Here is a 57,671-nt window from a genome sequence, read left to right on the forward strand (position 1 = left end):
AGGTCACACCTGTTCCCATGCCGAACACAGTAGTTAAGCTCTCCAGCGCCTATGGTAGTTGGGGCCTTGCCCCTGCGAGAGTTGGACGTTGCCAGGCAATTATAAAGGACTTATCTTAGTTAGTATACTAGGATAGGTCTTTTTTTTACTAATAAATTTAATAAGCAATAATGAGTAGATGCAATAGAATTAATACAAATAAATATAAAAATTAAACGAAACAAGATAAAAATGATTGCGCTTTCAAATGTAATATATTATATTAGGGTTAAGGAAAACGATTGCACTATATACATAATATTAAAAATCATAAATTATAAATATCAATGTGCAAACGATTTCTCTTAAAATTGTAACGCATTTGTTACACAAATTAAAAGGAGGAGAAATAGTTGAACAATCAAAAAGTTCAAAAATGTTTGTCTGTAGTAATGATTTTATTATTAGTGTTTAGTCTGTTTACAACAATTGTCCCACATAATAATGTTCGAGCAAGTAATAGTCAGGAAATAGAAGAAGAAAACTTAAGAATTCATTATGATAATAATACTGTTGATGTAAATGAAATAGGTGTCTGGTTATGGGGGGATGTTGCGAATCCTTCTGATCAACAAGGAGAATGGCCAAATGGCACATGGTTTAATGAAGAATATATAGACAGTTATGGAGCATATGTTGATATAGAATTATCAAAAGAGGCAAAAGCAATTAGTCTATTAATCGTGAATCGAGATGGGGAGAAAGTTACTAAAGACATTACTATTGATATATTGGATCCCATGATGAAAGAAGTATGGATTTCTCATACAGGTGAAGTATATTATTATCAACCAGAGAATATTGGAAGTAACAAATTACGAATCCACTATAAGAAAGAAGATACTAATTATGAACCTTGGGGAATTTGGTCATGGGGAAATGTATTAGAAGAACCCAAAGAATGGCCTACAGATGCGATTCCCTTTTCTAATAATCAAATAGGAAAGTATGGAGCATATGTAGATCTTTTATTAAAGGATGAATTAGGTTCTTTAGGCTTTTTACTCGTTAATCGTTCTGATGGTACACAAACTAGTGATATGACATTTTCAGATTTTAAAAGTCATCAACAAATTTTTGTTAAAGAGGGGTCTAATGAAGTATATACAAATCCATATTATGTGTCCGTGAAAGATTCCGAAGAAAATACAGAGGAACATGAAGGTCAATATGATATTAGCTTAGAAGGTAATGTGAATCGAGAGCTGTCGTATAATGACCATGCTTTATTGGAAGTAGCTATTACAAACAATTCTGACAAAGAAATTAAGGAAATATATGCGGATACTACAGCGCTTGGCGGGAGTGAACGATTATCTATTTCACCGCAATTGAATAAAGTGACAGTATCTGTGAATGAAACGATTCAACCTGGAGAAAAAATCATTCCTGTTACAGCTGTTGATGAAGAAGGTGGAATATATACATCAGAGGTATCTGTAACTGTTGCAGAGAACCTCACAGAAAATAAGATTGATTGGGATGAATCTGTTATATACTTTATGTTAACAGATAGATTTAATGATGGTGATATACGAAATAATGATCCATATGAATTAAATTATCAATCATATGACAACGAAAGAGGTACGTATCAAGGTGGAGATTTCAAAGGTGTAATTGATAAATTAGATTACTTAGAAGAATTAGGCATCAATACAATTTGGATTACACCAATTGTTGAAAATATAGGCCATGATGTGAATTATAATGCTGAAGAAGGTTCTTATTTTGGATATCATGGCTATTGGGCGAAAGATTTTGAAAAATTAAATCCGCATTTAGGCACATTAGATGAATTTCATCAGCTGATAGATTTGGCAGCAGAAAAAGGTATTAAAATAATGGTAGATGTGGTTTTGAATCACGCAGGTTATGGACTAAAAGGTGAGCAGGTAGATATTCCAGGCTATCCAACAGAAGAAGATATCCTTCGCTTTAATGGTATGTTGAGACAGCAATCGGGTTCTGGTGATGAGAAAATGGAGTTATCTGGATTACCTGACTTTGAAACAGAAAATAAAACTGTTCGGGATCAGTTAGTTACATGGCAAACAAACTGGATAGAAAAGACAAAGACAGCGAAAGGTAATTCAATTGCTTATTATAGAGTAGATACGGTCAAACATGTCGATAAGGTTACATGGCAACATTTTCGGAATCAATTAACATTAAAGAAACCAGATTTCCAATTGATTGGAGAAGCATGGGGAGCAGGGCCATCAAATCACCAAGGATATCTACAATCAGGTACAATGGATTCTTTATTAGATTTTGAGTTTAAGAATATTGCAAAACTATTGGTAGATGGCAAGATAGAACAAGTTACCCAATCACTCCAAGAGCGAAATGAGTTTATTCAATCAAACCGAATGTTAGGACAGTTTTTGAGTAGTCATGATGAAGATGGATTTTTATATAAGTTAAATGGTAATCAAGATAAATTTAAAATTGCAGCATCATTGCAAATGACTTCTAAAGGTCAACCGGTGATTTATTATGGAGAGGAATTAGCTCAATCAGGTGCTAATAATTGGCCTCAATATGATAATAGATACAATATGCCATGGGACGATGTAGAGAATAATGACATGCTCGTACATTATAAAAAGTTATTGGCATTTCGTGAGCAACACTCTGATATTTTGGCTAAAGGTAATTATCAAAAAATTGCAGGTTCTGATAATGAACAGTTTTTATTGTACGAAAGAGAATGGAACAATGACCAAGTTTATGTTGGGTTAAATATAGCAAATGAAGCCAGACAATTACAACTAACTGTAAGTCAGGCAAATACGGAAATAATAAATCAATATAATGATGAGACATATGCGGCAACAGCAAATGAAAATGGAGAATTTGTTATCAAAGTAGAGTTACCTTCTATTGATAATGGTGGTACAGCATTATTGCATGTTAGTAATGGAGAGATAACGTCTGTACAGGCAAATGAAGAAGAACCAACGATTGAAGAAATTCCAAAAGGACATTTACGTGTTCATTTCGAACAAAGTAGTCAATCATATGAAGAATTGGGATTATGGACTTGGAAAGATGTGAAAGAACCTTCGGAAACAACTGGTAGCTGGCCAGATGCAGCATCAAAATTTCATGCACAAAATGTCACTTCATTCGGTAGGTATGTAGATGTGCCATTAATTGAGAATGCAAGGGAAATTGGATTATTGATTAATAATCGTAATGGGGAAAACGTGTCAGGTGATCTGAATATAACATTGCTATCAAATAAGATGAATCAAATTTGGATTACAAAAGATTATAAAGTATATCTATATGAGCCTTTATCAGAATCAAATAAATTGCGGATTAACTTTTATCAAGATGAAGGTTCCTACAATGAATTTGGTGTATGGACATGGGGTGATGTGAAACAACCAACAGAAAATTGGCCTGTAGGTGCTCATTATTTTTCAGATGAAATGATGGGATACAATGGTTCATATACAGATATCGCATTAGCTGATAGTGCCAAACAGGTTCACTTTCTTATATTAAACAAAGATACTGCTTGGCAAACGGAGGATTTTAGTTTTAGTGATATAAATAATCATACACAAATATTTATTAGAAAAGGTGATGATAGCATCTATACGAATCCATATTTTATACGAGAAGAAGGGTTGATGAGTGCAGATATCCTATCATCTGAAAAAATAGAACTTACTTACTCTTCCATTGAAGGTTTAACAGAAGAAGCCATTAAGGAAAATGTAGAAATAATCGATAGTGAAGGGCGAGGAGTACCATTTAATAAAGTGACAATTGAAAGAGAAAATAACGTTGTTCTACTACACGGTACCTTTTCATTAAATAATTCGCCATTCACCATTAAACATGATGAGCGGGAAGTAACTGCAACGATTGGTTGGAGATTAAAGGATGAATTATATAGTTATGAAGGGGAGTTAGGTTTAACATTACACGACAAAGCATCTGCTACATTGAAATTATGGGCTCCTAGTGCGGATCATGTATCTGTTATACTTTATGACAAAAAAGATCAAACAAAAATGGTGAAGAATGATATTATGATGAAACAGCAAGATAGAGGGGTTTGGCAAGTAGAGTTGAACGAGTCAAATACAGGGTTACAAGATATAAGAGGGTACTACTATCATTTTGCAGTCGAGAGAGATGGAGAAACAGTACTTGCATTGGATCCATATGCAAAATCGATGGCTGCTTGGAACAGTAATGACCCTAACCAAGAAGTGGGTAAAGCAGCAATAGTAAATCCAAGTGAGATTGGTCCATCATTAACATATGCATCTATTGACGGATTTGATAAACGTGAAGATGCTATTATCTATGAAGTTCATGTTCGTGACTTTACATCAGATCCATCGATAGAAGAAGAACTATCTCATCGATTTGGCACATTTACATCATTTATAGAAAAACTTGATTATATTAAGGATTTGGGTGTCACACATATACAATTATTACCTGTTATGAGTTATTATTTTGCTGATGAGCTATCAAGTGATGAACGACTATTAGAGTATTCATCAACAGAAAACAACTATAACTGGGGATATGACCCACATAGCTATTTTTCCTTAACAGGTATGTATTCAGAAAATCCGAATGATCCAGCAAAAAGAATAGAAGAGTTCAAATTACTGATTGAGGAAATTCACAAACGAGGAATGGGTGTCATACTAGATGTAGTGTATAATCATACTGCTAAAGTAGACATTTTAGAAAATATTGAACCGAACTATTATCATTTTATGGATGCTGATGGTACACCTCGTGAAAGTTTTGGTGGTGGTAGATTAGGTACAACACATAAAATGTCTAGAAAGTTACTTGTTGATTCTATTCTGTATTGGGTAGATGAATTTAAAGTGGATGGCTTCCGTTTCGATATGATGGGAGATCATGATTCGGAAACAATTCAAATGGCATATGACAAAGCAAAGGAATTGAATCCCCATGTTCTAATGATTGGAGAGGGTTGGAGAACTTTTACTGGAGATGAGAAGTATCCATCTGTCCAATCTGCAGATCAAGATTGGATGCAATATACGAATAGTGTAGCTTCATTCTCAGATGAATTTCGAAATGAACTTAAATCAGGCTTTGGTAGTGAGGGAGAACCGCGATTTTTAACTGGCGGAGCTAGGAATATCCAGACAATATTCAATAATTTAACAGCGAAACCAGGTAATTTTATTACAGATGATCCAGGTGATGTCGTACCATATATTGCTGCACACGATAACTTAACATTACATGATGTAATTGCACAATCTATCAAGAAGGATCCAAAAATACATGCCGAAGAAATTCATCAACGAATCCGATTAGGTAATCTAATGGTTCTAACCGCACAAGGAACACCATTTATTCATGCAGGGCAGGAGTTTGGAAGAACAAAACAATTTAGGGATGAAGAGTATAGACAAGAAGTAGAGGAAGCTCCATATAAATCAACATTGCTAACAGATGAGAATAATCAACCATTTGAGTATCCTTACTTTATTCATGATTCCTATGATTCTTCTGATGCAATTAATATGTTTGATTGGGAGAAAGCTACAAATTCCAGTAAGTATCCTATTCATACAACGACAAGAGCTTATACAAAAGGATTAATCGAATTGCGTCGATCCACAGATGTTTTTCGTTTAGGAACAATGGAAGAAGTTGATAAATATGTCTCACTTATTAATGCGGAGGAAATGAAAGAATCAGATTTGATTATAGGTTATTCACTTGTCTCACCGACAACAGGAGATACGTATTATGTATTTGTAAATGCAGATCAAAAGGAGAGGACATTTACAATAGAAAATGATTTAACAAAAGGATCAGTACTTGTTGACAATATTACTGCTGGGATTACACCAATAAAAAATCCAGCAGGTGTATCCATAACGAGTAACACAGTAAATGTAGCTCCACTTTCTGCAGCTGTGATTCATGTTGCAAATAGTAAGCAAAGTAGTGAATCCCCAATAAATGAGAATGAAGAAAATACAGGGAATGACTTGGTAAATGAAGAGATATCGGAGAATATTGGGGAAAATAAACCAAATCAAGAAGAGAATCAATTACCCAATACAACGACAACGATGTTTCGCTTTATACTGATAGGAGCGGTTTTGTTAATAAGTGCATTAGGTATTTTTATAATAAATAGACGACGAATGTATTAAAGAAAAAGAGTATTGGCGATTTATGCTAATACTCTTTTTTTAAATGCAAGAGGAATGATGTGTAGAATATAAGTGGCACCCATATCATACTGCAAAGTAGAGCGGGTACATGAGGATGACATATCCACAAGGCTATCCACACGAATTATAGTTCGTGTGGATAACTAACAGGGACTATTTTCTCAATTTAAAAAGAGTATAGAATGTATCGGTGCGACGCATATAATTGTTAATAGGACAAGGTCTATATTTGATAGCAGTGTAATGTTATTAGTAGTTCTATTATTGAGCGGAGAGTCCTTATATAAGTATAATTTTAGAATATTGAAAAAGTTATTAACATGAACTATAGTTCGTGTGGATAACTTTTTAGATGTATATTCAGTAGCTATTTATCAAGGGAGGGAAGGGGGAAAATGTACTGTACTCAATAAAAATAAATAACTTTATCTAATATGCAATATAATGTATGTAGAATGGGTATACATTAGATATAGAAAGAGGAGGAATAGTAGTGTTACAGTCATTTTTTGATACGGATTTTATCGATTCGATGATAAAACTTGTTATTGCATTAACATTATCTGGATTAATCGGATTGGAAAGAGAGTTAAATCGGCACTTTGCAGGGTTACGCACACATATACTAGTTGGTGTAAGTGCATGTTTAATGATGCTCTTATCTGTAAATGGTTTTACATATTTTATGGAGAATTATGATAATGTTCGATTTGATCCTGCAAGAATTCCTTCATATGTTATATCTGGCGTTGGTTTTTTAGGTGCTGGAACTATTTTAATAAGTGGAAGAACCATACGTGGGCTGACGACAGCAGCATCGATCTGGTCTGTTGCAGGGTTAGGACTAGTCATAGGTATTGGCATGTATAAAGAGGCGATATTTACGACAATAATCATATTAATAAGCCTAGTTCTATTGAACAAAGTAGAGAAAATAATTAATAGTAAACAACACAATATCTCGTTTGAAATCAATTTAGCAAAAGAGAACAATCCAGGAGACTTTCTCGCGCAACTACAATCATTCCCAATGGAAATTAGAGAGTATGATGTGATTAGCAATGAGGATGGGCGAAAGAAAATCAAAATGTATGTGGAAGTAAAGCAACGAAAAAAACAACTTAACTTACATGAATGGTTACTGAATCAACAAGGTGTAGAAAAAATAAAAATGAAATTTAAATAATGTTTGTAAATAAATGAAAAAGGTAATAATAGTCAAGAACAATATTGTTGCAACAATTGAGTAATCATATATAATAATAATATAGTCAAAGTCAGAAGGGGGAGGGGAAATTGCGGAATATTTCAGATATTATTGAACAATATTTGAAAGAAGTGATGCAGCGTAACCAAGCCAGAATTATTGAAATAAAGCGAAGTGAAATTGCAGATCGTTTTGAGTGTGTACCTTCTCAAATCAATTATGTAATTAATACTAGGTTTACATTAGAAAAGGGATATCTTGTAGAAAGTAAACGTGGCGGTGGCGGTTATATTCGAATTAGTCGAGTGACGAATCAAGACAAGGCCAAATTAATCGATGAGATTATTAGCATGATCCAGCCAAAAGTATCTCAACAAAAAGCTTGGAACATATTAGAACGATTGCTAGAGGAGAAATTGATTACAACAAGAGAAGCGAAATTAATGGTCGCTGCATTAGATAGAGATACATTATCATTTCCGTTACCATTAAGGGATGAAGTACGGACAAGAATCATGTCAGCAATGTTACATGCCTTAAAATACCATTTGTAGGGGGTGTAGTACAATGGAATGTCAAGAATGCAAAGAGAATCCAGCAACACTTCATTTTGCGCAAGTGATTAATGGAGAAAAAAATGAGATTCATGTCTGTCATAAGTGCGCAAAAGAAAAAGGTTATTTAATGCATGATGATGAATCCTATTCGTTACATCATTTACTGTCAGGGTTATTTCAATTTGACCATAATAAACTCAATCAAACTACAAAACAACCATCCTCGGACCTGAAACAATGTGATAAATGTGGGATGACATATGAGGAATTTGCAAGAATCGGTAAGTTTGGATGTACTAATTGTTATCATACATTTAAAGAACATTTGAACCCTATTTTTAGAAGAGTGCATAGTGGCAACACTGTGCATGATGGCAAAATTCCAAAACGAATAGGAAAGGACATTTCTAATCGTAAGCAAGTGAAGCAATTAAAGTGGAAGTTACAACAATTGATACAAGACGAGGCTTTTGAAGAGGCGGCTAAGATTCGTGATCAAATTAAAGAAAAGGAAAGAAACCTTCACCAAAATGGAGAGGGGGAAGTGTAATGGGTTTAGAACAATTCATTAATGAAGCAATAAGTCCATGGCTTAAAGAAGATGGTCCTGATAGTGATATTGTGATGAGTAGCCGAATACGATTGGCTCGTAATTTTGAACATTCTCCTTTTCCATTAATCGCAAATGAGGAGCATTTGGAAGGTATTCTATATTTCTTAGAAAAAGAGTATAATCAAAAAACTTTTTCTCAATATGAGCAATTGGAATTTGTCAAAATGGCAGATTTGAAGCAAATTGAAAAGCAAGTATTGGTAGAAAAGCATTTGATTAGCCCACACTTAGCTGACAAGTCCACATTTGGTGCAGCACTTATATCAAAAAATGAGCAAGTGTCCATCATGATTAATGAAGAAGACCATATTCGAATGCAATTATATTTTCCAGGATTTCAGTTAGATAGAGCACTAGAAGAAGCGTTTAAAATAGATGATTGGTTAGAAGAAAAGATTGATTATGCCTATGATGAAGAGCGAGGGTATTTAACAAGTTGTCCTACAAATGTAGGAACAGGATTACGTGCTTCTGTAATGATGCACTTGCCAGCATTAGCAATCACGAGGAAATTGAACCGTATGATTCCAGCAATTAATCAACTTGGCTTAGTCGTTCGAGGGATATATGGAGAAGGTAGCGAAGCATTAGGGAATCTTTTTCAGATTTCTAATCAAGTGACATTAGGTAGATCAGAAGTGGATATTATTGAAGACTTAACTAGTGTAGTAGAGAAATTAATTGAACAAGAACGGTATGCGAGAACATTACTGAAACAACAATCAGAATTAGAATTAGAAGATCGTATATTTAGGTCATATGGTGTGTTAAAGCATAGTCGTATTATCGAGTCAAAAGAAACAGCGAAATGTTTATCTGATGTAAGATTAGGTATCGACTTAGGGTATATTTGTACCATTCCAAAATCTATTTTAAATGAATTAATGGTTTTAACCCAACCAGCATTTTTACAACAATACGCAAAAAGAACATTAACACCACATGAGCGAGATGTTTTTCGTGCGTCATTGATTAGAGAACGATTCACTTTGGAGCAAAGGGAGGAATAGTAAAATGATGTTTGGACGATTTACAGAACGCGCGCAAAAGGTATTGGCATTATCGCAAGAAGAAGCGGTGCGATTAGGACATAACAATATCGGAACAGAACATATATTATTAGGTTTAGTAAGTGAAGGAGAAGGAATTGCAGCAAAGGCATTGCATGCAATTGGTTTAGGTGCTGAGAAGATTAGAGAAGAAGTAGAACAATTAATTGGCAAAGGAAACCAAGTATCACAGACGATTCACTATACACCACGAGCAAAAAAAGTCATTGAATTGTCTATGGATGAAGCTCGTAAATTAGGTCATTCTTATGTAGGGACAGAACATATTCTATTAGGCCTTATTCGAGAAGGAGAAGGTGTTGCAGCGCGTGTATTAAATAACTTGGGTGTTAGCTTGAACAAAGCACGTCAACAAGTATTACAATTGTTAGGTAGTACAGAAAATAATAGTTCAAATGGTAGTAGAACAAATCAAAATAATAATGCAGCTACACCTACATTAGATTCTCTTGCACGTGATTTAACAGCCATTGCAAAAGAAGGAAATATTGACCCAGTAATTGGTCGTAGCAAAGAGATTGAACGTGTAATTCAAGTACTTAGTCGAAGAACGAAAAACAATCCTGTATTAATTGGAGAGCCTGGTGTTGGTAAGACAGCAGTTGCAGAAGGATTAGCACAACAAATCGTACAAAATGAAGTGCCTGAAACATTACGTGATAAGCGTGTAATGACATTAGATATGGGTACAGTTGTTGCAGGTACGAAATACCGCGGGGAATTCGAAGACCGCTTGAAAAAAGTAATGGAAGAGATTCGCCAAGCAAATAATGTCATTCTATTTATTGATGAATTACACACATTAATTGGAGCAGGCGGAGCAGAAGGTGCTATTGACGCGTCTAATATACTGAAACCATCTCTAGCTAGAGGAGAGTTGCAATGTATTGGTGCGACTACATTAGATGAGTATCGCAAATATATTGAGAAAGATGCAGCATTAGAGCGTCGTTTTCAACCAATTCAAGTCGATGAACCATCAGTAGAGGAATCGATTCAAATTTTAAAAGGATTGCGTGATCGTTATGAAGCACACCACCGTGTAACAATCACAGATGATGCAATTGAAGCTGCAGCTAAGTTATCAGATCGCTATATCACAGACAGATTTTTGCCAGATAAGGCGATTGATTTAATCGATGAAGCGGCTTCAAAAGTAAGACTTCGCTCATATACGACACCACCTAATTTAAAAGAATTAGAGCAGAATTTAGAAGAAGTCAAAAAAGAAAAGGATGCAGCGGTACAAGGACAAGAATTTGAAAAAGCAGCTGCATTACGAGATCAAGAACAACAATTGCGTAAAGAATTAGAAGAAACAGAGTCTAAATGGAAAGAGAAACAAGGCCAAGAGAACTCTGAAGTTGTTGTAGAGGACATTGCAAGTGTTGTATCCATCTGGACAGGAGTGCCTGTATCCGCCCTTACAAAAGACGAGAGTGAGCGATTACTCCATATGGAAGATATTCTTCATAATCGTTTAATCGGTCAAGAGGAAGCTGTAAAAGCTGTTTCTAAGGCAATTCGTCGTGCGCGTGCAGGCTTAAAAGATCCAAAAAGACCAATTGGTTCCTTTATTTTCTTAGGTCCAACAGGTGTTGGGAAAACAGAATTAGCACGTGCATTAGCGGAATCCATGTTTGGTGATGAAGATGCAATGATTCGTATCGATATGTCAGAGTACATGGAGAAACATTCCACATCTAGATTAGTTGGTTCACCTCCAGGTTATGTTGGATATGAAGAAGGCGGCCAATTAACAGAGAAAGTAAGAAGAAAGCCTTATTCTGTTGTATTATTGGATGAAATTGAAAAGGCACACCCAGAAGTGTTTAACATCTTACTGCAAGTATTAGAGGATGGTCGCTTAACAGATTCAAAAGGCCGAACAGTAGATTTTAGAAATACTGTGCTAATTATGACTTCTAATGTTGGTGCAAGTGAATTGAAACGGAATAAGTACGTAGGCTTTAGTTTTGGAGAAGAAGAACAAAATTATAAAGATATGCGTGCAAAAGTTACAGCAGAATTAAAGAAAGCATTCCGTCCTGAATTTTTAAATAGAATTGATGAGACAATTGTATTCCATTCATTAGAGAAGAAACATATGAAATATATTGTCGAATTAATGGTGAAGGAATTACAAAAACGATTAATCGAACAAGAAATAGACTTCACTTTATCTGATAAGGCAATTGAGAAAATTGCGAATGAAGGATTTGATCCAGAATATGGCGCGAGACCATTGCGTCGTTCTATTCAAAAGAATGTCGAAGATCTATTGTCAGAAGAACTACTAAAAGAAACAATTAAAAAAGGTCAAAAGGTAAGTATTGACTTAGATGAAAAAGGAAATTTTGTTGTTGCATCATAAATAATGTGGAAGGAAAATCGGAAGGGTCTAAGCCTTCCGATTTTTGTCCTACATAATAATAGTTACACACTTTTTACATAGTAATTTAACTAAATTGATAGAACTCTGTAACTTTCATGCATTATCTATCGTATATAATAATAGGGGAGGGTATATTTTGGCTAAAAGAAAATCAAAGTTTGTTTGTCAATCATGCGGTTATGAGACACCAAAATGGATGGGTAGATGTCCAGGGTGTAATGAATGGAATACATTAGTGGAAGAGGTTGTCTCTACTGGTTCTAAACGGGGTAATTGGGCATCGTCTACTTCTGTTAAACATAAACCAGAGAGAATTAGCGAGATTCAATCAGTGGAAGAACCGAGAATTAGAACAAAAATGGGCGAATTAAATCGCGTATTAGGTGGCGGAATTGTTGCAGGTTCATTGGTTTTAATCGGTGGAGATCCGGGTATTGGTAAATCTACATTATTGTTACAAGTATCTAGTCAACTTGCACAAGATGGGTTAAATGTTTTATATATATCTGGTGAAGAATCGACAAGACAGACGAAATTAAGAGCGGACAGACTAAATGTACAAGCAGATCAATTATATGTATTGTCAGAAACCAATTTAGTAGAAATTGCAAACCAGATTGATGCAATTAAGCCGCAATTTGTTGTCATTGATTCTATCCAAACGATTTACAAAGAAGAAGTAACAAGTGCACCGGGAAGTGTATCACAAGTAAGAGAATGTACAAGTGAACTAATGAGGATTGCCAAAAGTAACAACATACCTATTTTTATCGTTGGACATGTGACAAAAGAAGGATCCATTGCAGGCCCAAGATTACTAGAACACATGGTAGATGCAGTACTATACTTTGAAGGAGAGAGACACCATACATTCCGAATCTTAAGAGGTGTGAAAAATCGTTTCGGTAGTACGAATGAAATGGGAATTTTTGAGATGAAGGAAGAAGGCCTTACAGAGGTACTGAATCCATCAGAAATCTTCTTAGAGGAGCGGTCACAAGGTGTAGCAGGATCAACCATTGTTGCATCTATGGAAGGAACGCGACCAGTGTTAGTGGAGATTCAAGCATTAATCTCACCGACTAGCTTTGGAAATCCGAGAAGAATGGCAACAGGTATTGATCATAATCGCGTACCATTGCTCATGGCAGTATTAGAAAAGCGTGTTGGCCTATTATTGCAAAATCAAGATGCGTATGTAAAGGTCGCTGGTGGTGTAAAATTAGACGAGCCTGCTATCGATTTAGCTATTGCCATAAGTATTGCATCAAGCTTTAGAGATCAAACACCACAAGCGGACGATGTTTTAATAGGTGAAGTTGGTTTGACCGGTGAGATTAGAAGAGTATCGCGAATTGACCAACGTGTGCAAGAAGCAGCAAAGTTAGGTTTTAAACGAGCGATTATACCAGCAAAGAATATGGATGGATGGACACCACCTAAGTCGATTGAATTGATAGGTGTGCATTCTGTACAAGAAGCGATTAAAGCAACATTAGGGCAATAATTATTTGTTTAATATGATGAAGACTTGGAAAGAATAGTTTATAGGAGGTGAATGTGGTGCTAAAACGATTTGTGCAACTATTTTTTATTATTGCAGGTGGTACCGCTGGATATTTATACATTCCAGATTTACTGGAGTTGTTAGGGTTTTTAGAAGGGACATGGCTAATGTCACATTATGTAGTCCCATATGTAGGTTTAGTATTAGGAGCAATTATCTTTTTTATTCTTTCATTGTGGTGTACAGACTATATTTTGAATTTCTTCAATTGGGTAGAAGAAAAGTTATTAAAAGCACCTGTAGCAGACTTACTATTTGGTAGTTTAGGTATTATTATTGGGTTAATTATTGCGTATTTCCTTAATGCGCCAATTCAAGCGATTGGAATTAAAGTATTATCACAAGTTGTCCCAATTTTCTTAAGTGTATTACTTGCTTATTTTGGCTTTACAGTTGGATTTAAACGAAGAGATGACTTCTTGAATTTATTCACATTGCCAAAAAAGGATAAGCGAAAAGCAACGACAGAAGAACAAATGGATATTCCGAAACCAAAAATTTTAGATACGAGTGTGATTATTGATGGAAGAATTGCGGATATTTGTCAAACAAGCTTTTTAGAAGGAACGATTATTATCCCGCAATTTGTGCTAGAAGAATTACAACATATCGCAGACTCTTCGGATGCATTGAAGCGAAATAGAGGTAGACGAGGATTGGATATCCTTAATCGAATTCAAAAGGACTTGCCAATCCGCGTAGAGATTTATGAAGGTGATTTTGAAGAAATCCATGAGGTAGACAGCAAATTAGTGAAGTTAGCAAAAGTAATGAATGGAATTGTTGTAACGAATGATTTCAACTTAAATAAAGTATGCGAATTTCAAAAAGTACCTGTGCTGAATATCAATGATTTAGCCAATGCAGTGAAACCAATTGTATTACCAGGCGAAGAGTTACTTGTTCAAGTTATTAAAGACGGTAAAGAACAGAACCAAGGTGTCGCTTATCTTGATGATGGAACAATGATTGTTGTTGAAGAAGGTAAGAATTATATTGGTAAGACAATTGATGTCGTGATCACAAGTGTATTGCAGACGTCTGCTGGTAGAATGATATTTGCAAAACCAAAATTGCTTGAAAAAGCCTTGTAAAAAGGGTATAACTTATAAAGGATAGAAGAAAAGTGATAACATATGAGTTATCACTTTTCTTTGCAATAAAAAAAGAATCGTTGGCGAGAGTTATTTGGGGTGTCTTCATGGTAAAATATAAAGTAATCGTCTTGGCTGCAGGGCAAGGTAAAAGAATGAATGTGGGAAAGAACAAGCAATTTATTCAATTAATTGATGAGCCATTGATTGTACATACTGTTCGGAATTTTGTAGAAGATGATTGGTGTGAATCCATTATCATTGTATTACATGAGCAAGATAAAGATGAAATGCTTAAATTATTTAATCAATATCCGTGGTGTAACCAACTAGAATTCGTAACTGGCGGAAAAGAAAGACAAGACAGTAGTTATTCAGGATTAATAAATATCCAAGCAAATCCAGAAGATGTTGTGATGATTCATGATGGAGCAAGGCCTTTTCTAAGATTGGATCATTTACATGAACTTGCAACTATAGCTAAACAAAAGCAAGCTGCATTATTAGCAGTGCAAGTAACAGATACGATAAAGCAAAAGACAGAAAAAGGATTACAAACATTAGATAGAGCTATGTTATGGGCTGCACAAACACCGCAAGCTTTTCAATATCAAACGATTAAAAAAGCACATCAACTAGCGAGAGAAGAAGAGTACTTTGGTACAGATGATGCCTCATTAGTAGAGAGATATGGAAAAGGTATACAAGTTCAAATAGTTGAAGGTAGTTATGAAAATGTGAAATTAACGACACCTGACGACATTTTACGAGCTGAAATGATTGTGAAAAAGAGAGGAGTGAAATAAAATGTTTCGAATAGGACAAGGATTTGATGTACATCAATTTGCAACAGATAGACCATGTATTATAGGCGGTATTACAATTCCATATGAAAAAGGTCTACTTGGGCACTCAGATGCAGATGTTTTGTTACATACGATTGCAGATGCATGTCTAGGTGCGATTAGTGAAGGGGATATCGGTAAGCATTTTCCTGATACAGATCCTCAATTTAAAGATGCGGATTCACAAATTCTTTTACAACATGTATGGAAAATGGTTGAAGAGAAAGGCTACAAATTAGGGAATCTAGATTGCACGATTATTGCACAAGCACCAAAAATGGCACCACACATTTCTAAGATTGTAGAGAATATTGCGCGGTTATTACAAGTAGATACAGACCAGATTAATGTCAAAGCAACCACAACTGAACAATTAGGATTTACCGGAAGAAAAGAAGGTATCGCAGCACAAGCGGTTGTTCTATTGATGAAGAAATAATAACAATTCTACTTTTTTAATGATAAAATAATAGTATATGTTCGTTTCTATGAGCGACAATTACGAAAGGGGTTTTTACAAGTGGCAAGTACTGTTCGTGTGCGCTATGCACCAAGTCCAACAGGTCATCTACATATTGGTAATGCAAGAACAGCATTATTCAATTACTTATATGCAAAACATTTAGGAGGTTCTTTTATCATTCGTACAGAAGATACGGACGACAAGAGAAATGTAGAAGGCGGAGAAGAAAGTCAATTAATGTTTTTAAAATGGTTAGGTTTGAAATGGGATGAAGGCGCAGATATCGGTGGAGAATATGGACCTTATCGTCAAACGGAGCGTCTAGATATTTATCAAAAGTATACAGATGAACTTTTAGAGCGTGGCTTAGCTTATAAATGTTACATGACAGAAGAAGAATTAGAACACGAGCGAGAAGAACAAAAAGCAAATGGACAAGTACCTAAATATTCAGGTGCGCACCGTGACCTAACGGAAGAACAGATTGCTGAGTTTGAAGCAGAAGGAAGAAAGCCTAGTATTCGTTTTAGAGTGCCTGAAAACAAAACATATACATTCCAAGATATTGTGAGAGATGAAATTACATTTGAATCAAGTGATTTTGGCGATTGGGTAATGGTGAAGAAAAATGGCATTCCGACATATAACTTTGCTGTAGCAATTGATGATCATCTAATGCAAATTAGTCATGTTCTTCGTGGAGAGGAGCACATCTCGAATACTCCTAAACAAATGATGGTATTTGAAGCATTTGGATGGGAACCGCCACAATATGGCCATATGACATTAATTTTAAATGAAAATCGTAAAAAGTTAAGTAAGCGTGATGAGCATATTCTACAGTTTATTGAACAATACAAAAACTTAGGATATTTACCTGAAGCGATGTTTAATTTCATCGCATTGTTAGGATGGTCACCAGTAGGCGAAGAAGAGATTTTCACACAATCTCAATTTATTGAAATGTTTGATCCTGCTCGCTTATCAACATCTCCAGCAATCTTTGACCAAGCAAAGTTGAAATGGATGAACAATCAATATATTAAGCAAGCATCATTGGATGAAGTCGTAGAATTAAGCTTACCTCATTTAATCAATGCAAATAAATTACCAGAACAATTAGATGCATCAAATAGAGAATGGGTTGTGAACTTAATTGGTCTTTATCATGATCAATTGTCATATGGTGCAGAGATTGTAGAATTAACAGATTTATTCTTTAAAGAAGAAATTGAATACAATGACGAAGCAATGGAAGTCTTAAAAGAAGAACAAGTTCCTGAGGTAATGAGCGTATTTCTACAACAATTTGAGCAAATTGAGGAACTCTCTCCAGAGGCAATTAAAGCAAGTATTAAAGCAACGCAAAAAGAGACAAAACAAAAAGGTAAGAAATTGTTTATGCCTATTCGTGTAGCAACAACAGGGCAAGTGCACGGACCAGAATTACCGAATGCGATTCATTTATTAGGGAAAGATGTCGTAAAGGCACGACTTAATCGTGTATTAAGCATAATCAATTAGTGACATTCTGCTCATAAGTCTATATAATAAATATAAATTCAATAATGAACGTGAAAAGAGGAGAAGTAAGTAATCGAGCGCTTTTACAGAGAATACCACCAATTGGCTGCGAGTGGTTAAAGCAATGGTTACTGAAATGCACCTTTTGAGTTATGCTCTGAAAGTCATGAAGTAAGAGTGTACGGCTAACGACCGTTATTCGTTCGAGTTGGAAGGATGTAAGTTAAATCCTTAAACAGAGTGGGACCGCGCTAAAAGCGTCTCTGTGTTTATGTAAACACGGAGACGTTTTTTTGTGTCTAGGAAATTACAGGTATTTGCAAAAAGGGGGATGTTTCGATGGGGTTTTTAAAAATATTTAAAGAAGATATTGACGTAGTTTTTGACCAAGACCCTGCAGCTAGAACATACATCGAGGTTTGTTTAACATATTCAGGATTGCATGCAATATGGGCACATCGAGTAGCACATGCTTTTTATCGAAAGAAATTCTTCTTTTTAGCAAGAGTGATCTCACAAATAAGTCGTTTCTTCACAGGAATTGAAATACATCCAGGCGCTAAAATAGGACGAAGATTTTTTATTGACCATGGAATGGGAGTTGTCATTGGAGAAACGTGTGAAATTGGTGATAATGTAACCATCTACCAAGGCGTAACATTAGGTGGAACTGGTAAAGAAAAAGGGAAGCGACATCCTACCATTAAGGATAATGCGCTTATCGCAACAGGTGCAAAAGTGTTAGGATCCATCACTATTGGAGAGAACTCTAAAATAGGTGCTGGTTCTGTTGTATTAAACGATGTACCAGATCAATCTACAGTTGTCGGTATTCCAGGGCGAGTAGTTATCCAGAATGGGGAAAAAGTAAGAAAAAATCTTGATCATCATAAATTACCTGATCCTATGTATGAATTACTTAAAAATATGCAGACAGAGATGGAGCAATTAAAGCAAGAATTATCAAAAGTTAGAGGAGTGAGAGACAATGACAATTAAAATATATAACACGATGAAGCGTCAAAAAGAACCGTTCGAATCAATTGAACCAAATAAAGTAAAAATGTATGTATGTGGACCAACTGTCTATAACTACATTCATATCGGAAATGCACGACCAGCGATTGTATTTGATACAGTAAGACGGTATTTTGAATATAAAGGGTATCAGGTGGACTATGTACTCAATTTTACAGATGTAGATGACAAATTGATTAAAGCGGCTAGAGAATTAGGTGAGGAAGTACCGTCTATTGCGAATCGATTTATTCAAGCGTACAAAGAAGATGTGAAAGCATTAGGTGTGAAAGAAGCAATCCACCACCCAAGAGTCACAGAAACGATGGATGATATTATTGCATTTATTCAAACACTTGTAGACAAGGGGCATGCATACGAGTCTGAAGGAGATGTGTATTTTAAGACAAGATCATTTAGAGAATATGGAAAGTTATCTCACCAATCAATTGATGAATTACGTTCAGGTGCTAGAATTCAAGTTGGTGAAAAGAAGGATGATCCATTAGATTTTGTACTATGGAAGCAGGCTAAAAGCGGAGAGATTTCTTGGGATTCGCCATGGGGAGAAGGACGTCCTGGTTGGCATATTGAATGTTCAGCAATGGCGAAGAGATATCTAGGTGATACAATCGATATCCATGCAGGTGGTCAAGATTTAACATTCCCGCACCATGAGAATGAAATTGCACAATCTGAAGCAGCAAATGGAACCTCTTTTGCAAACTATTGGATGCATAATGGTTATATTAATATAGACAATGAAAAAATGTCAAAATCACTTGGTAACTTTGTCTTAGCGCACGATTTAATTCAACAGCATGATCCGAAAGTACTCCGTTTCTTTATGTTAAGTGTGCATTATCGTAATCCAATTAACTTTAGCGATTCTTTATTAGAAAGTGCAAAAAATAGTTTTGATCGAATTGAAAATGTATTAACAAATTTAAAGCATCGCAAAGAAACAAGCATGAATTTAACAACAGATACTGCAAGTTGGCATGAAAAAATTGCGAATGCAAAAATCGCGTTTGAGAAAGAAATGGATGATGATTTTAACACTGCGAATGCAATTGCAGTTATTTTTGATTTAGTAAAAGAAGCGAACACGTATTTGAATGAGAAACAAACACATACGGATGTCATTAATGAATTTGAGCAAACGCTCATTGCATTTTTGCAAATTTTAGGCATTACTCTTGAAGATGAAGCGTTACTTGACGAAGAAATCGAACAGTTGATTGAAGAAAGACTTACAGCAAGAAAGAACCGTGATTTTGCACGTGCGGACGAAATTAGAGATGAATTAAAACAACGTAACATTATTTTAGAAGACACACCACAAGGAACGAGATGGAAACGAGGATAGGTATGGATAAGCCAAGCGAGTTAAAAAGTCTAGCACTAGCGTATATCGGGGATGCGGTATACGAAATGCATATTCGGGAATATCTAATTAAATTAGGAAATGTGAAAGTACAACAATTGCATCAACAAGCAGTGACGTATGTCAAAGCAACAGCTCAAGCACAAGTTATTCAACAGTGGCTTAGTGAAAAGCATTTAACAAGTGAAGAAGAAGCAGTTGTTAGAAGGGGGAGGAATGCGAAGTCTGGTTCCATCCCTAAAAATACAAGTGTACAAGCATACAAGTATAGTACTGCATTTGAGGCATTACTCGGGTTTTTATATTTAGATCATCAAACAGAACGCTTAACAGAACTAATGGATACGGCGATAACGATAACAGAGAAGGGAGATGGTGGAAATGGCACAAGAGTGGATAGTAGGTAAAAATACAGTATTAGAAGTATTACAATCGGGAAGGTCTGTAGAAAAAGTTTATTTATTAGACAATTTAAATCCGCAATTAGCGAACAAAATACAAGCAATGGCAAAGGAAGCGAACTCAATTGTTCAACGTGTTCCGAAGAAGCGGTTAGATCAATTGGTAGAAGGTAACAATCATCAAGGAATTGCAGCATTAGTAGCCGCATATGAGTACAGTACATTAGATAATCTATTCTCTATCGCAGAACAAAGAGGAGAGCCACCATTCTTCTTGATTTTGGATGAAATTGAGGATCCACATAATTTAGGATCTATCCTAAGAACAGCAGATGCTACGGGAGCACATGGTGTCATTATTCCAAAAAGAAGAGCGGTAGGCTTAACAGCAACTGTCGCGAAGACTTCTGTCGGTGCAATTGAACACATTCCTGTTGTTAGAGTGACGAATATTGCCCAAACGTTGGATGAACTAAAAGAAAAACAAGTATGGATTGTTGGTACAGAGTTACATGCTACAGAAGATTATCGTGAATTAGATGGTACATTGCCATTAGCATTGGTTATTGGAAATGAAGGAAAAGGAATCAGTCGATTAGTAAAGAAAAAGTGTGATTGGACGATTACACTACCAATGAAAGGGCATGTTTCCTCACTAAATGCATCTGTTGCTGCTAGCATTCTAATGTATGAGGTATATCGCAAAAGGTATCCGATTGGTGAGAAATAATGGATGTATTATTAGTAGATGGTTACAACATGATTGGCGCATGGGAAGAGTTACAAATACTAAAGGATAAAGATTTAGACAAAGCAAGACAAATACTAGTCGAAAAGATGGCTGAATATCAAGCCTATCGAAAAAGGCGAGTGATTGTTGTATTTGATGCATACGAAGTAAGAGGAGTAGAGAATAGATATAAATCTTACCGAGTAGAAGTAATTTTTACTAAAGAAAATGAGACAGCAGATCAATGTATTGAAAGGCTAGTCAAAGAATTAAAAAATGTAAGAACAAAAGTATTTGTAGCAACATCAGATTATACGGAACAACGCACGATTTTCGCCCAAGGTGCGTTCCGTATGTCTGCAAGAGAATTAGATATTGAGTTAAAAAATATCGAAAAAGAAATTAATCAAGATATTATACAACATAAAGAACAAAAAATTCGTAGTAAAATCCCATTAAATGATGACGTGTTAGAAAAATTTGAAAGATGGCGTCGTGGAAATAAATAGAAATAGTGGTTGACTATGCTAAAGCGCTTCCGTTATAATATTGCTATTATTAGTCTTGTTCCACTATTATTTGGCATTCTGCTAGAGGGAGTCCTGATTAAGACAATGCACACAGTAAATAATGATTTGGATTTTCAGTTGTTGGGAGATCAAGAGATAATTTTACTTATTCAAGATGGGGACACGAATGCATTGGACTATTTAATACAGAAATATAGAACTTTTGTCCGTGCAAAGGCAAAATCATATTTTCTTGTGGGGGCAGACGACGAAGATATTTTTCAAGAAGGGATGATTGGCTTATATAAAGCAATCCGGGATTTCCGTAAAGACAAACAATCTTCGTTTAAAGCATTTGCAGAGTTATGTATCACACGACAAATTATAACCGCCGTCAAAACAGCAACAAGGCAAAAACACATGCCTCTAAATTCCTATGTATCATTGGACAAGCCTTTATATGAAGAAGGTTCAGAAAGAAGTACATTGTTAGACGTATTAGAGGCGACTATAGCCATGGATCCGCAAGAATTGGTCATTAATAGAGAGAAATATGGCGATATGGAATATAAGTTATCAGAAGTGTTGAGTAGATTAGAACGAGAAGTATTGTTGTTGTACTTAGAAGGAAAGACATATCAAGAGATTTCTATGGAATTGAATCGACATGCCAAATCGATTGATAATGCCTTACAAAGAGTAAAGAAGAAATTAGAGAAATATTTAGAAGATAGTGATATCCTTATTTCATAAGTCGAAATAACTAATTGAATCGTTGACACGTATGGGGAAACCATGCTACATTAATAAGGGTGAATAAATAATGGGGAAAAAGATTATTCTCGCGTGCGAGGTTTGTTATAATCGGAATTACAGTACAGAAAAAAATAGTTTACAAGACACGAGAATGGAAGTAAAGAAATTTTGCAAACAATGTAATAGACATACCATTCATCGAGAAACAAAGTAGTTTATACCTGTGTAGAACAGTTTGGAGGTACCAATCGTGAATCCAGTAACTTTTTTGAAAAATGTCAATCGTGAAATGAAGAAAGTTTCGTGGCCTAAAGGACGTGAATTAACTCGTTACACTATTACTGTAATCGTTACAGTTGCGTTTGTTGCATTGTTTTTTGCGCTTATCGATCTAGGGATTACACAATTATTAAATCTAGTAGTTGAATAAATCGTTTTTATATATGTTATACTATAATTAATTACTACTTTTTGAACCCGCTTGTCGGGTTTTTTAAATGGAAAAAAGTTCAAGCGCTATAATGGAATTATTTATTAAGATTAAGGGAGGGACGGGCGAATAGAACGCCCTTGGCTATGGAAAAAAGATGGTATGTCGTCCACACCTATTCTGGATATGAGAATAAAGTGAAAACGAATTTAGAAAAAAGATTAGAATCAATGGGGATGGAAGATAAAATCTTTCGAGTATTAGTACCTGAAGATGAAGAAACAGAGATTAAAAACGGTAAAAAGAAAGTCGCAAAGAAAAAGGTATTCCCTGGATATGTACTAGCAGAAATGATTATGACAGATGACTCATGGTATGTTGTGCGTAATACACCTGGTGTAACAGGCTTTGTAGGGTCAGCAGGTTCTGGTTCCAAACCGACCCCTTTACTAGACGAAGAAGTGGAAATGATTCTAAAACGAATGGGCTTTAATGAGACTGTGACAGAAGTAGACTTCGATGTGAATGAAACAGTAGAAGTAACAGATGGACCATTCAATGGTTACTCTGGTTCCATTGAAAAAATTGATTTAGACAAACAAAAAGTGAAAGTACTTGTGAATATGTTTGGTCGTGAAACACCAATGGAACTTGACTTTTCACAAATCAAGAAGTTATCATAGACATTAGGCTGAAAATAAAATCATATTAGGCCTTGCATTTCATGTCTAAAAATGCTAAAATTTTTATGTTCTTTATGCCTCGAGTATAAGGTTATTATTTATCATAAGATATTTTGAGTGGGAGGGTAAAAAACCCTATTACCACATCACGGACTTAAGGAGGTGTGTCTCGTGGCTAAAAAAGTAGAAAAAGTAGTTAAACTTCAAATTCCAGCAGGAAAAGCGAATCCAGCACCACCAGTTGGGCCAGCACTAGGTCAAGCAGGTGTAAACATCATGGGATTTTGTAAAGAGTTTAATGCTCGTACACAAGATCAAGCTGGTTTAATCATTCCAGTAGAAATTTCGGTTTTTGAAGACCGTTCATTTACATTTATTACAAAAACTCCACCGGCAGCAGTATTGCTTAAAAAAGCAGCTGGTATTGAAACTGCTTCTGGAGAGCCTAATCGCAATAAAGTTGCTACACTTAAACGCGACAAGGTGAAAGAAATCGCTGAGTTAAAGATGCCAGATTTAAATGCTGCTGATGTAGAAGCTGCTATGCGTATGGTAGAAGGTACTGCACGTAGTATGGGTATCGTTATCGAAGACTAATATTTCACAGTGTTGTACAGAAACGTAGGGTTGCGGTAGTGGAGACAAGCTTCATGTCGCAACCTTTGTTTTGGAGAAAATATATCGTTCATATAGAATGCCGCTTTAGATAAGTGGGAGGTATAACCGTTAAAACCACAAAGGAGGAAATAAAAATGGCTAAAAAAACAAAAAAACAACAAGAAGCACTAAAACTTGTTGATCGCACAAAAGCATATGATGTGAAAGAAGCGTTAGAATTAGTTCAAAAAGCTTCTGCAGCAAAATTTGACGAAACAGTAGAAGTTGCATTTCGTTTAGGGGTAGATCCTAAGAAAGCAGACCAACAAATCCGTGGAGCAATGGTATTGCCACATGGTACTGGTAAAACACAAACTGTTTTAGTATTTGCTAAAGGTGAGAAAGCAAAAGAAGCAGAAGCAGCTGGAGCTGACTTTGTAGGAGATCAAGAATTAATCAACAAAATCAACCAAGGTTGGTTTGAATTTGATGTAGTTGTTGCAACTCCTGACATGATGGCTGAAGTTGGTAAATTAGGTCGTGTATTAGGGCCAAAAGGTTTAATGCCAAACCCTAAAACAGGAACAGTTACTTTCGATGTAGAAAAAGCTATTCAAGAAATCAAAGCAGGTAAAGTAGAATACCGCGTTGATAAACAATCGAATATTCATGTACCAATTGGTAAAGTATCATTTGATTTAGATAAATTAGTAGAAAACTTCAATGCATTAGCAGAAACAGTTGTTAAAGCAAAACCTCAAGCAGCTAAAGGTACGTACTTACGTAATATCGCTGTATCATCAACAATGGGTCCTGGAGTAAAAGTAGATCCATCTGTATTTGCGAAATAATAAGTACTTGACTTATAAGAATGCATCACGTATAATTCTCAAGGGTTAAGTAATTTAAAATAATACATTATACCGTAGACAGTAGGTGCATCATGCTTAATATCCTACCGAGGTTTGCCTGAATAGATAATTAAGAAGATGAATTCTTTGTTAGCAATCAGTCAAAAAACCTCCATGTCTACATGGAGGTTTTTTTCGATTCGGTATAATGATCGCATAACAGGAGGTGGAAACATGTCAAAAATTATCGAGACAAAGAAACAAGTTGTTTCTGAGATCGCTGAAAAACTACGCGAAAGCAAATCAACTATTCTTGTAGATTACCGTGGACTTGATGTTGCGGAAGTTACAGAATTACGTTCACAATTACGTGAAGCTGGCGTTGAGTTCAAAGTGTACAAAAACACAATGACTCGTCGTGCAGTAGTTGAAGCTGAATTAACTGGTTTAGATGATGCTTTAGTAGGTCCTACAGCAATCGCTTTTAGTAAAGATGATGTAGTGGCGCCAGCAAAAGTATTAAACAACTTTGCTAAAGATCACGAAGCACTTGAAATTAAAGGTGGTATCGTAGAAGGTTCTGTTGCTTCTCTTGAGCAAATTAAAGAACTTGCAGAACTTCCAAACTACGAAGGTATGCTTTCTATGCTACTCAGCGTACTTCAAGCGCCAATCAGAAACTTTGCTTATGCAACAAAAGCAGTGGCAGAGCAAAAAGAAGAACAAGGTGCGTAATATTTTTCGTATCAAACAAATTACATGTTCGTAATGAATATAATAATAATTAGGAGGAAATAAACATGTCTAAAGAGCAAATTATCGAAGCAATTAAAGAAATGTCTGTTCTTGAATTAAATGATTTAGTAAAAGCAATCGAAGAAGAATTTGGTGTAACTGCAGCTGCTCCTGTAGCAGTAGCTGGTGCAGGTGCTGGTGAAGCAGCAGCTGAACAAACAGAATTTGATGTAGTACTTACAAGTGCTGGAGCATCAAAAATCAAAGTTGTTAAAGCAGTGCGTGAAATCACTGGTTTAGGACTTAAAGATGCGAAAGACTTAGTTGATAACGCTCCTGGAGCAATCAAAGAAGGCGTATCTAAAGAAGAAGCTGAAGAAATGAAAGCTAAATTAGAAGAAGCTGGTGCTTCTGTAGAATTGAAATAAGAATAGTGTGATTAAGAAAAGCTCGCTTACTATAGGCGAGCTTTTCTATTATCTATGTTTAAACAAAAGGAAGGTGCCAAAATAAATGACCGATCAGTATTTTTCTAATAATCCGAATGTATCTAGCGAAAAAAGAACATGGACATACGAATTGTTAGAAAACAAATTGATATTTACAACAGATAACGGTGTATTTTCCAAAGGGGAAGTCGATTTTGGTTCAAAGGTATTGCTAGAGACGTATGCATTACCACAAATCGCAGGTGCCATTTTAGATTTTGGTTGTGGATATGGTCCTGTTGGGATTGCGTTGGCAAAATGCTATCCGGATAGAGAATTTATTGGCGTAGATATAAATAAAAGAGCGGTAGATTTAGCGAATGAGAATGCGAAGCAAAATCAAGTAGAAAATGTCCGATTTCTAGAAAGTGATAAATTGGAAAATGTTCAAGGTGAGAAATTTGCTAGTGTACTAACAAATCCTCCAATTAGGGCGGGGAAGCAAACAGTGCATGCTATGTTTGAAGATGCGTACGAAGCATTATTGTCTGGTGGAGAACTTTGGGTTGTTATTCAGAAGAAACAAGGGGCGCCTTCAGCTGAGAAGAAGTTAAAAGAACTTTTTGCTAATGTAGAAACGGTTACTAAAAGAAAAGGTTATTTTATCTTTAAAGCAGAAAAAGTTTGACTAAGATAGTTTCTTGTGGTAGTATTGAAAAATGCCAATAGAGAGAAAGTTTGTCAAGTATTATTTTTAAAAAATGTATAAAAAGATAAAATTGTGACAAAACTATACAATATGTTTAATTTTTTCCGTTTGGCATTTTATTAGCTAATAGAATTCTCTACAAAACCTTTTAGAATTCCTTATTAAATTTCCACAGTATTATTTTGAAGCAATTGAATAACATCTGTTTTAACAGATGTCTATATAAAAACTTGTGAAAAAACACAAGTTTGTTCAGTTTGCAAAAGCTGAATTGAATTACAACACTTACTAAATTATACGTTCTATAGAGAAAATGTCAATTACCTATAGTAAGTAATGTATAAATGGTAGGTGTGGTTTCATTTGTTGCCATGCATGTGGCGAATATCCTTTATTATTGATCGAGAGGTGAATCAGTTGACAGGTCAACTAGTTCAATACGGACGGCACCGCCAGCGTAGAAGTTATGCGCGTATTAGTGAAGTATTAGAATTACCTAATTTAATTGAGATTCAAACAGATTCCTATCAGTGGTTCCTAGATGAGGGACTAAAAGAGATGTTTCAAGACATTTCTCCAATCGAAGACTTTGCGGGAAATCTTTCGCTAGAGTTTGTTGATTATAGTCTAGGAGAACCAAAGTATCCTGTTGATGAGTCAAAAGAAAGAGATGTAACATATAATGCTCCGCTTCGTGTGAAGGTTCGTTTAATTAATAATGAAACTGGCGAAGTGAAAGAACAAGAAGTATTCATGGGTGACTTCCCATTGATGACAGAAACAGGTACGTTTGTGATTAATGGTGCAGAACGTGTTATCGTATCACAGCTTGTTCGTTCACCTAGTGTCTATTTCAATGCGAAAATTGATAAAAATGGAAAACGTGGCTTTGGGGCAACAGTTATTCCAAACAGAGGTGCATGGTTAGAATTTGAAACAGACGCAAAAGACGTTGTGCATGTAAGAATTGACCGCACTAGAAAATTACCAATCACTGTGCTATTAAGAGCATTAGGCTTCAGCAATGATCAAGAGATTATTGAGCTATTAGGTGATAATGAATACTTACGTAATACATTAGAAAAAGACAATACCGAAACAAGCGAAAAAGCATTGTTAGAAATATATGAAAGATTACGTCCAGGCGAACCGCCAACAGTAGAAAATGCTAAAAGCTTACTAGTATCTCGCTTCTTTGATCCAAAGCGATATGATTTAGCACATGTAGGGCGTTACAAGATTAATAAAAAGCTTCATATTAAAAACAGACTATTTAACCAAGTATTAGCAGAGCCTGTAGTAGACACAGAAACAGGTGAAGTAATTGCGAATGCAGGGGATAAATTAGATCGTCGTTTATTAGATAAAATCATTCCATTACTTGATGCAAAGGAACAACCATTTGGTGAAACCATTCTACATCCACACGATGGCGTTGTAGAAGAACCAATCCGTGTTCAAGCTGTTAAGATTATTGACCCAACAGATCCTGAAGGTGAAAAAGTATTAACAGTAATCGGTAATTGTAATGTAGATAATTCAGTAAAAAACATCTCACCAGCGGATATTTTGTCATCTATTAGTTATTTCTTTAACATTTTACACCAAGTTGGAGAAACGGATGATATTGATCACTTAGGTAACAGAAGATTACGTTCTGTTGGAGAATTGCTACAAAACCAATTCCGTATTGGTTTATCAAGAATGGAACGTGTGGTTAGAGAAAGAATGTCTATCCAAGATACTTCTTCTATCACGCCACAACAATTGATTAATATTCGTCCTGTGATTGCATCAATTAAAGAGTTCTTTGGTAGCTCTCAGTTATCACAGTTTATGGATCAAACAAATCCATTGGCAGAGTTAACACATAAGAGACGTTTATCTGCGCTTGGACCGGGTGGTTTGACTCGTGAGCGTGCAGGTTTTGAAGTTCGTGACGTTCACTATTCACACTATGGGCGTATGTGTCCAATCGAAACACCAGAGGGACCAAACATTGGTCTAATTAACTCGTTATCCTCTTATGCAAAAGTTAACAAATTTGGATTTATTGAAACACCATATCGAAGAGTAGATCCAGAGACAGGGCGAGTAACGTCCCAAATGGATTACTTAACTGCAGATGAAGAGGACAACTATGTAGTTGCACAGGCAAATGCGAAATTGAATGAAGATGGAACATTTGCTGAGGAAGAAGTAATTGCACGTTTCCGTGGGGAGAACACAATTATTAGTCGTGAGAAGATCGATTACATGGATGTATCTCCTAAACAAGTAGTTTCTGCTGCGACTGCATGTATTCCGTTCTTAGAAAATGATGACTCTAACCGTGCCTTAATGGGTGCGAACATGCAACGTCAAGCAGTACCATTAATGCAACCTCGATCTCCAATTGTAGGTACAGGTATGGAGTATGTTTCTGGTAAAGATTCTGGGGCTGCTGTTATTTGTAAATACGAAGGAATTGTAGAGAGAGTCGAAGCAAAAGAAATTTTAGTAAGACGTATTTCAGAAGTAGATGGTAAAGAGGTACAAGGAGATTTAGATCGGTACAAATTACAAAAATTTATCCGTTCTAACTCAGGTACTTGTTATAACCAAAGACCAATTGTAGAAAAAGGCAACCGTGTAACGAAAGGTGAAATCCTCGCAGACGGTCCATCAATGGAAGACGGAGAGCTTGCATTAGGACAAAATGTGCTTGTAGGTTTCATGACATGGGAAGGTTATAACTATGAAGATGCCATCATTATGAGTGAACGTCTAGTAAAAGATGATGTGTATACATCTATTCACATTGAAGAATATGAATCAGAATCTAGAGATACAAAATTAGGACCTGAAGAAATCACAAGAGATATTCCTAACGTAGGGGAAGATGCTTTACGTGATCTTGACGAAAGAGGTATTATCCGAGTTGGTGCGGAAGTAGAAGATGGCGACTTATTAGTAGGTAAAGTAACTCCTAAAGGGGTAACAGAATTATCTGCTGAAGAGCGCTTATTACACGCAATTTTCGGTGAAAAAGCACGTGAAGTGCGTGATACTTCTCTAAGAGTGCCACACGGTGCTGGAGGAATTGTCCTTGATGTGAAAATCTTTAATCGCGCAGATGGTGATGAATTACCACCGGGAGTGAATCAACTTGTGCGTGTATATATCGTTCAAAAGCGTAAAATCCATGAAGGGGATAAAATGGCTGGACGTCACGGTAACAAAGGGGTTATCTCCAAAATTTTACCAGAAGAAGATATGCCATTCTTACCAGATGGAACACCGATTGACATCATGTTGAACCCATTAGGGGTACCATCACGTATGAATATCGGGCAAGTACTTGAGTTACACTTAGGTATGGCTGCTAGACAATTAGGTATTCATGTTGCTTCACCTGTATTTGATGGTGCAACAGAAGAAGATGTATGGGAAACATTAGAAGAAGCTGGTCTTGCGAGAGATGCGAAGACAATTCTTTATGATGGAAGAAGTGGAGAACCATTTGACAACCGTGTATCAGTAGGTGTGATGTATATGATTAAACTTGCGCACATGGTTGACGACAAGCTTCACGCTCGTTCTACTGGTCCATACTCACTAGTAACACAACAACCTTTAGGTGGTAAAGCACAATTTGGTGGGCAACGTTTTGGTGAGATGGAGGTATGGGCACTAGAAGCATATGGTGCTGCATATACACTTCAAGAAATATTAACTGTTAAATCAGATGATACGGTTGGACGTGTAAAAACATACGAAGCTATTGTAAAAGGTGAGAATGTTCCAGAACCAGGTATTCCAGAATCCTTTAAAGTATTAATTAAAGAACTACAGAGTTTAGGAATGGACGTTAAAATGTTATCAGGTGATGAACAAGAAATTGAATTACGTGATGACGATGATGACGATGTACACTCTGCAGATAGCTTTAATCTTGAAATAGAAGAAACAACGAATTAATGAATTGTTGCACAGTCTTCCTAACTATTCCACTGTAATAGTTAGGAATCTGTGCCTTATAAACAAGCTATCACTAATAAAGTGAACTAATAAGTTGATGGTAAAATCCGAATGATTAAAAAGGGAGGTTGACCCCTTGTTAGATGTTAATAATTTTGAATATATGAAAATAGGTCTAGCTTCACCAAATAAGATTCGTTCATGGTCATATGGGGAAGTAAAAAAACCTGAGACAATTAATTATCGTACACTAAAGCCAGAGAAAGATGGCTTATTTTGTGAGCGTATCTTTGGTCCACAAAAAGACTGGGAATGTCATTGTGGTAAATACAAGCGTGTCAGATATAAAGGTGTTGTATGTGACCGATGTGGTGTAGAAGTGACAAAAGCTAAAGTTCGTCGTGAACGCATGGGACACATTGAATTAGCTGCTCCAGTATCACATATTTGGTATTTCAAAGGAATTCCAAGCCGTATGGGTCTTGTTTTAGACATGTCACCAAGAGCGTTAGAAGAAGTTATTTATTTTGCTGCATACATCGTAACAGACGCTGGTGAGACTGCTTTAGAGAAGAAACAACTACTCTCAGAAAAAGAATATCGTGCATATCGAGATAAATACGGAAATGGTTTCAAAGCACAAATGGGTGCAGAAGCAATCAAAAAGATTCTCCAAGACATTGATCTAGAGAAAGAAGTAGAATTACTTCGCGAAGAATTGAAATCTGCCCAAGGTCAAAGAAGAACAAGAGCAATCAAAAGACTTGAAGTGTTAGAAGCATTCCGTAATTCAGGTAACGAACCGAGTTGGATGATATTGGATGTACTTCCGATTATTCCTCCAGAATTACGCCCGATGGTTCAACTAGATGGTGGCCGTTTTGCAACGTCTGATTTGAACGATCTGTATCGTCGTGTAATTAATCGTAACAATCGTCTAAAAAGATTACTTGACTTAGGTGCGCCTAGTATCATTGTTCAAAATGAAAAACGTATGTTACAAGAAGCAGTAGACGCACTAATTGATAATGGTCGTCGCGGTCGTCCTGTAACAGGTCCTGGTAACAGACCACTTAAATCATTGTCACATATGTTAAAAGGGAAACAAGGTCGTTTCCGTCAAAACTTACTAGGTAAACGTGTGGATTATTCAGGTCGTTCTGTTATTGTCGTTGGTCCGAACTTGAAAATGTACCAATGTGGTTTGCCGAAAGAGATGGCTGTAGAACTATTCAAGCCATTCATTATGAAAGAATTGGTTGAAAGAGGGCTTGCTCATAACATTAAATCAGCCAAACGAAAAATTGAACGATTACATGCAGAAGTTTGGGATGTATTAGAAGATGTAATTAAGGAGCATCCTGTGTTACTTAACCGTGCACCTACACTTCACAGATTAGGGATCCAAGCGTTTGAACCGACATTAGTGGAAGGAAGAGCAATCCGTCTACACCCACTAGTTTGTACAGCTTATAATGCGGATTTTGATGGGGATCAAATGGCTGTTCACGTTCCGTTATCTGCTGAAGCGCAAGCAGAAGCGCGTATTTTAATGTTAGCAGCACAAAATATCCTTAACCCTAAAGATGGAAAACCAGTTGTTACACCATCACAGGATATGGTATTAGGTAACTATTATCTAACAATGGAAAGACAAGGCGCAATTGGCGAAGGAATGGTAGTGAAAGACTTAAATGAAGCATTAATTGCATACCATAATGGTTATGTACACTTGCATACTCGTATTGCTGTTCAACCGACTTCTTTAGGTAAACAAGGGTTCACAGAAGAACAAAAAAGTAAATTATTACTTACAACTGTTGGTAAATTAATTTTTAATAACATGTTACCAGACACTTTCCCTTATTTAAATGAACCGACTCATAGTAACTTAGAACAAGCAATACCTGATAAGTACTTTGTTGACAAAGGTACAAATATTAAAGAGGAAATTGCTAGTCGTGATATCATTCTACCATTCAAAAAAGGAATTTTAGGAGATATTATCGCAGAAGTATTTAAGAAATTTAAAATTAGTGAAACATCTAAAATGCTTGACCGTATGAAAGATTTAGGGTTTGCCTACTCAACAAAAGCAGGTATTACAGTGGGGGTAGCTGATATTGTCGTATTAGCTGAAAAAGAAGAAATCCTTCATGCAGCTCAAACGAAAGTAGACAAAGTATTACAACAATTCCGTCGTGGTTTAATCACAGATGAAGAACGTTATGATCGTGTTATCTCTATTTGGTCACAAGCGAAAGATGATATTCAAGAACGATTGATGAAATCATTGAATCCACGAAACCCAATTTTCATGATGAGTGATTCTGGTGCCCGTGGTAATGCATCTAACTTTACTCAACTTGCAGGTATGCGTGGTCTAATGGCCAACCCGGCTGGTAGAATTATTGAGTTACCGATTAAATCAAGTTTCCGTGAAGGTTTAACAGTACTTGAATACTTTATTTCTACACACGGTGCACGTAAAGGTCTTGCCGATACCGCATTAAAAACAGCTGACTCTGGTTACTTAACTAGACGTTTAGTAGATGTTGCACAAGATGTAATTATTCGTGAAGATGATTGTGGTACAGATCGTGGTTTAACTGTTGCAGCTATCACTGAAGGTACAGAAATGATTGAACCATTAATCGACCGTCTAATTGGTCGTACAGTGTTCCAGAATGTATACCACCCAGAGACAAACGAATTAATTATTAGTAAGAATGAAGTAATGACAGAAGATATTGCTAAAGAGATTGTGGAATCTGGCATTGACGAAGTTGTGATTAGAACTGTCTTCACATGTAACACTAAGCATGGTGCATGTAAGAAATGTTATGGCCGCAACTTAGCTACAGGTGAAGAAGTGGAAGTTGGTGAAGCAGTTGGTATTATTGCCGCACAATCTATTGGTGAGCCTGGTACACAGTTAACAATGCGTACATTCCACACTGGTGGGGTAGCTGGTAGTGATATCACACAAGGTTTACCGCGTATCCAGGAGATTTTCGAGGCGCGTAACCCGAAAGGTCAAGCAGTTATTTCAGAAATCTTTGGTATTGTCAAAGATGTAACAGAAGTAAAAGATAAACAAGAAATCGTTATTCAAGGTGCGATTGAGACAAAATCTTATACTGCTCCTTATGGTTCACGACTAAAAGTATCGATTGGTGATGAAGTTGAAGCAGGCCAAGCGTTAACAGAAGGTTCTATTGATCCAAAAGAATTACTAAAAATCAAAGGTATCGACGGCGTACAATCTTACTTATTAAAAGAAGTACAGAAAGTATACCGTATGCAAGGGGTAGAAATTGGTGACAAGCACGTAGAAGTAATGGTTCGACAAATGTTACGTAAAGTAAGAGTTGCTGATGCAGGAGATACAGAAGTATTACCAGGATCACTACTTGAGATTCACCAGTTTAAAGACGCAAACAAAAAAGCATTACACACTGGTGGTCAACCAGCAGTAGGACGTCCAGTATTACTAGGTATCACGAAAGCATCATTAGAAACAGATTCATTCTTATCTGCGGCATCCTTCCAAGAAACAACTAGAGTGTTAACAGATGCAGCAATTAAAGGCAAGCGCGATGAGCTATTAGGATTAAAAGAAAATGTCATTATCGGTAAACTTGTTCCTGCAGGTACGGGTATGCAACGCTATCGCCGTATTAAAGAAAAAATTGCAGAGCAAATGGCAGAAGAAACTGTAACAGATGAAGTAACGCCTTAATGATATAAAAGAGGATAGAGAGACAGCTGTACTTGTCTCTCTATCCATTAAATTTACTTGAAACAATGCAAGAGATAATGGGAAGTATCGTAAAAAAATATGTCAATTTCATAAATAAAAGTTGACATTTAATTTAGGTGCATGATAGTATATTTAAGGTGCTTCCGTTATCCTTGTAACTTTGGAGGATATGATAGAATGTCTTATGAAAAAGTGACACAGGTAAATACCGAAAAGATAATCGGAACAAAACAAGTGTTAAAAGCCATCAAAAATGGCGAAGCAAAAGAAGTGATTATTGCTAGTGATGCGGACCATCATATTACTAGTAAAGTATCGCAAGTTGCAAAGGACCACAATATCCCTTTGTCATATGTTGATTCTATGAGAAAATTAGGAAAAACATGTGGTATTGACGTAGGGGCTGCAACAGTAGCAATCAAACAGTAAAGTTTTGGCAAACAATGTGTTTGTGAAGACTTTGTTTTTTGCTTGAATATGAACCACCTGGATGTGTGGTATTACACCAACTAATGAGAGGAGGAAAATGGAATGCCAACTATTAATCAGTTAGTACGTAAAGGTCGTGTTTCTAAAACAAAGAAATCTGATTCTCCAGCACTTAACAGAGGTTACAATAGCCGTAAAAAAGTCGCTACTAATCAATCATCACCTCAAAAGCGTGGTGTTTGTACTCGTGTAGGTACGTTAACTCCTAAGAAACCGAACTCTGCATTACGTAAATATGCACGTGTTCGTTTATCAAATCAGATTGAAGTAACTGCGTATATTCCTGGAATTGGTCACAACTTACAAGAACACAGCGTTGTTTTAATTCGTGGTGGACGTGTAAAAGACTTACCAGGGGTTCGTTATCACATTGTTCGTGGAGCGCTTGATACTTCTGGAGTAGAAGGACGTATGCAAGGTCGTTCTAAATACGGTGCGAAAAAACCAAAACAAAAATAATGAAAAATGATGTAATAAAATAAGGAAGGAGGGAAAGATATGCCACGTAAAGGACCAGTTACTAAACGTGATGTCTTACCAGATCCGTTATACAACTCTAAACTTGTAACACGTTTAATTAATCAAATTATGGTTGATGGAAAAAGAGGAAAAGCACAAAAAATTCTTTACCGCGCATTTGAATTAGTTCAAGAGCGTAGTGGACAAAATGCTATGGAAGTATTTGAACAAGCGATGAAAAACGTAATGCCTGTATTGGAAGTACGTGCTCGTCGTGTTGGTGGATCTAACTACCAAGTACCTGTTGAAGTACGTCCAGAACGCCGTCAAGCTTTAGGTCTTCGTTATGTTGTGAATTATTCACGTTTACGCGGAGAAAAAACAATGGAAGAGCGTTTAGCTAATGAAATTTTAGATGCATCTAACAACACTGGAGCATCAGTTAAAAAACGCGAAGATATGCACAAAATGGCAGAAGCGAACAAAGCGTTTGCTCACTACCGTTGGTAATCATATTAACTATTCTATATTCAGGAAGGAGAAAGAATCATGCCTAGAGAGTTCTCCTTGGAGAAAACACGTAATATCGGGATCATGGCTCACATCGATGCTGGTAAAACAACAACAACAGAACGTATTTTATTTTACACTGGTCGTATCCACAAAATTGGAGAAACACACGAAGGTGCTTCTCAAATGGACTGGATGGAGCAGGAACAAGAACGTGGTATCACGATTACATCTGCTGCTACAACAGCACAATGGAAAGAACACCGCGTTAACATTATCGATACTCCTGGACACGTAGACTTCACAGTTGAAGTTGAGCGTTCATTACGTGTATTAGATGGTGCGGTTACTGTACTTGATGCACAATCAGGTGTAGAACCACAAACAGAAACAGTATGGCGTCAAGCTACTACTTACGGTGTACCTCGTATTGTATTCATCAACAAAATGGATAAAACAGGAGCAGATTTCTTGTATTCTATCGGTACTTTAGTTGACCGTCTAGGTGCAAATGCTCACGCTGTTCAACTTCCAATTGGTGCTGAAGATGAATTCGAAGGTATCATCGACCTTATCGAGATGAAAGCATATTATTATGAAGATGATTTAGGAACTCGTTCTGAAGCGAAAGAGATTCCTGCAGAACTTAAAGATAAAGCTGAAGAATTACGCGCAAGCTTAACTGAAGCTGTATCTGAATTAGATGAAGAATTAATGGAACGTTACTTAGAAGGTGAAGAAATTTCTAACGAAGAACTTAAAGCAGCAATTCGTACTGCTACTTTAAATGTAGAATTCTATCCTGTGTTCTGTGGTTCTGCCTTCAAAAACAAAGGGGTACAATTAATGCTTGATGGTGTAGTTGATTACTTACCATCACCACTTGATATTCCTCCAATTGAAGGTACTTTAGCTGGTTCTGAAGATAAAATTGTTCGTAAAGCTGATGATAACGAACCGTTCTCTGCATTAGCATTTAAAGTTATGACAGATCCATTCGTTGGTAAACTTACATTCTTCCGTGTGTATTCAGGTACATTAAAATCTGGTTCTTACGTTAAAAACTCTACAAAAGATAAGCGTGAACGTGTAGGTCGTATCTTACAAATGCACGCAAACTCTCGTGAAGAGATTGACGAAGTATATGCAGGAGATATTGCTGGTGCGGTTGGTCTTAAAGACACATCTACAGGGGATACACTATGTGATGAAAAGAGTTTAGTAATTCTTGAATCAATGGAATTCCCAGAGCCTGTTATTTCAGTAGCTATTGAGCCTAAATCAAAAGCTGATCAAGATAAAATGGGTACTGCATTAGCTAAGTTAGCTGAAGAGGATCCAACATTCCGTACTGAAACAAACCAAGAAACTGGTCAAACAATTATTTCAGGTATGGGTGAGTTACACCTTGATATCATCGTAGACCGTCTACGTCGTGAGTTTAAAGTAGAAGCTAACGTAGGTGCTCCACAAGTATCATACCGTGAAACATTCCGTGCTGCTGCTGAGGTTGAAGGTAAATTCGTACGTCAATCTGGTGGACGTGGTCAATATGGTCATGTTTGGATCAAGTTTGAGCCGAACGAAGAAGGTGCTGGATTCGAATTTGTAAACAATATTGTTGGTGGTGTGGTTCCACGTGAATACATCCCTTCAGTAGAAGCTGGTATAAAAGAAGCGATGGCTAATGGAGTGTTAGCTGGATATCCTTTAATCGATGTGAAAGCATCATTATATGATGGAAGCTATCACGATGTTGACTCTAACGAAACTGCGTTTAGAGTAGCTGCTTCTATGGCACTTAAAGCTGCGAAAAACAAATGTAATCCTGTAATCTTAGAACCTATTACTAAAGTAGAGATTGTTATCCCAGAAGAATACATGGGAGACATCATGGGTGATGTTACTTCTCGTCGTGGACGTGTAGAAGGTATGGAAGCTCGCGGTAACTCACAAGTAGTTAAAGCGTTCGTCCCACTTGCTGAAATGTTCGGATATGCAACTGCACTTCGTTCTAATACGCAAGGTCGTGGAACATACACAATGCACTTTGATCACTATGAAGAAGTACCTAAGAGTGTTGGAGAAGAAATTATCAAGAAAAATTCAGGTGAATAATTGATTTTTCTTGCAATCTAAAGTATAACTTGTATTATAGGCTTAGAAAGTCTACTTTCTAAGCTGAGATACTTGTAAATATAATATTATATTTCATTTATTTAAAGGAGGAAATATTCATGGGTAAAGAAAAATTTGACCGTTCCAAAGACCACGTTAATATTGGTACTATTGGACACGTTGACCATGGTAAAACTACATTAACTGCTGCAATTACTAACGTTCTTTTCAACAAATTCGGTAAAGGGGAAGCTCGTGCATACGATCAAATCGATGGAGCTCCTGAAGAAAGAGAACGTGGAATCACTATCTCAACTGCACACGTTGAGTATGAAACTGAAACTCGTCACTATGCACACGTTGACTGTCCTGGTCACGCTGACTATGTTAAAAACATGATCACTGGTGCTGCACAAATGGATGGTGCGATCTTAGTAGTATCTGCTGCTGATGGTCCAATGCCACAAACTCGTGAGCACATCTTACTTTCTCGTCAAGTAGGTGTACCTGCGATTGTAGTATTCTTAAACAAATGTGATATGGTAGATGACGAAGAACTTCTTGAATTAGTAGAGATGGAAGTACGTGATCTATTATCTGAATATGATTTCCCTGGTGATGACGTACCAGTTATCAAAGGTTCAGCTCTTAAAGCACTAGAAGGCGAAGAACAATATGTGAACGCAATTCTTGAACTTATGGATGCTGTTGATGAGTATATCCCTCGTCCAGACCGTGATACTGAAAAACCATTCATGATGCCAGTTGAGGATGTATTCTCTATCACTGGTCGTGGTACTGTTGCAACAGGACGTGTTGAGCGTGGTGTTGTTAAAGTTGGAGACGAAGTAGAAATCATCGGTCTTGCTGAAGAAGCTTCTAAAACAACTGTAACAGGTGTAGAAATGTTCCGTAAGCTTTTAGATTACGCTGAAGCTGGAGATAACATTGGTGCACTTCTTCGTGGGGTAGCTCGTGAAGATATCAACCGTGGTCAAGTATTAGCTAAACCAGGTACAATTACACCTCATACTAACTTCAAAGCAGAGGTTTATGTACTATCTAAAGAAGAAGGTGGACGTCACACTCCATTCTTCACTAACTACCGTCCTCAGTTCTACTTCCGTACAACTGACGTAACTGGTGTTGTACATCTTCCAGAAGGCGTAGAAATGGTTATGCCTGGAGATAACATCGAAATGACTGTAGAACTTATTTCTCCAATCGCGATTGAAGAAGGAACTAAATTCTCAATCCGTGAAGGTGGACGTACTGTAGGTGCTGGAGTAGTAGCTACAATCCAAAAATAAGTTTAATATTTAAAAAAAGACAAGTAGCATCATGCTACTTGTCTTTTTTGATACATTTGATGTACATCGTTCAATTGGATAGATTAATTTTCAATCATTAAGTATATACAACCATTATAAAAAAGAAATAAAACAAATACTTCATTATATGTATTATCTAACAAAAGATAAAACTAAACGATAAATACTTCGTGTGTGCGTATGAAATGATCGTCGCTGTCTACGTTATGACAAAAAACACGATAAACTTAAACTAGTTTCATATTTTTTTAAAAAAATTCGATTAAATGTTGCATTTAGCCTAAAAATTATATATAATGAACAATGTTGGTCATTTAAGAGGCGATGATGCGGAAGGTTGTTGGCACACCCGGCCCCTTTGCCATGGCTAGTGTGCTAAGGAATTTTCGCGGAGAAAGTCTATTATAAAATGGGCGAAAAGGAGGGAAAATAATGGCAAAAGAAAAAATTAGAATTCGTTTAAAAGCGTATGATCACCGTATTTTAGATCAATCTGCAGAGAAAATTGTAGATACTGCTAAAAGATCAGGTGCAGGTGTTTCTGGACCGATTCCATTACCAACTGAGAAATCAGTTTACACGATTCTTCGTGCGGTTCATAAATATAAAGATTCACGTGAGCAATTCGAAATGCGCACACATAAACGTCTAATCGACATTGTAAGTCCAACACCAAAAACGGTTGATGCATTAATGCGTCTTGATTTACCGTCAGGTGTAGATATCGAAATTAAATTATAATAATATAAACAATCTAGGAGGTGTTACGGATGACGAAAGGAATCTTAGGCCGCAAAATCGGCATGACTCAGCTTTTCTCAGAAGAAGGGGAATTAATTCCTGTAACAGTTATCGAAGCTGAACCAAACGTTGTGCTGCAAAAGCGAACAGAAGAAAATGACGGGTATGAAGCGATTCAAATCGGGTTTGCTGATCAAAAGAAAAATCGTACAAACAAACCAGAACAAGGGCACGCTGAAAAAGCGAGCACTACACCTAAGCGCTTCATTCGTGAAATCCGTGACGTTAATCTTGATGAGTATGAATTAGGTCAAGAAATTAGCGTAGAGGTATTTCAAGCTGGAGATGTAATTGATGTAACTGGAACTTCAAAAGGGAAAGGATTCCAAGGGGCTATCAAACGCCACAACCAATCTCGTGGGCCAATGAGTCACGGTTCTCGTTACCACAGAAGACCAGGTACAATGGGTCCAATTGATCCAATGCACGTATTCAAAGGTAAAAAACTTCCAGGTCAAATGGGTGGAAAGCAAATCACAATCCAAAACCTTGAAATTGTAAAAGTTGACGCTGAACGTAATCTTTTACTAGTTAAAGGTAATGTGCCTGGTTCTAAAAAATCATTCGTTAAAATTACGAGTGCAGTAAAGGCTAACTAATAATAACCGAAGGGAGGATATGTCATGCCTAAAGTAGCACTATTTAATCAAAGTGGATCACAAGTAGGTGATGTGGAAATTAGCGATGCAGTATTTGGTATTGAGCCAAACGAACACGTATTACATGACGCTGTTTTAATGCAACGCGCATCACTTCGTCAAGGTACACACGCTGTAAAAAATCGCTCGGAAGTACGCGGTGGTGGACGTAAACCATGGCGTCAAAAAGGAACTGGACGTGCGCGTCAAGGTTCTATTAGATCACCACAATGGGTAGGCGGTGGAACAGTATTTGGACCTACGCCAAGAAGCTATAGCTATAAATTACCTAAGAAAGTTCGTAGATTAGCGCTTAAATCTGCATTCTCTTCTAAAGTAAAAGAAGATAGCTTAGTTGTATTAGAAGGAATCGCATTTGATGCTCCTAAAACAAAAGAAGTAGTTTCAATGCTTGCTTCATTAAACGTAGATACAAAAGCATTAATCGTAACTGCAGATACTGACACTGTTTTAGCAAAATCAGCTAACAACCTACCAAATGTTAAAGTATTAACTGTAAGCCAAGTTAACGTTCTAGACTTGCTTACGCATGACAAGCTGATTATTACAAAAGAAGCAGCTGAAAAAGCAGGGGAGGTGCTTGCATAATGAAGGATCCTCGTGATATTATTAAGCGCCCTATCATTACTGAACACACTGCAGATTTAATGGCTGAAAAAAAATACACTTTTGAAGTGCCTAAAGAAGCTAACAAATCGCAGATCAAAGATGCAATTGAAGTAATCTTTGGAGTTAAAGTAGTTAACGTAAATACTTTAAATAGAAAAGGTAAATTCAAACGTATGGGACGTTATGGTGGATATCGTCCAAATCGCAAAAGAGCTATTGTTCAATTATCTGAAGATAGTAAAGAACTAGATTTCTTTGAGAGCTAATAACTTTAAATAAAAAGGAGGGAAAAAGATGGCGATTAAAAAATACAAACCAACCTCAAATGGTCGTAGAGGAATGTCAGTATCTGACTTTGCTGAGATTACAACTAATAAACCAGAAAAGTCTTTACTTGCTCCTTTAAGCAAAAGAGGTGGTCGTAACAATCAAGGTAAATTGACTGTTCGTCATCAAGGCGGTGGCCACAAGCGTAAATATCGTATTATCGATTTCAAACGTGATAAAGATGGCATTCCAGGAAACGTTGCTACAATTGAGTACGATCCTAACCGCTCAGCAAACATCGCATTAATTAATTATGCAGATGGAGAAAAACGTTATATCCTTGCACCTAAAGGATTACAAGTAGGACAACAAGTGGAATCAGGACCTGATGCAGATATCAGACCAGGTAATGCATTACCACTAATCAACATTCCAGTTGGTACAGTTGTGCATAATATTGAATTAAAACCAGGACGCGGAGGCCAATTAGCAAGATCTGCTGGAGCTCAAGCACAAATCCTTGGTAGAGAAGAGAAATATGTACTTGTTCGCTTATCATCTGGTGAAGTTCGTTTAATTCTAGCAACTTGTCGCGCTACAGTTGGTCAAGTTGGTAACTTAGAACATGAACTAATCAATATTGGTAAAGCAGGACGTTCTCGTTGGTTAGGCAAACGCCCTACAGTTCGTGGTTCCGTAATGAACCCTAATGATCACCCACACGGTGGTGGTGAAGGACGCGCGCCAATCGGACGTAAATCACCAATGTCACCATGGGGTAAACCAACACTTGGTTACAAAACGCGTAAACGCAACAAGCAATCTGATAAATTTATTGTACGTAAACGTAAAAAATAACGGGGTTGAACGACGGGACTTAATACCCGTCTGTCAATCGCGAAGGGAGGCTTATCCATGGGTCGTAGCTTAAAAAAAGGACCTTTCGCAGATGACCATTTACTGAAAAAGATCGATAAATTAAACGAAGATGACAAGAAGACAGTTGTAAAGACTTGGTCACGTCGTTCTACTATCTTCCCAAGTTTCATCGGTCATACAATTGCAGTATATGATGGTCGCAAACATGTGCCAGTATATGTAACAGAAGATATGGTTGGACATAAATTAGGCGAATTCGCTCCAACACGCACGTATAGAGGGCATGCTGGAGATGACAAGAAAACAAAACGTTAATTGAGAGGAGGTACTCCTAATGCAAGCTAAAGCTGTTGCGAAATCAATTCGTATTGCTCCTCGTAAAGTCCGCTTAGTTGTCGATTTAGTTCGCGGTAAAAATGTCGGAGAAGCAATTGCGATTTTAAAGCACACTCAACGTAGTGCATCACCAGTAGTTGAAAAATTAATCAACTCTGCTGTTGCGAACGCTGAGCATAATTATGAAATGAATCCAGATAATTTATATATTTCTGAAGCATTTGTGAACGAAGGGGTAACATTGAAACGTTTCCGTCCACGTGCACAAGGTCGTGCGAGTCAAATCAACAAACGCACAAGCCACATTACAGTGGTTCTATCTGAGAAGAAGGAGGGATAATCTGTGGGTCAAAAAGTAAATCCTAATGGTCTTCGTGTCGGTATTATTCGTGATTGGGAATCAAAATGGTATGCTGGTAAAGACTATGCTGATCTTTTACATGAAGACATTAAAATTCGTGAATATATTGAAAAACGCTTAAAAGATGGTGCTGTATCTAAAGTTGAGATTGAAAGAGCAGCAAATCGTGTAAACATTTCTATCTCTACAGCGAAACCTGGTATGGTAATCGGTAAAGGTGGTTCAGAAGTAGAAGCACTTCGTAAAGCCCTAAACGAACTTACAGGTAAAAGAGTACACATCAACATCGTAGAAATTAAAAGAGCTGATTTAGATGCTAAATTAGTTGCTGAAAATATTGCTCGTCAACTTGAAAACCGTGTTTCTTTCCGTCGTGCACAGAAACAAACAATCCAACGTGCTATGCGTGCTGGAGCAAAAGGTATCAAAACACAAGTATCTGGCCGTCTAGGTGGAGCAGATATGGCGAGAGCTGAACATTATAGTGAAGGAACTGTACCACTTCATACTTTACGTGCTGATATTGACTATGGTACTGCAGAAGCAGATACTACTTACGGTAAATTAGGTGTTAAAGTATGGATCTACCGTGGAGAAGTCCTTCCAACTAAAAACAATAAATAAGGAAGGGGGCAACGCATTATGTTAATGCCAAAACGTGTAAAACATCGTAAACAACATCGTGGTAACATGAAAGGTAAAGCAAAAGGCGGAACAACTGTTGCATTTGGTGAGTTCGGTTTACAAGCAACAGAAGCGTCTTGGATTACTAGTCGCCAAATCGAAGCTGCGCGTATAGCGATGACTCGTTATATGAAACGTGGTGGTAAAGTTTGGATTAAAATATTCCCAGATAAGCCATATACGAAAAAGCCTCTAGAGGTTCGTATGGGTTCTGGTAAAGGTGCTCCTGAAGGATGGGTAGCAGTAGTGAAACCAGGAAAGGTAATGTTTGAAATTGCAGGTGTATCTGAAGAGGTTGCTCGTGAAGCGCTTCGTCTTGCAGCTCACAAATTACCGGTTAAAACGAAATTCGTAAAACGAGAAGAAATTGGTGGTGAAATCAATGAAGGCTAAAGATATTAGAGAACTAACCACTGCCGAAATTGAACAAAAGATCAAATCATTAAAAGAAGAGCTTTTCAATTTGCGTTTCCAATTAGCTACAGGTCAATTGGAAAACACTGCACGTCTTCGTGAAGTGCGCAAATCAATCGCACGAATGAAAACTGTTGTTCGCGAAAGAGAGCTAAGCGTAAATAACGGATAAATGAAGGAGGTTAGCCTCATATGAGTGAGCGTAATAATCGTAAAGTCTATACAGGACGTGTTGTTTCTGACAAAATGGATAAGACTATTACAGTTTTAGTTGAAACTTATAAGTTCCACAAACTGTATAACAAACGTGTTAAGTACTCTAAAAAGTTCAAAGCTCATGATGAAAACAATACTGCTAAAATTGGCGATGTTGTTCGTATCATGGAAACTCGTCCACTATCAGCTACAAAGCGTTTCCGTTTAGTAGAAGTTGTGGAAGAAGCAGTAATTATCTAATTAAAAGTTCGCTCGGATAAGTTCCGAAGGGAGGTACACGAATATGATTCAACAAGAATCTCGTTTAAAAGTAGCAGATAACTCTGGTGCACGTGAGGTACTTACAATCAAAGTATTGGGTGGCTCAGGTCGTAAGACAGCGAATATCGGTGATGTAATTGTTTGTACGGTGAAACAAGCAACACCAGGAGGCGTTGTTAAAAAAGGTGAAGTAGTAAAAGCTGTTATCGTTCGTACAAAAAGTGGTGTGAGACGTAAAGATGGTTCTTATATTAAATTTGACGAAAATGCAGCTGTTATTATTCGTGATGACCAAAGTCCAAGAGGTACTCGTATTTTTGGACCAGTAGCACGTGAATTACGTGATGCTAAGTTTATGAAAATCGTATCTCTAGCTCCAGAAGTATTATAAGGCACGAAACGGAAAATACCTTGTAAGGAGGTGCGGATAGCATGCATGTAAAAAAAGGTGATAAAGTTCAAGTTATTTCTGGTAAAGATAAAGGAAAACAAGGCGTTATTTTAGCTGCGTTTCCTAAAAAAGACCGTGTGCTTGTAGAAGGAGTTAATATCGTGAAAAAACACGCGAAACCTTCTCAAGATAATCCACAAGGTGGAATCCTTAATCAAGAAGCAGCAATTCATGTTTCTAATGTAATGCCAGTTGATCCTAAGTCTGGTGAACCAACTCGTGTTGGATATGAAGTTCGTGATGGAAAGAAAGTTCGTATCGCTAAAAAATCTGGTGAAGCGTTAGATAAATAGTATTAGCGATGAAAGGAGGTTTACGTGATGAACGCATTAAAACAAAAATATAGTAATGAGATTGTTTCTTCATTAGTAGAAAAATTTAATTATAAATCAGTAATGGAAGTACCTAAAGTTGAGAAGATCGTTATTAACATGGGTGTTGGTGATGCTGTACAAAACTCTAAAGCTTTAGATTCAGCTGTAGAGGAATTAGCACAATTATCAGGTCAACAACCAGTTATTACAAAAGCGAAAAAATCAATCGCAGGTTTTCGTTTACGTGAAGGAATGCCAATTGGTGCAAAAGTTACTCTTCGTGGTGACCGCATGTACGATTTCCTTCAAAAATTAATTGATGTATCTCTACCACGTGTTCGTGACTTCCGTGGTATTTCTAAAAAGGCATTCGATGGTCGTGGAAACTACACTCTAGGTGTTAAGGAACAATTAATCTTCCCTGAAATTAACTACGATAAAGTAAGTAAAGTAAGAGGGATGGATATTGTTATTGTTACAACAGCGAATTCAGATGAAGAAGCTGCTGAACTCTTAACTCAACTTGGCATGCCTTTCCAAAAATAAGCGCTGAAGCTAGTATAAGGAGGGAAAAGAGTGGCTAAAAAATCAATGATCGCAAAGCAAAAGCGTCCTGCAAAATTTAAAGTGCAAGAATATACTCGTTGTGAACGTTGCGGACGTCCACATTCAGTAATTCGCAAATTTAAACTTTGCCGTATTTGTTTCCGTGAACTTGCATATAAAGGTCAAATTCCTGGTGTTAAAAAAGCAAGCTGGTAAAACCCCAAATTGGGAAGGAGGTAATATGAAATGGTTATGACAGATCCAATTGCAGATATGCTTACTCGTATTCGTAACGCTAACATGGTACGCCATGAGAAATTAGAATTTCCAGCGTCGAATCTTAAAAAAGAAATTGCTGATATTTTAAAACGTGAAGGTTTTATCCGTGATTATGAATATGTAGAAGATAACAAACAAGGTATTCTTCGTGTATTCTTAAAGTACGGTGCGAATGAAGAACGTGTAATTACTGGACTTAAAAAGATTAGTAAACCAGGACTTCGCGTTTATGCTAAAGCAGATGAATTACCTAAAGTTCTTAACGGTTTAGGTATCGCAATCGTTTCAACTTCTAAAGGTGTTCTTTCTGATAAAGAAGCACGTGCGCAAGCAATCGGCGGAGAAGTACTTGCATATATTTGGTAATAATTTTCTAGATGACAGGAGGTGTACAGCATGTCTCGTATAGGTTTAAAACAATTAGAGATTCCACAAGGTGTGGAAATTAACATTGATGGTGGTCATGTTACTGTAAAAGGGCCTAAAGGTGAATTGAGCCGTACATTTAACAGTGACTTAACAATCAAAATTGAAGATAATATTCTTACTGTTGCACGTCCAAGTGACAGTAAACAACATAAAGCATTACATGGTACTACACGTAGCTTAATCGGAAACATGGTTGAAGGTGTTCACAAAGGTTTCGAAAAAGCTCTTGAGATTCAAGGTGTAGGTTACCGTGCTCAAAAACAAGGAACGAAACTTGTTGTTAGTGCTGGATATTCACATCCAGTTGAAATTGAGCAAGAAGAGGGAATTGAAATTGAAGTACCTGCGAATACAAAAGTAATCGTAAAAGGTATTGATAAAGAACGTGTTGGCGCAGTAGCTGCTAACATCCGTGCGATTCGCCCACCTGAACCTTATAAAGGAAAAGGTATTCGTTACGAAGGTGAATATGTACGTCGTAAAGAAGGAAAAACTGCTAAGTAAGTAAATAGAGGTTTTTAGGTAGGGAACAGAAAGGAGTGACCTAGATGATCACAAAGCCTGACAAAAATAGTGTACGTAAAAAAAGACATTTACGTATTCGTAAGAACCTATTCGGTACTGCGGAGCGTCCACGTCTAAACGTATTCCGTTCAAACAAACACATCTATGCACAAATCATTGATGATATAAATAACGTAACTATCGCTAGTGCATCGACTGTTGATAATGAATTAAAATTAGAGTCAACTGGTAATGTTGATGCTGCGAGACAAGTTGGAGAACTTGTAGCAAAACGTGCACAAGAAAAAGGAATTAAGAATGTAGTATTTGATCGTGGTGGATATTTATATCATGGTCGAGTTAAATCTTTAGCTGATGCTGCTCGTGAAGCAGGTCTTGAATTTTAATAAAAAAGGAGGGACATATGTTGCGTACTAACATCGACCCAAACAAATTAGATTTAGAAGAACGCGTTGTAACAATCAACCGTGTAGCAAAAGTAGTAAAAGGTGGACGTCGTTTTCGTTTTGCTGCACTTGTAGTAGTCGGAGATAAAAATGGTCATGTAGGATTTGGTACTGGTAAAGCACAAGAGGTACCAGATGCGATTAAGAAAGCAATTGACGATGCAAAGAAAAACTTAATCAAAGTACCTATCGTTGGTACATCTATTCCACACGATGTCATCGGACAATTCGGTGCGGGAAGCATTTTAATGAAGCCTGCAGCTGAAGGTACTGGAGTTATCGCTGGTGGACCTGTTCGTGCCGTATTAGAATTAGCTGGTGTTGGCGATATCCTATCTAAATCATTAGGATCTAACACACCAATTAACATGGTGCGTGCGACTATCAATGGACTTAGCGAGCTAAAACGTGCTGAAGAAGTAGCAAAACTTCGTGGTAAGTCTGTAGAAGAATTGTTAGGATAAGGAGGGAAAACGAATGTCTAATAAATTAGAAATTACCCTCAAACGCAGTGTTATCGGTAGATCTGAAGGACAAAAAGCTACTGTACAAACACTAGGATTAAAAAAGATTCACCAATCAGTAGTTCGTGAAGATACTCCTGTCGTGCGAGGCATGATTAATAAAGTATCACATTTAGTAGAAGTAAAAGAAGTTTAATAAAATTCACTGTAAAGAGGAGGTGCTCGCATGAAACTTCATGAATTAAAACCAGCCCAACCGAAAAAGAATCGTAATCGTGTAGGTCGTGGTATGTCATCAGGTAATGGTAAAACGTCTGGACGTGGACATAAAGGTCAAAACTCTCGTTCAGGTGGAGGTGTGCGTTTAGGCTTCGAAGGTGGTCAAATGCCATTATTCCAACGTCTTCCTAAACGTGGGTTTACAAACATTAACCGTAAAGAATTTGCGATTGTAAACTTAGAAACTTTAAACAACTTTGATGAAGGTACTGAAGTGACTCCTGAGCTTTTACTTGAATCAGGTACCATCAGCAAATTAAAATCTGGTGTTAAGATTCTTGGTAACGGAAAGTTAGAAAAGAAACTAACAGTAAAAGCTCATAAGTTTTCTGCTTCAGCGAAAGATGCTATTGAAGCAGCGGGCGGTCAAACAGAGGTGATTTAATGTTTCGTACAATCTCCAATTTTGTGCGTGTGGCTGATATCAGACAAAAAATTATATTCACACTTCTAATGTTAGTTGTATTTCGAATAGGTACATTTATTCCTGTACCATTCACTGATCGAAGTGCAATTAATTTTATGAATGAACAGAGTGTTTTCGGATTAATCAACACGTTTGGTGGTGGAGCCTTACAGAACTTCTCCATCTTTGCTATGGGAATTATGCCATATATCACTGCATCCATTATCATGCAATTATTGCAAATGGATGTAGTCCAAAAATTCTCAGAGTGGAAGAAACAAGGAGAAATGGGACGTAAGAAGTTAGCACAGGTAACTCGCTATGCTACCATTGTGCTTGCTTTAATCCAAGGATGTGCTATGGCGGTTGGTTTTAACGCAATGTCTGGGGGACTATTAATTAGTGATCCTGGAATTGGCAAAGTGTTAGTTATCGCTTTAATTTTAACAACAGGTACTGCATTTTTAATGTGGGTTGGAGAGCAAATTACTGCACATGGTGTGGGAAATGGTATCTCTATCCTGATTTTTGCGGGTATCGTTGCGGCAATTCCAAATGGTGTGAATCAAATTTATGCACAATATTTTGGAGCAGGTGCAAATGATGAATTATTCATTAATATCATTATAGTTCTGTTAATTGTCTTATTGATTATTGCGATCACTGTTGGTGTGATTTTCATCCAACAAGCACTTCGTAAAATACCAGTACAATATGCAAAACGTCTAGTAAACCGTTCACCAGTTGGCGGACATTCCACGCATTTACCATTAAAAGTGAATGCAGCAGGAGTTATCCCAGTAATCTTTGCCGTTTCATTTATTATTGCTCCGAGAACGATTGCTAGTTTCTTTGAGAATAATGATATAGCAATGGCAATTTCTAACTTTTTTGATTATACGAAACCTTCTGGTATGATCATTTATGTTGCTCTAATTATCGCCTTCACGTATTTTTATACTTTTGTTCAAGTTAATCCTGAGCAAATGGCAGATAACTTAAAGAAACAAGGTGGCTATATCCCAGGTATACGTCCAGGTCAAAATACGGAAACTTATTTAACTCGTGTAATGTACCGTTTAACATTTGTCGGAGCGCTGTTCTTAGCAGCTGTTTCTGTACTTCCAATTATTATTGGTAGTTTAGCTGGTTTACCAGACGCAGTTCAAATAGGCGGAACAAGTCTATTGATTGTTGTCGGGGTAGCACTACAAACAATGAAACAATTAGAAGGACAATTAGTAAAACGTAATTACAAAGGCTTTATTAAATAAGTTTTTTGTATCGGAATAGATAGAGAGCGAGGGGAAATTCGTTGAATCTTATCCTAATGGGCTTGCCTGGTGCTGGTAAAGGAACACAGGCAGAAAAAATTGTAGAGAAGTACCAAATCCCTCATATTTCAACTGGAGATATGTTCAGATTAGCTATTAAAGAAGGAACAGAACTCGGACAAAAGGCAAAAAGCTTTATGGATGAAGGATCACTTGTTCCTGATGAAGTAACCATCGGAATCGTTGAGGAGCGTCTAAGTAAACCTGATTGTGAAAAAGGCTTTTTACTTGATGGTTTCCCTCGTACGATTGCACAAGCAGAAGCATTAGATCAATTGCTTAATAAGATGAATAAATCATTAGATTATGTGTTACATGTCGATGTAGATACAAACGAATTAGTTGAACGTTTAACTGGCCGTCGCATTTGCCCAACTTGCGGAGCAACGTACCATGTTCTATTCAACCCACCTAAAGAAGAAGGTGTGTGTGATAAAGATGGTGCAGCGCTTATCCAACGCGAAGATGACCAACCGGCTACAGTTAAAAATAGACTTGATGTAAACATCGCACAAACACAACCAATGTTAGATTTTTATTCTGACAAAGGAAGTCTAGTAACAATTGATGGTTCGCAGGCAATTGATAAAGTGTTTATTGATATCGATGAAAAATTAAAGAATATTTTATGATTTTTTAATCGTAAAGTTGGTATAATGATAAAGTACACGTATTTATTGTGAGCTAAACATATAACCTAAATGAAGGTGATGATGGTTGAGCGAAACGGAGAGGTATCCGGATTTAGGTCAAGTTGTTCAAATCCTACAAGGACGAGAAGCAGGTCAGTATGCAATTGTTATTGAAAAGCTAGACAGTCGTTTTGTGTTATTGGCAGACGGAGAGAAACGAAAGTATGATCGACCCAAGAAGAAGAATGTCAATCATATTGTCTGTATGGATTTTATTTCTCCTGAAGTACAAAAGAGCCTTCTCGAAACAGGGCGTGTAACCAACGGAAAGTTGCGTTACGCTATTACTAAGTTTGTCAATGAAATACTGGCAGATTTGAAGAAGGGAGATCAACTCGATGGCGAAAGACGATGCAATTGAAGTCGAAGGTACTGTAATTGATACATTACCTAATGCAATGTTTAAAGTAGAATTAGAGAATGGTCATACCGTTCTTGCTCATGTTTCAGGTAAAATTAGAATGCACTTCATTCGAATCTTACCTGGTGACAAAGTAACGGTTGAACTTTCTCCATATGATTTAACAAGAGGTCGTATTACGTACCGCTATAAATAAAATGCTCCGATACTAGAGGAGGTATGGAAGATGAAGGTAAGACCATCTGTAAAACCGATTTGTGAAAAATGTAAGGTTATTCGTCGTAAAGGAAAAGTAATGGTAATCTGCGAAAACCCTAAACATAAACAAAAACAAGGATAATAAAGAAGGAGGTGCATGCAATCTATGGCACGTATTGCTGGTGTAGATGTTCCACGTGATAAGCGTGTAGTTATCTCATTAACTTATATTTACGGAATTGGTAAAACAACTGCTCAAAAAGTTCTAGCTGAAGCTGGAATTGATGAGAATACTCGTGTTCGTGATTTAACAGAAGACGAATTAGGTAAAATCCGCCAACTTGTAGATGGATACACTGTTGAAGGGGATCTTCGTCGTGAAGTATCTCTAAACATCAAACGTCTAATCGAAATTGGTTGCTATCGTGGTGTTCGTCACCGTCGTGGATTACCTGTTCGTGGTCAAAAAACAAAAAACAACTCTCGTACTCGTAAAGGTCCGAGAAAAACAATGGCTAACAAAAAGAAATAATATAAAGGAGGTATGCTAATTTATGGCTCGTAAAACTAATACACGTAAGCGCCGTGTGAAAAAGAATATTGACACTGGTGTTGCTCATATTCGTTCTACTTTTAACAACACAATTGTAACAATTACTGATGTTCAAGGTAATGCGGTTAGTTGGAGCAGTGCAGGTGCACTTGGTTTTAAAGGTTCTCGTAAATCTACTCCATTCGCTGCACAAATGGCTGCTGAAGCTGCTGCAAAAGCTGCGCAAGATCATGGTATGAAGACATTAGAGGTTACAGTAAAAGGACCTGGTGGTGGACGTGAAGCAGCAATTCGTTCACTTCAAGCAGCAGGTTTAGAAGTAACTGCCATTGTTGATGTAACACCGGTTCCTCACAATGGTTGTCGCCCGCCAAAACGTCGTCGAGTATAATCGCAGTATAATATTTGTTAATCTGTCTATAATGGTTTATGATAGCTGAATAGAGTATATAACTGTCTTTTCTCTTAACACCATTGCATTCGACAGACATTTCATACAATTGCAGTGTGCAGAAACGGGACTGCCTACCTGGGGAATTTCGGTTAGACGTGAAGTCTAACCGGGGTTTCGACGTTTTAAAGGAGGGTTTAATGAATGATCGAAATTGAAAAACCGAAAATTGAAACAGTAGAAATCAGCAATGATGCTACTTACGGAAAGTTCGTTGTAGAACCACTAGAACGTGGATATGGTACTACATTAGGGAACTCCTTGCGTCGTATCCTATTATCTTCACTTCCTGGCGCTGCTGTGACATCTGTACAAATAGATGGCGCACTTCATGAATTTTCTACTGTAGATGGAGTAGTAGAGGACGTAACTACTATTATTCTAAATCTTAAAAAACTAGCTCTTAAAATTTACTCTGATGAGGAAAAAACGCTAGAAGTAGATGTACAGGGAGAAGGAAAAGTTACGGCTGCAGATATCATTTTTGATAGTGATGTCGAGATATTAAATCCTGATCTTCATATCGCTACATTAAGTGATAACGGTCATCTTAAAATGCGTATTTCAGCAAAAAGTGGTCGAGGATATCGCCCCGCTGACACGAATAACCACGAAGATCGTCCAATTGGTGTAATTCCAGTTGATTCTATCTTTACACCAGTTCAAAAGGTAACCTATCAAGTAGAAAATACCCGTATTGGTCAAGATTCCAATTTTGATAAACTTACTTTTGACGTGTTAACAGATGGAAGTATCCGTCCTGAAGAAGCTGTATCTTTAGGTGCGAAAATATTTATGGAACACATTAATATTTTCGTAGGTTTAACAGATGAAGCGAAAAATGCTGAAATTATGATTGAAAAAGAAGAAGACCAAAAGGAAAAAGTTCTTGAAATGACAATTGAAGAGCTTGATTTATCTGTGCGTTCATACAACTGTCTGAAACGTGCTGGAATCAATACTGTTCAAGAATTAGCTCATAAGTCCGAAGAAGACATGATGAAGGTACGTAACCTTGGTCGTAAGTCTTTAGAAGAAGTGAAGCATAAATTAGAGGATTTAGGTCTAGGACTAAGAAACGAAGAGTAAGTCGACTTTTATCTTCTTGACAGAAGTTTTACGAAGGAGGGAATATTCATGGCTAGAAAGTTAGGACGTACGACTGACCAGCGTAAAGCATTATTACGTGGTTTAGCTACTGATCTGATTATCCACGAACGTATTGAAACAACTGAAGCAAAAGCTAAAGAATTACGTTCTGTTGTTGATAAGATGATTACTTTAGGTAAACGCGGTGATTTACACGCTCGTCGTCAAGCTGCGGCATTCTTATACAATGCAGAAGCAAACGAAAATGAAGATGCTGTACAAAAGCTTTTCAATGACGTTGCTAAGCGATATGAAGATCGTCAAGGTGGATATACAAGAGTATTGAAATTAGGACCTCGTCGTGGTGATGGGGCAGAAATGGCGATTATTGAACTTGTTTAATTAAATAAGATCAAGCAGGAAGGGCAGGGGCCAATCACTTGAGTGGTTAAACCAAGCCCTTTTTTTGTATGTATAAATAACTCCTACAATATTCCTTCTAAAGTAACGATTAGCAATTCTAAATATTATCATACATAAAAAATATAGCAATTTTTGTAGAATGACTTACATTCTCCTTGTCAACCACGTTCTCAAACAAGTATCATAAATGAAGAAGCATTTCCCGGGAAATAGAATCAGAAAGGTAGTTCTTATAATATGACACAAATCGAGTTTGAAAATGTGTACTTTAGATATAATGATGACGAAACGTGGACATTAAAGAATGTTAGTTTCCAAATCAATAAGGGTGAAACTATCGCAATAATTGGACGAAATGGATCTGGTAAATCAACAGTTGCAAAATTAATGAATGGTCTTTTATTGCCTCAATCAGGTACGATCTATATCGATGGTATGAAAGTAACTCCACAAACGATATTTGATATTCGGCAAAAAGTGGGCATGGTCTTTCAAAATCCAGAGAATCAATTTGTAGGTACAACTGTATTAGATGATGTTGCCTTTGGTTTAGAGAATCGAGGAATCCCGCGTGAGGAAATGATTCGACGTATTGATGAGAGTCTAACAAAAGTAGGCATGTCTTCATATAAACAACATGAAGCACATCATTTGTCAGGTGGCCAAAAGCAACGTGTAGCAATCGCTGGTGTGATAGCAATCTACCCTGAGATACTTATTTTAGATGAAGCGACATCGATGTTAGACCCGATTGGTAGAAAAAGCATACTAGAAACGATAGATAAGGTAAAACAAGAAAATGAGTTAACATGTATTTCCATTACGCATGATATGAATGAACTGTCGATAGCTAATCGAGTTTTTGTTTTTCATGAAGGTAGATTAGAACAAGATACCACACCACGTCATTTCTTTTCTTCAACGGAAAATTGGAAGACATATGGATTACTACCACCGTTACTAACCCAATTCACTAAACAAATTGGAAAAAATGGGATTTTGTTACATACCCATCCATTAACACATGAGGAGTTAATACGTGAGCTATGGAAATAAATTTTGAGAATGTAAGCTATACTTATCAAAAGAATACGCCTTTTTCCTTTCAGGCATTGAATCAAATAAACCTTACTATTCATTCAGGTGAATTCGTAGCAATAGTAGGACATACAGGTTCTGGTAAATCCACATTATTACAACACATGAATGGTCTCTTAATTCCTACAGAAGGTACTGTGACAATTGGTGATTATCAATTGTCAAGTCATGGAAAAAAACAAGATTTAAAAGGGTTAAGAGAGCGTGTTGGAATTGTTTTTCAATATCCCGAACATCAGTTATTCGAAGAAACGGTTCGTAAAGATATTGCATTTGGTCCACAGAATTTTGGCGTGCCAGAGGAAGAAATAATGATTAGAACAAACCGTGTGATGACAGATGTAGGGTTAGATCTATCGATATTAGAAAAGTCGCCATTTGAGCTTAGTGGTGGACAGATGAGACGTGTGGCTATAGCTAGTGTCTTAGCAGTACAACCAAGTGTACTAGTATTAGATGAGCCAACAGTGGGATTAGATCCATATGGTCAAAAGCAAATGATGGATTTGTTTGCACATATGCATAAGGAGCGTTCGCTTACTACAGTATTAGTCACACATAAGATGGAAGACGCGTGGAAATATGCAGACCGGATTATCGTCTTAGAACAAGGCGAGAAAGTGTTAGAAGGCTCACCAACGGAAATTTTTCAAAATCGTGAAACATTGCATAAAAATCATTTAGAATTACCTGAAATGTTACTTTTCATTGATCGATTGAATCAGAAATTAAAACGTAAAATCGTCTATTCTGGTCAATCCATAGATGAATTAGCAATAGAAGTTGTGCAACAATTAAAGGATGAGAGAAAATGAAATCGTGGTTAGTTATAGGACAATTCGTACCGGGAGACTCGATACTACATCGGTTAGACCCTCGTACAAAAATGTTAATTATTTTTAGTTATGTAATTATTGTTTTTTTTGCAGATGATAGCATCGGTTATGGGTTATTGACATTGTTTGCTGTCATTGTTGTTGCATTATCGAAGTTACCTATCACATTTATATTAAAAGGTATTATGCCAGTATGGTTTTTTATTTTGTTCTCATTCTTTATTCATTTATTTTTTACAAATGAAGGACAGTTATTATGGCAGTTAGGGCCTATAACGATCTATGAAGGGGGCCTGTTACAGGGGTTAATCATCTCCTTACGATTCTTTTTATTAATTATGATAACATCTCTGTTAACATTAACAACCTCTCCAATGGAGATCACAGATGGCTTAGAGACGTTATTACAACCACTAAAGAAATGGAAGGTGCCTATTCATGAACTTGCTCTAATGCTATCCATTTCGTTACGTTTCATCCCAACACTTATGGAAGAATTAGATAAGATTTCGAAAGCGCAAGCCTCTCGTGGAGTCGATTGGAAAACTGGCACAATAAAAAGTAGGATCTATGCAATTGTCCCATTACTAGTTCCATTATTTATAAGTGCATTTAGACGGGCAGAAGAATTAGCAATGGCGATGGAAGCAAGAGGGTATCGTGGGGGCGAAGGTAGAACGAAATTAAGACAACTTCGTTTCACACGTATAGATCTTTATGCATTCCTTTTTTATAGTTGTGTTATTGTGTTGTTCTTTATTTTGTAAGAGTGTGAAGAAAGGAGGTAGTATTGATGCGATTAAAAGCAGTGATTCGTTACGATGGAGTGCATTTCTCTGGGTACCAGGTACAGCCAAATAAACGAACAGTACAAGCAGAAATAGAAAAAGTACTATTCAAAATGCATAAAAATAAGCCTGTTCGAATTACAGCATCAGGTCGAACAGATCAAGGAGTGCATGCTGTTGGGCAAGTGATTCATTTTGATACAGATTTAAGTATACCGACTGCTAGCTGGAAGAGAGCATTGAACACGATGTTACCTGACGATATCTATGTCAATTATGTGGAAGAGGTGTCTGATCAATTCCATGCTCGATTTGATGTGAAGGAAAAAGAATATCGTTACTTTCTTCATCATGGGAGCGACAAAGATATCTTCCGACGAAATTATGAATATCACAGTAATAAAAGATTAGATGTGGAAAATATGAATAAAGCAGCAGAACAATTTGTAGGCACACATGATTTCACTGCATTTTGTGCAGCGAACAGTAATGTCAAAGGGGATAAAATCAGAACTGTCACACATACCGCTTTTATAGAAGATGGCGATAAACTCATTTTTTCGATAAAAGGGACTGGTTTTTTATACAATATGGTTCGGATTATTGTAGGTACATTAGTAGAAGTGGGATTACATAAAAGAAGCGCGGAAGAAATTGGAGAAATACTCACATCCAAAGATCGTTCAAAAGCAGGCAAAACCATGCCTCCACAAGGATTATACCTTTGGAAAGTCGTATATTCTGAAAAAGATAAATAAAAACAACGAATCCTTGCGTTC

Annotated in this window: 66 protein-coding genes, 1 rRNA gene and 2 other annotated features; all 67 genes read left to right on the forward strand. The window is 36.8% G+C overall.

Annotated features, from left to right (window positions below; all coding sequences use genetic code 11):
• Window positions 1–97 (forward strand): 5S ribosomal RNA (gene rrf, locus ACFOZ1_RS15505); the annotation flags it as partial.
• Between the two features lie 295 nt (window positions 98–392).
• A complete protein-coding gene (locus ACFOZ1_RS15510) occupies window positions 393–6,224 on the forward strand; it encodes a pullulanase (RefSeq protein WP_390200742.1) in 5,832 nt (1,943 codons plus the stop codon).
• 553 nt (window positions 6,225–6,777) lie between these two features.
• Window positions 6,778–7,431: an MgtC/SapB family protein gene (locus tag ACFOZ1_RS15515; protein WP_390200888.1), complete on the forward strand. Its 654-nt coding sequence runs from the start codon at window positions 6,778–6,780 to the stop codon at window positions 7,429–7,431.
• A gap of 110 nt (window positions 7,432–7,541) precedes the next feature.
• Window positions 7,542–8,006 carry a CtsR family transcriptional regulator gene (locus ACFOZ1_RS15520; RefSeq protein ID WP_390200743.1) on the forward strand — a complete coding sequence of 155 codons (465 nt, stop codon included), beginning with the start codon at window positions 7,542–7,544 and terminating at the stop codon, window positions 8,004–8,006.
• A 13-nt stretch (window positions 8,007–8,019) separates the two neighbouring features.
• Window positions 8,020–8,559 (forward strand): UvrB/UvrC motif-containing protein, encoded by a 540-nt coding sequence (locus ACFOZ1_RS15525; RefSeq protein ID WP_390200745.1) that lies wholly within the window; start codon window positions 8,020–8,022, stop codon window positions 8,557–8,559.
• Window positions 8,559–9,632, forward strand: coding sequence for a protein arginine kinase (locus ACFOZ1_RS15530; protein WP_390200747.1), 1,074 nt, complete (start codon window positions 8,559–8,561; stop codon window positions 9,630–9,632). Before ACFOZ1_RS15525 ends, ACFOZ1_RS15530 begins: the two co-directional genes overlap by 1 nt.
• 4 nt (window positions 9,633–9,636) lie before the next feature.
• Entirely contained in the window at window positions 9,637–12,066 is a 2,430-nt protein-coding gene (clpC, locus tag ACFOZ1_RS15535; protein ID WP_390200748.1) for an ATP-dependent protease ATP-binding subunit ClpC, read from the forward strand.
• A 157-nt stretch (window positions 12,067–12,223) separates the two neighbouring features.
• Window positions 12,224–13,594 (forward strand): DNA repair protein RadA, encoded by a 1,371-nt coding sequence (radA, locus tag ACFOZ1_RS15540; protein WP_390200750.1) that lies wholly within the window; start codon window positions 12,224–12,226, stop codon window positions 13,592–13,594.
• Between the two features lie 56 nt (window positions 13,595–13,650).
• A complete protein-coding gene (locus tag ACFOZ1_RS15545; protein WP_390200751.1) occupies window positions 13,651–14,748 on the forward strand; it encodes a PIN/TRAM domain-containing protein in 1,098 nt (365 codons plus the stop codon).
• A 107-nt stretch (window positions 14,749–14,855) separates the two neighbouring features.
• The gene (gene ispD / locus ACFOZ1_RS15550) at window positions 14,856–15,554 is read left to right on the forward strand and encodes a 2-C-methyl-D-erythritol 4-phosphate cytidylyltransferase (protein ID WP_390200753.1); all 699 of its coding nucleotides are present in this window, start codon (window positions 14,856–14,858) and stop codon (window positions 15,552–15,554) included.
• A 1-nt stretch (window position 15,555) separates the two neighbouring features.
• On the forward strand, window positions 15,556–16,032 hold the full coding sequence (ispF, locus tag ACFOZ1_RS15555) for a 2-C-methyl-D-erythritol 2,4-cyclodiphosphate synthase (RefSeq protein WP_390200754.1): 477 nt from the start codon (window positions 15,556–15,558) through the stop codon (window positions 16,030–16,032).
• Window positions 16,033–16,113: 81 nt separating this feature from the next.
• Window positions 16,114–17,580: a glutamate--tRNA ligase gene (gltX, locus tag ACFOZ1_RS15560; RefSeq protein WP_390200755.1), complete on the forward strand. Its 1,467-nt coding sequence runs from the start codon at window positions 16,114–16,116 to the stop codon at window positions 17,578–17,580.
• Window positions 17,581–17,622: 42 nt separating this feature from the next.
• Window positions 17,623–17,848, forward strand: a binding site (T-box leader).
• A 71-nt stretch (window positions 17,849–17,919) separates the two neighbouring features.
• Entirely contained in the window at window positions 17,920–18,579 is a 660-nt protein-coding gene (cysE, locus tag ACFOZ1_RS15565) for a serine O-acetyltransferase (RefSeq protein WP_390200756.1), read from the forward strand.
• The gene (cysS, locus tag ACFOZ1_RS15570) at window positions 18,569–19,966 is read left to right on the forward strand and encodes a cysteine--tRNA ligase (protein ID WP_390200758.1); all 1,398 of its coding nucleotides are present in this window, start codon (window positions 18,569–18,571) and stop codon (window positions 19,964–19,966) included. Before cysE ends, cysS begins: the two co-directional genes overlap by 11 nt.
• Window positions 19,967–19,968: 2 nt before the next feature.
• Window positions 19,969–20,391, forward strand: a complete 423-nt coding sequence (locus ACFOZ1_RS15575; RefSeq protein WP_390200759.1) for a Mini-ribonuclease 3 — start codon at window positions 19,969–19,971, stop codon at window positions 20,389–20,391.
• Window positions 20,366–21,115 (forward strand): 23S rRNA (guanosine(2251)-2'-O)-methyltransferase RlmB, encoded by a 750-nt coding sequence (gene rlmB, locus ACFOZ1_RS15580; RefSeq protein ID WP_390200761.1) that lies wholly within the window; start codon window positions 20,366–20,368, stop codon window positions 21,113–21,115. Before ACFOZ1_RS15575 ends, rlmB begins: the two co-directional genes overlap by 26 nt.
• Window positions 21,115–21,624 (forward strand): NYN domain-containing protein, encoded by a 510-nt coding sequence (locus ACFOZ1_RS15585; RefSeq protein ID WP_390200762.1) that lies wholly within the window; start codon window positions 21,115–21,117, stop codon window positions 21,622–21,624. Before rlmB ends, ACFOZ1_RS15585 begins: the two co-directional genes overlap by 1 nt.
• Window positions 21,625–21,729: 105 nt before the next feature.
• Window positions 21,730–22,377, forward strand: coding sequence for an RNA polymerase sporulation sigma factor SigH (gene sigH, locus ACFOZ1_RS15590; RefSeq protein ID WP_390200890.1), 648 nt, complete (start codon window positions 21,730–21,732; stop codon window positions 22,375–22,377).
• Window positions 22,378–22,447: 70 nt separating this feature from the next.
• The gene (rpmG, locus tag ACFOZ1_RS15595; RefSeq protein ID WP_390200764.1) at window positions 22,448–22,594 is read left to right on the forward strand and encodes a 50S ribosomal protein L33; all 147 of its coding nucleotides are present in this window, start codon (window positions 22,448–22,450) and stop codon (window positions 22,592–22,594) included.
• 36 nt (window positions 22,595–22,630) lie between these two features.
• Complete coding sequence (gene secE / locus ACFOZ1_RS15600) at window positions 22,631–22,810, forward strand: preprotein translocase subunit SecE (protein WP_390200765.1); 180 nt, start codon at window positions 22,631–22,633, stop codon at window positions 22,808–22,810.
• A 146-nt stretch (window positions 22,811–22,956) separates the two neighbouring features.
• Window positions 22,957–23,493, forward strand: coding sequence for a transcription termination/antitermination protein NusG (gene nusG, locus ACFOZ1_RS15605; RefSeq protein WP_390200766.1), 537 nt, complete (start codon window positions 22,957–22,959; stop codon window positions 23,491–23,493).
• A 171-nt stretch (window positions 23,494–23,664) separates the two neighbouring features.
• Window positions 23,665–24,090, forward strand: coding sequence for a 50S ribosomal protein L11 (gene rplK / locus ACFOZ1_RS15610; RefSeq protein WP_139180338.1), 426 nt, complete (start codon window positions 23,665–23,667; stop codon window positions 24,088–24,090).
• A gap of 155 nt (window positions 24,091–24,245) precedes the next feature.
• Window positions 24,246–24,941: a 50S ribosomal protein L1 gene (gene rplA / locus ACFOZ1_RS15615; protein ID WP_390200768.1), complete on the forward strand. Its 696-nt coding sequence runs from the start codon at window positions 24,246–24,248 to the stop codon at window positions 24,939–24,941.
• Between the two features lie 54 nt (window positions 24,942–24,995).
• Window positions 24,996–25,147, forward strand: a sequence feature (ribosomal protein L10 leader region).
• A 28-nt stretch (window positions 25,148–25,175) separates the two neighbouring features.
• On the forward strand, window positions 25,176–25,676 hold the full coding sequence (rplJ, locus tag ACFOZ1_RS15620; protein ID WP_390200769.1) for a 50S ribosomal protein L10: 501 nt from the start codon (window positions 25,176–25,178) through the stop codon (window positions 25,674–25,676).
• 65 nt (window positions 25,677–25,741) lie between these two features.
• Complete coding sequence (rplL, locus tag ACFOZ1_RS15625) at window positions 25,742–26,104, forward strand: 50S ribosomal protein L7/L12 (RefSeq protein ID WP_390200771.1); 363 nt, start codon at window positions 25,742–25,744, stop codon at window positions 26,102–26,104.
• A gap of 85 nt (window positions 26,105–26,189) precedes the next feature.
• Complete coding sequence (locus ACFOZ1_RS15630) at window positions 26,190–26,792, forward strand: class I SAM-dependent methyltransferase (RefSeq protein ID WP_390200772.1); 603 nt, start codon at window positions 26,190–26,192, stop codon at window positions 26,790–26,792.
• A gap of 438 nt (window positions 26,793–27,230) precedes the next feature.
• Complete coding sequence (gene rpoB / locus ACFOZ1_RS15635) at window positions 27,231–30,773, forward strand: DNA-directed RNA polymerase subunit beta (RefSeq protein ID WP_390200774.1); 3,543 nt, start codon at window positions 27,231–27,233, stop codon at window positions 30,771–30,773.
• Between the two features lie 136 nt (window positions 30,774–30,909).
• Window positions 30,910–34,515, forward strand: a complete 3,606-nt coding sequence (gene rpoC, locus ACFOZ1_RS15640; RefSeq protein ID WP_390200775.1) for a DNA-directed RNA polymerase subunit beta' — start codon at window positions 30,910–30,912, stop codon at window positions 34,513–34,515.
• A 198-nt stretch (window positions 34,516–34,713) separates the two neighbouring features.
• Window positions 34,714–34,965, forward strand: a complete 252-nt coding sequence (locus ACFOZ1_RS15645) for a 50S ribosomal protein L7ae-like protein (protein ID WP_390200776.1) — start codon at window positions 34,714–34,716, stop codon at window positions 34,963–34,965.
• Window positions 34,966–35,067: 102 nt separating this feature from the next.
• Complete coding sequence (rpsL, locus tag ACFOZ1_RS15650; RefSeq protein ID WP_390200778.1) at window positions 35,068–35,484, forward strand: 30S ribosomal protein S12; 417 nt, start codon at window positions 35,068–35,070, stop codon at window positions 35,482–35,484.
• Window positions 35,485–35,523: 39 nt separating this feature from the next.
• The gene (gene rpsG, locus ACFOZ1_RS15655) at window positions 35,524–35,994 is read left to right on the forward strand and encodes a 30S ribosomal protein S7 (protein WP_390200780.1); all 471 of its coding nucleotides are present in this window, start codon (window positions 35,524–35,526) and stop codon (window positions 35,992–35,994) included.
• 39 nt (window positions 35,995–36,033) lie between these two features.
• Window positions 36,034–38,112, forward strand: a complete 2,079-nt coding sequence (gene fusA / locus ACFOZ1_RS15660) for an elongation factor G (protein WP_390200781.1) — start codon at window positions 36,034–36,036, stop codon at window positions 38,110–38,112.
• A 119-nt stretch (window positions 38,113–38,231) separates the two neighbouring features.
• Complete coding sequence (tuf, locus tag ACFOZ1_RS15665) at window positions 38,232–39,422, forward strand: elongation factor Tu (protein WP_390200783.1); 1,191 nt, start codon at window positions 38,232–38,234, stop codon at window positions 39,420–39,422.
• 453 nt (window positions 39,423–39,875) lie between these two features.
• Window positions 39,876–40,184 carry a 30S ribosomal protein S10 gene (rpsJ, locus tag ACFOZ1_RS15670; protein ID WP_089743697.1) on the forward strand — a complete coding sequence of 103 codons (309 nt, stop codon included), beginning with the start codon at window positions 39,876–39,878 and terminating at the stop codon, window positions 40,182–40,184.
• A gap of 29 nt (window positions 40,185–40,213) precedes the next feature.
• A complete protein-coding gene (gene rplC, locus ACFOZ1_RS15675; RefSeq protein WP_390200784.1) occupies window positions 40,214–40,843 on the forward strand; it encodes a 50S ribosomal protein L3 in 630 nt (209 codons plus the stop codon).
• Between the two features lie 24 nt (window positions 40,844–40,867).
• The gene (gene rplD / locus ACFOZ1_RS15680) at window positions 40,868–41,491 is read left to right on the forward strand and encodes a 50S ribosomal protein L4 (protein WP_390200786.1); all 624 of its coding nucleotides are present in this window, start codon (window positions 40,868–40,870) and stop codon (window positions 41,489–41,491) included.
• Window positions 41,491–41,778: a 50S ribosomal protein L23 gene (gene rplW / locus ACFOZ1_RS15685; protein ID WP_390200788.1), complete on the forward strand. Its 288-nt coding sequence runs from the start codon at window positions 41,491–41,493 to the stop codon at window positions 41,776–41,778. Before rplD ends, rplW begins: the two co-directional genes overlap by 1 nt.
• Window positions 41,779–41,806: 28 nt before the next feature.
• Window positions 41,807–42,637: a 50S ribosomal protein L2 gene (gene rplB / locus ACFOZ1_RS15690; RefSeq protein ID WP_390200789.1), complete on the forward strand. Its 831-nt coding sequence runs from the start codon at window positions 41,807–41,809 to the stop codon at window positions 42,635–42,637.
• Between the two features lie 57 nt (window positions 42,638–42,694).
• Window positions 42,695–42,973, forward strand: coding sequence for a 30S ribosomal protein S19 (gene rpsS, locus ACFOZ1_RS15695; RefSeq protein ID WP_204669230.1), 279 nt, complete (start codon window positions 42,695–42,697; stop codon window positions 42,971–42,973).
• A gap of 19 nt (window positions 42,974–42,992) precedes the next feature.
• Window positions 42,993–43,334 (forward strand): 50S ribosomal protein L22, encoded by a 342-nt coding sequence (gene rplV, locus ACFOZ1_RS15700; RefSeq protein ID WP_390200791.1) that lies wholly within the window; start codon window positions 42,993–42,995, stop codon window positions 43,332–43,334.
• Between the two features lie 3 nt (window positions 43,335–43,337).
• Window positions 43,338–43,979, forward strand: coding sequence for a 30S ribosomal protein S3 (gene rpsC / locus ACFOZ1_RS15705; RefSeq protein ID WP_390200793.1), 642 nt, complete (start codon window positions 43,338–43,340; stop codon window positions 43,977–43,979).
• An 18-nt stretch (window positions 43,980–43,997) separates the two neighbouring features.
• Window positions 43,998–44,432 (forward strand): 50S ribosomal protein L16, encoded by a 435-nt coding sequence (gene rplP, locus ACFOZ1_RS15710; protein ID WP_390200795.1) that lies wholly within the window; start codon window positions 43,998–44,000, stop codon window positions 44,430–44,432.
• Window positions 44,422–44,625, forward strand: a complete 204-nt coding sequence (gene rpmC, locus ACFOZ1_RS15715; RefSeq protein ID WP_390200797.1) for a 50S ribosomal protein L29 — start codon at window positions 44,422–44,424, stop codon at window positions 44,623–44,625. Before rplP ends, rpmC begins: the two co-directional genes overlap by 11 nt.
• Window positions 44,626–44,645: 20 nt before the next feature.
• The gene (rpsQ, locus tag ACFOZ1_RS15720; protein ID WP_390200799.1) at window positions 44,646–44,909 is read left to right on the forward strand and encodes a 30S ribosomal protein S17; all 264 of its coding nucleotides are present in this window, start codon (window positions 44,646–44,648) and stop codon (window positions 44,907–44,909) included.
• Window positions 44,910–44,952: 43 nt separating this feature from the next.
• Entirely contained in the window at window positions 44,953–45,321 is a 369-nt protein-coding gene (gene rplN / locus ACFOZ1_RS15725) for a 50S ribosomal protein L14 (protein WP_390200800.1), read from the forward strand.
• A gap of 41 nt (window positions 45,322–45,362) precedes the next feature.
• Window positions 45,363–45,674: a 50S ribosomal protein L24 gene (rplX, locus tag ACFOZ1_RS15730; RefSeq protein WP_390200802.1), complete on the forward strand. Its 312-nt coding sequence runs from the start codon at window positions 45,363–45,365 to the stop codon at window positions 45,672–45,674.
• Window positions 45,675–45,701: 27 nt separating this feature from the next.
• Entirely contained in the window at window positions 45,702–46,241 is a 540-nt protein-coding gene (gene rplE, locus ACFOZ1_RS15735) for a 50S ribosomal protein L5 (protein WP_390200804.1), read from the forward strand.
• Window positions 46,242–46,271: 30 nt separating this feature from the next.
• Window positions 46,272–46,457, forward strand: coding sequence for a 30S ribosomal protein S14 (gene rpsN, locus ACFOZ1_RS15740; protein WP_054787917.1), 186 nt, complete (start codon window positions 46,272–46,274; stop codon window positions 46,455–46,457).
• Between the two features lie 30 nt (window positions 46,458–46,487).
• The gene (gene rpsH / locus ACFOZ1_RS15745) at window positions 46,488–46,886 is read left to right on the forward strand and encodes a 30S ribosomal protein S8 (protein WP_390200805.1); all 399 of its coding nucleotides are present in this window, start codon (window positions 46,488–46,490) and stop codon (window positions 46,884–46,886) included.
• A gap of 30 nt (window positions 46,887–46,916) precedes the next feature.
• Entirely contained in the window at window positions 46,917–47,453 is a 537-nt protein-coding gene (gene rplF, locus ACFOZ1_RS15750) for a 50S ribosomal protein L6 (protein ID WP_390200807.1), read from the forward strand.
• A gap of 44 nt (window positions 47,454–47,497) precedes the next feature.
• On the forward strand, window positions 47,498–47,860 hold the full coding sequence (rplR, locus tag ACFOZ1_RS15755; RefSeq protein WP_390200809.1) for a 50S ribosomal protein L18: 363 nt from the start codon (window positions 47,498–47,500) through the stop codon (window positions 47,858–47,860).
• 17 nt (window positions 47,861–47,877) lie between these two features.
• Window positions 47,878–48,384: a 30S ribosomal protein S5 gene (gene rpsE / locus ACFOZ1_RS15760; protein WP_390200811.1), complete on the forward strand. Its 507-nt coding sequence runs from the start codon at window positions 47,878–47,880 to the stop codon at window positions 48,382–48,384.
• Between the two features lie 13 nt (window positions 48,385–48,397).
• Window positions 48,398–48,580, forward strand: a complete 183-nt coding sequence (gene rpmD, locus ACFOZ1_RS15765) for a 50S ribosomal protein L30 (protein ID WP_390200812.1) — start codon at window positions 48,398–48,400, stop codon at window positions 48,578–48,580.
• A 30-nt stretch (window positions 48,581–48,610) separates the two neighbouring features.
• The gene (gene rplO, locus ACFOZ1_RS15770; protein ID WP_390200814.1) at window positions 48,611–49,048 is read left to right on the forward strand and encodes a 50S ribosomal protein L15; all 438 of its coding nucleotides are present in this window, start codon (window positions 48,611–48,613) and stop codon (window positions 49,046–49,048) included.
• Window positions 49,048–50,343: a preprotein translocase subunit SecY gene (gene secY, locus ACFOZ1_RS15775; protein WP_390200816.1), complete on the forward strand. Its 1,296-nt coding sequence runs from the start codon at window positions 49,048–49,050 to the stop codon at window positions 50,341–50,343. Before rplO ends, secY begins: the two co-directional genes overlap by 1 nt.
• Before the next feature lie 41 nt (window positions 50,344–50,384).
• Window positions 50,385–51,035, forward strand: a complete 651-nt coding sequence (locus ACFOZ1_RS15780) for an adenylate kinase (RefSeq protein ID WP_390200818.1) — start codon at window positions 50,385–50,387, stop codon at window positions 51,033–51,035.
• 85 nt (window positions 51,036–51,120) lie between these two features.
• Entirely contained in the window at window positions 51,121–51,456 is a 336-nt protein-coding gene (locus ACFOZ1_RS15785; protein WP_390200819.1) for an RNA-binding protein, read from the forward strand.
• Window positions 51,434–51,652 (forward strand): translation initiation factor IF-1, encoded by a 219-nt coding sequence (gene infA, locus ACFOZ1_RS15790; protein WP_018934234.1) that lies wholly within the window; start codon window positions 51,434–51,436, stop codon window positions 51,650–51,652. The genes ACFOZ1_RS15785 and infA overlap by 23 nt, the downstream gene beginning before the upstream one ends.
• Window positions 51,653–51,682: 30 nt before the next feature.
• Window positions 51,683–51,796, forward strand: coding sequence for a 50S ribosomal protein L36 (gene rpmJ, locus ACFOZ1_RS15795; RefSeq protein ID WP_003156543.1), 114 nt, complete (start codon window positions 51,683–51,685; stop codon window positions 51,794–51,796).
• A gap of 24 nt (window positions 51,797–51,820) precedes the next feature.
• Window positions 51,821–52,186 (forward strand): 30S ribosomal protein S13, encoded by a 366-nt coding sequence (rpsM, locus tag ACFOZ1_RS15800; RefSeq protein WP_390200822.1) that lies wholly within the window; start codon window positions 51,821–51,823, stop codon window positions 52,184–52,186.
• Between the two features lie 22 nt (window positions 52,187–52,208).
• A complete protein-coding gene (gene rpsK / locus ACFOZ1_RS15805; protein WP_390200824.1) occupies window positions 52,209–52,598 on the forward strand; it encodes a 30S ribosomal protein S11 in 390 nt (129 codons plus the stop codon).
• 204 nt (window positions 52,599–52,802) lie between these two features.
• Complete coding sequence (locus ACFOZ1_RS15810) at window positions 52,803–53,747, forward strand: DNA-directed RNA polymerase subunit alpha (protein ID WP_390200826.1); 945 nt, start codon at window positions 52,803–52,805, stop codon at window positions 53,745–53,747.
• Between the two features lie 48 nt (window positions 53,748–53,795).
• Complete coding sequence (gene rplQ, locus ACFOZ1_RS15815) at window positions 53,796–54,149, forward strand: 50S ribosomal protein L17 (protein WP_390200827.1); 354 nt, start codon at window positions 53,796–53,798, stop codon at window positions 54,147–54,149.
• Window positions 54,150–54,407: 258 nt separating this feature from the next.
• The gene (locus ACFOZ1_RS15820) at window positions 54,408–55,226 is read left to right on the forward strand and encodes an energy-coupling factor transporter ATPase (RefSeq protein WP_390200829.1); all 819 of its coding nucleotides are present in this window, start codon (window positions 54,408–54,410) and stop codon (window positions 55,224–55,226) included.
• Window positions 55,217–56,083: an energy-coupling factor transporter ATPase gene (locus ACFOZ1_RS15825; RefSeq protein WP_390200831.1), complete on the forward strand. Its 867-nt coding sequence runs from the start codon at window positions 55,217–55,219 to the stop codon at window positions 56,081–56,083. The genes ACFOZ1_RS15820 and ACFOZ1_RS15825 overlap by 10 nt, the downstream gene beginning before the upstream one ends.
• Complete coding sequence (locus ACFOZ1_RS15830; RefSeq protein WP_390200833.1) at window positions 56,080–56,871, forward strand: energy-coupling factor transporter transmembrane component T family protein; 792 nt, start codon at window positions 56,080–56,082, stop codon at window positions 56,869–56,871. Before ACFOZ1_RS15825 ends, ACFOZ1_RS15830 begins: the two co-directional genes overlap by 4 nt.
• A 26-nt stretch (window positions 56,872–56,897) precedes the next feature.
• Window positions 56,898–57,650: a tRNA pseudouridine(38-40) synthase TruA gene (gene truA / locus ACFOZ1_RS15835; RefSeq protein ID WP_390200835.1), complete on the forward strand. Its 753-nt coding sequence runs from the start codon at window positions 56,898–56,900 to the stop codon at window positions 57,648–57,650.
• Window positions 57,651–57,671 lie beyond the last annotated feature (21 nt).

The sequence above is a fragment of the Gracilibacillus marinus genome (genome assembly GCF_042651725.1).
GTDB classification, from domain to species: Bacteria; Bacillota; Bacilli; order Bacillales; family Amphibacillaceae; genus Gracilibacillus; species Gracilibacillus marinus.

Bases quoted from the DNA above. Each gene is read 5' to 3' on its own strand.
- ACFOZ1_RS15515 (WP_390200888.1), top strand. From the start codon at position 6,778: ATGATAAAACTTGTTATTGCATTAACATTATCTGGATTAATCGGATTG.
- ACFOZ1_RS15525 (WP_390200745.1), top strand. From the start codon at position 8,020: ATGGAATGTCAAGAATGCAAAGAGAATCCAGCAACACTTCATTTTGCG.
- ACFOZ1_RS15530 (WP_390200747.1), top strand. From the start codon at position 8,559: ATGGGTTTAGAACAATTCATTAATGAAGCAATAAGTCCATGGCTTAAA.
- clpC (WP_390200748.1), top strand. From the start codon at position 9,637: ATGATGTTTGGACGATTTACAGAACGCGCGCAAAAGGTATTGGCATTA.
- ispD (WP_390200753.1), top strand. From the start codon at position 14,856: ATGGTAAAATATAAAGTAATCGTCTTGGCTGCAGGGCAAGGTAAAAGA.
- ispF (WP_390200754.1), top strand. From the start codon at position 15,556: ATGTTTCGAATAGGACAAGGATTTGATGTACATCAATTTGCAACAGAT.
- cysE (WP_390200756.1), top strand. From the start codon at position 17,920: ATGGGGTTTTTAAAAATATTTAAAGAAGATATTGACGTAGTTTTTGAC.
- cysS (WP_390200758.1), top strand. From the start codon at position 18,569: ATGACAATTAAAATATATAACACGATGAAGCGTCAAAAAGAACCGTTC.
- ACFOZ1_RS15575 (WP_390200759.1), top strand. From the start codon at position 19,969: ATGGATAAGCCAAGCGAGTTAAAAAGTCTAGCACTAGCGTATATCGGG.
- rlmB (WP_390200761.1), top strand. From the start codon at position 20,366: ATGGCACAAGAGTGGATAGTAGGTAAAAATACAGTATTAGAAGTATTA.
- ACFOZ1_RS15585 (WP_390200762.1), top strand. From the start codon at position 21,115: ATGGATGTATTATTAGTAGATGGTTACAACATGATTGGCGCATGGGAA.
- sigH (WP_390200890.1), top strand. From the start codon at position 21,730: ATGCACACAGTAAATAATGATTTGGATTTTCAGTTGTTGGGAGATCAA.
- rpmG (WP_390200764.1), top strand. From the start codon at position 22,448: ATGGGGAAAAAGATTATTCTCGCGTGCGAGGTTTGTTATAATCGGAAT.
- nusG (WP_390200766.1), top strand. From the start codon at position 22,957: ATGGAAAAAAGATGGTATGTCGTCCACACCTATTCTGGATATGAGAAT.
- rplA (WP_390200768.1), top strand. From the start codon at position 24,246: ATGGCTAAAAAAACAAAAAAACAACAAGAAGCACTAAAACTTGTTGAT.
- rplJ (WP_390200769.1), top strand. From the start codon at position 25,176: ATGTCAAAAATTATCGAGACAAAGAAACAAGTTGTTTCTGAGATCGCT.
- rplL (WP_390200771.1), top strand. From the start codon at position 25,742: ATGTCTAAAGAGCAAATTATCGAAGCAATTAAAGAAATGTCTGTTCTT.
- ACFOZ1_RS15630 (WP_390200772.1), top strand. From the start codon at position 26,190: ATGACCGATCAGTATTTTTCTAATAATCCGAATGTATCTAGCGAAAAA.
- ACFOZ1_RS15645 (WP_390200776.1), top strand. From the start codon at position 34,714: ATGTCTTATGAAAAAGTGACACAGGTAAATACCGAAAAGATAATCGGA.
- rpsL (WP_390200778.1), top strand. From the start codon at position 35,068: ATGCCAACTATTAATCAGTTAGTACGTAAAGGTCGTGTTTCTAAAACA.
- rpsG (WP_390200780.1), top strand. From the start codon at position 35,524: ATGCCACGTAAAGGACCAGTTACTAAACGTGATGTCTTACCAGATCCG.
- fusA (WP_390200781.1), top strand. From the start codon at position 36,034: ATGCCTAGAGAGTTCTCCTTGGAGAAAACACGTAATATCGGGATCATG.
- tuf (WP_390200783.1), top strand. From the start codon at position 38,232: ATGGGTAAAGAAAAATTTGACCGTTCCAAAGACCACGTTAATATTGGT.
- rpsJ (WP_089743697.1), top strand. From the start codon at position 39,876: ATGGCAAAAGAAAAAATTAGAATTCGTTTAAAAGCGTATGATCACCGT.
- rplC (WP_390200784.1), top strand. From the start codon at position 40,214: ATGACGAAAGGAATCTTAGGCCGCAAAATCGGCATGACTCAGCTTTTC.
- rplD (WP_390200786.1), top strand. From the start codon at position 40,868: ATGCCTAAAGTAGCACTATTTAATCAAAGTGGATCACAAGTAGGTGAT.
- rplW (WP_390200788.1), top strand. From the start codon at position 41,491: ATGAAGGATCCTCGTGATATTATTAAGCGCCCTATCATTACTGAACAC.
- rplB (WP_390200789.1), top strand. From the start codon at position 41,807: ATGGCGATTAAAAAATACAAACCAACCTCAAATGGTCGTAGAGGAATG.
- rpsS (WP_204669230.1), top strand. From the start codon at position 42,695: ATGGGTCGTAGCTTAAAAAAAGGACCTTTCGCAGATGACCATTTACTG.
- rplV (WP_390200791.1), top strand. From the start codon at position 42,993: ATGCAAGCTAAAGCTGTTGCGAAATCAATTCGTATTGCTCCTCGTAAA.
- rplP (WP_390200795.1), top strand. From the start codon at position 43,998: ATGTTAATGCCAAAACGTGTAAAACATCGTAAACAACATCGTGGTAAC.
- rpmC (WP_390200797.1), top strand. From the start codon at position 44,422: ATGAAGGCTAAAGATATTAGAGAACTAACCACTGCCGAAATTGAACAA.
- rpsQ (WP_390200799.1), top strand. From the start codon at position 44,646: ATGAGTGAGCGTAATAATCGTAAAGTCTATACAGGACGTGTTGTTTCT.
- rplN (WP_390200800.1), top strand. From the start codon at position 44,953: ATGATTCAACAAGAATCTCGTTTAAAAGTAGCAGATAACTCTGGTGCA.
- rplX (WP_390200802.1), top strand. From the start codon at position 45,363: ATGCATGTAAAAAAAGGTGATAAAGTTCAAGTTATTTCTGGTAAAGAT.
- rplE (WP_390200804.1), top strand. From the start codon at position 45,702: ATGAACGCATTAAAACAAAAATATAGTAATGAGATTGTTTCTTCATTA.
- rpsH (WP_390200805.1), top strand. From the start codon at position 46,488: ATGGTTATGACAGATCCAATTGCAGATATGCTTACTCGTATTCGTAAC.
- rplF (WP_390200807.1), top strand. From the start codon at position 46,917: ATGTCTCGTATAGGTTTAAAACAATTAGAGATTCCACAAGGTGTGGAA.
- rplR (WP_390200809.1), top strand. From the start codon at position 47,498: ATGATCACAAAGCCTGACAAAAATAGTGTACGTAAAAAAAGACATTTA.
- rpsE (WP_390200811.1), top strand. From the start codon at position 47,878: ATGTTGCGTACTAACATCGACCCAAACAAATTAGATTTAGAAGAACGC.
- rpmD (WP_390200812.1), top strand. From the start codon at position 48,398: ATGTCTAATAAATTAGAAATTACCCTCAAACGCAGTGTTATCGGTAGA.
- rplO (WP_390200814.1), top strand. From the start codon at position 48,611: ATGAAACTTCATGAATTAAAACCAGCCCAACCGAAAAAGAATCGTAAT.
- secY (WP_390200816.1), top strand. From the start codon at position 49,048: ATGTTTCGTACAATCTCCAATTTTGTGCGTGTGGCTGATATCAGACAA.
- infA (WP_018934234.1), top strand. From the start codon at position 51,434: ATGGCGAAAGACGATGCAATTGAAGTCGAAGGTACTGTAATTGATACA.
- rpmJ (WP_003156543.1), top strand. From the start codon at position 51,683: ATGAAGGTAAGACCATCTGTAAAACCGATTTGTGAAAAATGTAAGGTT.
- rpsM (WP_390200822.1), top strand. From the start codon at position 51,821: ATGGCACGTATTGCTGGTGTAGATGTTCCACGTGATAAGCGTGTAGTT.
- rpsK (WP_390200824.1), top strand. From the start codon at position 52,209: ATGGCTCGTAAAACTAATACACGTAAGCGCCGTGTGAAAAAGAATATT.
- ACFOZ1_RS15810 (WP_390200826.1), top strand. From the start codon at position 52,803: ATGATCGAAATTGAAAAACCGAAAATTGAAACAGTAGAAATCAGCAAT.
- rplQ (WP_390200827.1), top strand. From the start codon at position 53,796: ATGGCTAGAAAGTTAGGACGTACGACTGACCAGCGTAAAGCATTATTA.
- ACFOZ1_RS15820 (WP_390200829.1), top strand. From the start codon at position 54,408: ATGACACAAATCGAGTTTGAAAATGTGTACTTTAGATATAATGATGAC.
- ACFOZ1_RS15825 (WP_390200831.1), top strand. From the start codon at position 55,217: ATGGAAATAAATTTTGAGAATGTAAGCTATACTTATCAAAAGAATACG.
- ACFOZ1_RS15830 (WP_390200833.1), top strand. From the start codon at position 56,080: ATGAAATCGTGGTTAGTTATAGGACAATTCGTACCGGGAGACTCGATA.
- truA (WP_390200835.1), top strand. From the start codon at position 56,898: ATGCGATTAAAAGCAGTGATTCGTTACGATGGAGTGCATTTCTCTGGG.